Below are 57,671 nucleotides of genomic sequence, written 5' to 3' on the forward strand. Positions count from 1 at the left end.
ATTGAAACGATTGGCAAAATAACCAATTTGGTCTGGAATATAGGTCAAAATGCATATTGTAACACGTGCTGGCTGGTAGTTAGACTTTTGGGTTCTAGTAGGGCTTAAGCCAATCCGCATAGTCAGTTTTCTCCTTGCCTGTCACCCTCACGATCCATCCAGACAATTATATAGGGGGATTCCACAACCCTACGATTGGGATTAATTAAGCGGAAATGCCTGGCCATCGAAGTCATTACTTCACTTCCTTCCAATGAGGTGATCTACTAGTTGAAGGGACTGTTTATTCAACTTGGATGGTGTCCTATTTGCACTTGGACTGAACTTGCTTTAAATCCGTGCAATCATAGAAAATGGCAGTAAAGAGAGTTGTAATGGCCAACTACAGGATTAATTGAAGAATGGGACAATCTTTTCTATCGTGGAAAATACTTACGCGCTGGTCGAAAGCTAGCAGCAACAGCACAATAAAATTCGCTCATCCAGCTTCCTGGCTTACAAACCACCGGCCTCAAAAAAGGACGTCGGTGGCACCTTGCAACCTGTGGGTATAAGCTACATTCACGATAGATTAGCCGCTAAGGGAATGGCAACAGATAACATTTTATATTCAATAGCACTAAAGGTTACACCAGTTTTCATAATGAGATATGGCACATCCAAGAATGAGGCATCACAAAAGTGCCATGTTTTCGCTTAAGTAACGTAAAGCTGGTCCCTAAAATGTTTCGAGATGCGACATTTACAGTTAAGGCGTTCTCAACATAATCAGCCTCTTCCCCATTCACCGAGGCCCACACATGAATATGATATTCTTCTTCGACTAAAAGAAATTTCGGTATTTCACAAACAAAACTTCCACAGGAGGGAGCTTTTTCAAAATCGCCACCGGAGATAAAAGACCCGACAGTAAAAATTTTATTTCCACCCCGATCCAGAAATAGAGCTGCAACTGAAACATTCTGCAGTTCATCGTCATTCTCAATGCAAGAATTATATTTCAGAATTAACTTTATTCCCTCTCCTGACAATATTGTCCTAGTAGCATTTCCATTAAAATCCTCGATCCGCAATTCTGAAAAACGCAATCTTCCGCTACCCACTCGGTCCGTACGTACGTGAAGAGGTAAATCACTTTGCTCACCGACATTTACCAGATACCTTTTCACTACAGATTCCGTATCACCCATCATTTTTATTTGGCCATCTTGGAGCAAAATCGCTCGATTGCAAAGGTTTGATACTGCGGCCATCTGATGACTGACAAAAATTATTGTGCGTCCTTCTTTTGATACACTTTCCATCTTTCCAAGACACTTTCGCTGAAAACCTGAATCCCCCACTGCCAACACTTCATCAATCAATAGGATCTCTGGTTCTAAGTGTGCTGCAACAGCAAAGGCTAACCGAACCCCCATTCCGCTTGAATACCGCTTTACCGGTGTATCAAGAAACCTTTCAACTTCCGCAAAGGCTACGATTTCGTCAAATTTTCGTGAAATTTCTTCCTTCTTCATCCCTAAAATGGCGCCATTAAGATAGATGTTTTCTCGCCCCGTCAGTTCAGGATGAAACCCGGTCCCTACCTCCAACAGGCTTGAGACTCGTCCATGTAATTTGATTTTTCCTGTGGTCGGGGAAGTAATTCTCGTGAGGATTTTAAGTAACGTGCTTTTTCCGGCACCGTTGTGGCCAATGAGACCTACAACTTCCCCCTCTTTAACTTCAAAAGTAATATCCTTAAGGGCCCAATAGATGTCATTTTTATCGCAAGAAGAATGATGACCATTCATTCGGAATACTGACTTTAGAGATTTGGTCATTTGCTCCTTGAGAGAACTATGACGGTTTTTTGCTTCTCCAAGCTTGTATCGTTTGGATATGTGGTCTACTGTTATTGCGACAGAACTCATAATGGTTTTTACTTATCTTTAAATGGTTTCGAAAATTGAAGGCAGGCGAAAATTGGATTTCCCTCAGTTGGTCATTGACCCAATGGTGCTTCCTGCCCTCGTTTTGCTTTAAGAGCACATTCTACGGTTTCCTTTGGGGGTTAAATGACATCGGCGAAATATCGTTCCATCCGGTTAAAATAAAGAATTCCCAATGCCAGCAATGTCACCACCATTCCTCCACTAAGTCCCATTGCCACCAAATCTGGATTGACTTTTCCAAGAATTGCCCAACGGAATCCTTCAATCACTCCCACCATTGGATTTAGGCTGTATAAAAACCGCCATCCTTCGGGAACAAGACTCAAAGGGTAAATGACTGGGGAGGCGTACATCCAAAATTGAATAAGAAAGCCTATTGAGTGACCAACGTCTCGATACCTGACATGGAGAGCAGACAAAAAGAGGCCTACACCTAATGCCGTGAACAGGGCCAACAATAAAAACAATGGAAGCAGGACGATCCCCCAAGTTGGCACAACATTGAACCAGGCCATCAATCCTGTTAAGACCAAAAAGGACAAGCAAAATTCAATCAAAGGGGCAACTGCAGAAGCAATTGGAATGATTAAACGCGGGAAATACACTTTGGTTATTAGAACAGAATTACCCAGCACGCCCAAACTGGTACGAGTAACTGCCTGGGAAAAGTATGTCCATGGAAGAAGCGCCGTGTATGCAAATATAGGATAAGGAATCCCATCTGAAGGGATATTCGCAAAATTTCCAAAGATAACAGTAAAGATAATCATGGTCATCACGGGTTGAATTATCGCCCAAGAAGCACCAATCACGGTCTGTTTGTACTTGACCTTGATATCACGCCAAATCAAAAAGTATAGCAATTCTCGATGCTTCCAGATCTCCAAGAGGTCCACATGAAAAAGCCCTTTCGTCGGCTCAATAACCAAAGAAGGTTTTTCATTTGAACTTGCATTGGAAAGAAGTACGATTTCCCTACTGGATATTGCTTCTGTTCCCATAAGCTAGATAGACTTTCTTATATAAAGACCAAATATTCTTTGCATCAAAACGGGCATACCACGAACAATATCTTAGGCCACAGATTTCATTTCTTTTTTCTCAGATGAAGCTGCTTGTAATTTCGCTTTCACCTGGGCCTCTATCCAGGGGTACGTTCGCGCAATCCCCTCTTCCAGGGAGATTACAGGCTCCCATCCCAGCACATCCCGCAACCGAGTATTGTCGGAATTTCGCCCTCGAACTCCTTGTGGACCAGGCACATGTTTTTTCTCAATTTTATGATCAGCCACTTTCGCAACCATATCCGCTAATTGATTGATTGTAACCATTCGATCTTGTCCCAAATTGAGTGGTTCATGAAATTCCGATCGCATGAGTTTATAAATACCCGTCACGCAATCATCGATATAGCAAAAGGATCGAGTTTGTTCTCCATCTCCCCAAATCTCGACTTCAGGGTTCCCTGTTAATTTGGCCATGGCCACTTTCCGACACAATGCCGCGGGAACCTTTTCTCGTCCCCCTTCCCATGTGCCTAAAGGACCAAAAATATTATGGAATCGAACGGTTCGTGTTTCGATCCCATAATCTTGTCTATAATATTCACACAATTTTTCTGCGATTAGCTTTTCCCATCCATAGGCATCTTGAGGTTGCGCAGGATAGGCATCCTCTTCTTTCAGGGGTACCACATTGGCTTCCATTTGTTTGAATTCGGGATATACACAGGCAGAGGAGGTATACAAATACCTCTTCACACCATTGATACATGCAGCTTCGAGTGTATGAATATTAATAAGTGAGTTATTACGTAAAATTTGGGCGTGATTGGCAGAAATAAATCCCATTCCTCCCATATCTGCTGCCAAAGCGTAGACCTCTTCAACATCACGAGTGGCTTGAAGACAATTGTCCCAACGACGCAAGTCAAGCAGCTCGAACTCATCCGCATCCGTGGTGCTGAATTCTGGATATTTAATATCAACGCCTCGAACCCAATACCCGCGTTTCTTTAAATATGTTACCAAACCGTTTCCAATGAACCCACCTGCGCCTGTCACCAACACTCGTGTTTGCCGAGACATCTCTCTATCCTCCTTATTTTAGCGGACAACAAAATGCTCCTCGCGCCATTGCTGCCAATTACATGTAAATTAATTAGAAATTCTTGGAATTACCTACCAACAATCTAACTAATCAAATTCCTACTTCGTGTTCTTACAAGTTGCTTTATATTCTGCTTTCTATTTTGGTATTTGCATCAGTTAAATCTTGCAAACTCAGTTCCATCCCCATAGGGGGAAAGGCCAAATCCTATTCGCGTAATTTTTTCGGGCTGCCGCCATTCTGGTGCATAACCAGTTCATTTTTTTGATTTGGATTAGTCTTAGAATTTCAAGACATATGATGCTTTTAAACAGAAATTTAGGTTACGGGAGAAGTATGGAAGCCTCAATACGTCAACTACAGTAGTGATTACGGAATTACTTTGGTTTTCCAAGAAGGAAATTAACCTAGTTGCCATCAACGAGGAGATTTCGTGGATACTACTAGGAGTGCAAAATGACCCATCAATGAATATAAGGTCATTTTTTTAATGTGCGAGAAATTAGGCACCACGTGTTTTACGCTGGCCCCAACAGAAATTTGCTATTTTTTAGGAATTTACGAAGAACAGGAAAGAAGAAGAATTTTTAGGGTTAAAAGGCCGATTCATTAAAAGAAATATTTTTTCACCTATTAATTAAATAAGATCCTCAAAAGGTGATCTATTCTGACAGAGGCCCGGCACCAGTAGATCCAATAGGTTCCAATTAACGTACAGGCATCATAAGAAGGAGCAAGGGCCAGATAATGTTTTTCGAAAGTATATGCTGATCAAAACAGAAGCCAGTATCACCAGCCCCCCAAACAACAAAGTCGAGTAGCCTTGTTCTCTCATATAAACGGTTTCAAGAGGAACCATCCAACTAAACCCTAATACGGTCATCCCCACACCAACAGAAAAAAAAGCAGGTTTAAAATTTTTACTGCAATTCGAAAATCCCAGGCACGAGAAAAAACATAGAGGAAACAGAAGAAAAAAACTGTAGGCATATGGACCACAGAATTCCTCCATATATTGGAACACATACTTTCTCTTGGCCATCCGAATCATTTTATGTTCTTGTCCATTGAGGTACAGGGTTTCATAGCCTGGGCGATAGGTTGCCACTACATGCATCATGTTTAAATTAAGAGGCGCATCGGTCGTATACAATTCAGGCTTCGTGCCCGTTTCCCCTGTCAAGGGTGTCCGCAGTCGAAACACCACGTTTTGCCTTTCCTGCCCAAGAATAAAATTCACCGAATCCGACTCTTTTGAATATGAAATTATTCTCGCCGGACCTTTCTGATCGATATCCGATGGCTGGAACCAAGCTTCAATAGTGACCTCACTGTTCGCATATCCTTTGTCAGCAAAAAATTTGCGAAATGGCTCCTGACTTTTCACCATGGTATTTTCCAACAGTTCGATGCCGTTAGGTTTCAACCACTTAATTTTTGTGGGGTTTTGTATCCGTAAGTTCAGGGGAAGACCAATCTCTCCACGATCATGAACCATTGCACCGGAACCTTCGGTAAAATTATAAAAGGCCAAGAGCCCATCCTGGACTCTTAAATTGGCCTTGTCTATATACGGCCCAGCCTGAAAGTTCAACTGAACCTCTGACGCACCAAGACTCTTCCCATACACAGCAATTTGATAAATCTTCCCCAACCAAGGCCGATCTTGGGTTGCTTCATTGCCTAATTGAACTAAAAAGGATTGGTCCCAATTTTTGAAATTGGATTTTAAAGGAACGGTGTACATGAGGCCTATAAGCATGACATACACTACCACTCCTATTATCATGATTCGATTGGTACACCCCATGACCCATGAACTTTTAATAAATTGACTCACGGGCACAAAATAATAATGCCCAATAATGCCACCAATCGCGCCGCTGAGTATATTCATACTCAAATCCACCAGGGAGGGGTACCTGGGTAAGAATAATTGCATGATTTCTACCGAAAGACTTAAAAGTCCACTGGCCAATCCGACTAGTAGAATTTTCTTGGACAGAGAGTAAGAGGAAAACTTCTGAAGAGAGACTAAAAATATTCCAAACGGTATAAATAAAACGAGATTACTTATGACATTTTCTAAAGACCAAGCCGCTGTGCAACAAATCGGGAAAAATTTGCCAAACTTTTTAGCAATAAGATCGAGAAATGGCCCTTCATCCTGAAAAGAAAACGTAAATGGCATCATCGTTAAAATACATATATAGACCGAAGATAAATTCAATAGGATAAGCACCCCCTGATTTTGTAAAGTCTTTGGGGTTTTCACCTTTTTTTCACTCATGGGCATGGTACTTAATTAACAGGTTTTGTAATGAGAGCCAAATAATGCGTGTTCAGAATTTTCAGCTTTTCTAAAAGGTGACATCCCAAGAGTGAATAGGAAGCGAGGCGTCGTGTAATGGGAGGTGCCAACGTCACTCGATGAAGGGAAAATTGGCAATCTGGAAACAATTTGTACATTTCATGCTTTTTCACCCCACGGACATCAGAATTCCAGGGATTATTGACATGAAAGTCATACCAGATAATACAGCCATGTTTTTTCATCACTCGGACCATCTCCCGAGCAATCCGGATTTTCATTTCCGGGTCCAATACAGAAGAAAATACTGTGGATTGAAGGACTACATCGAATTGCTCATCACGAAATGGCAGATCGATCGCACTTCCATTTTCAATATGAACACCTTCGGGACATAACTGCTTGGCCTCCTCTACCCGACCAGGAAGAAGTTCAATACCCGTCACATTCTTAGGTTGAGCGCCCCACTTAATGAACTCGCGTAGCCAAAACCCCTTACCACATCCTATTTCAAGTATGGACTGCTCATCCAAGGATTGAACTCCATGTTGGTGAAGAAGGCGCAACATTATCTTCTCCTGCTCTTGAATCATGACCCTGTATGCAGGATTAAACCAGGAATATCGATCTGTATCTTGCCGCCTGGCATACACATCGCGAATTCTGGCTTCTTCGAAGCGAAGAGAAGTTATCGTCTTATTTTCCATATATTTTATCCCAAGAAAGGGATGACAAGTGGGATGAGCCTATTTTGAAGATCTACTAACTGTGGCTGGCTGTTTGGCGAGACAGTTTCGTAAAGAATTCCTGAGGCCCCTTCCGTATCACCACAAAATCCCAAATACCTCTGAGGAACCCAACTCCATAAGCAAAATGATAACAAGCAAATACGATGGGAAGAACCCATATAAGGCCCCAGCCCTTTTGGCGAGCCGTGCTTATGGAAGCCAGAAGGTTTAAGAGTCCATACAGTCCGACAACACCACCCCACGCCCATATTGCTGGGAACCACCCTAATGCTATTAGGGGGAGGCAGATTACAGACAACACAAAACATCCAGGAATGAGGTGCCGTAACGAAGCCGGCAGTTTATGTTTTTGAATGACTCTGACTTTCCAATACCCATATTGCATATACTGCCGGAATAAGGCCCGCAATGACCCACGGGGACGATACCAACTCCGTATCCGTGGCGATTGATATATCCGACCACCATTCCGCGTGATGCGTAGGTTGTACTCGTCATCTTGGTTGCGAACTAACTCCTCATCAAAGGGCCCATGCTTGGCAAAAACGTCCTTCGGCCAACAGCCCAGATACACGGTATCCACTATTCCCTCAAAATTTGGATCGTGCCCCCTAGCCCCCCCCACTCCAAAAGGGGACTGAAAAGCCGCAGCAATCGCACAACTTATTTTTCCTGCCCCTTTTGCCACCCACGGTCCTCCAACGTTGTCGGCACCAGATTCTGTGAGTACCTTGATGCACTCCTGAATATAGTTCGGCGCATAGGAAGTATGAGCATCCATGCGTATAATTATACGCCCTCTTGCACTGCTAATGGCCTCATTGAGTCCTGTGGACACGATTCGTCCGGGATTATCGATTACCCGAATCCGCGGATCCTCCTCAGACAATCGTTGGAGAATCTCTCGGGTTCCATCATCTGACATTCCATCAGCAATAATAACCTCGTAACTTTCCTCCGGGGCCTGTTGTTTCAATATCGATCGGATACATCCTTCAATATGATCTTTTTCATTTCGGCATGGTATAAGAATTGAAACCGCAGGTGTTGTAGGTGACAAAGAGGTTAACATCATCTTTTCCTGGATTTTTCTAGTTCAAAATTCGCAACTCTTCCCTTGAGGAAGAACAAACCTATCCCGCTCTAATTTCTTAAAATTTCCATAGAAAATAAATGAATTTCTTAGTGAAACCTGCCCCCCCATTATCTGACTCAGGATTCGAATTTTCTATTGATGATATTCCATCAACGGGAATGTGAACCTTGGCTAGAAAGCGAGGGAAGATATGGAAAATTGAAAAAGAATTTTGGTACTGAAAGGTGTCAGAAAACCTTAACACCTTTCAGTACCTTTGGCTGAATTTTTGCAATGAAATTTGAAAGGCCAGAGAATTTTTAATTAATTTGACATAAATTGAAGGTTGGTAGGCGGAGCAGGTGGTTGATTATCGGCAACTGTGACGCCATATTCGTAAGCTCCAATATCACTTTTATTACCCTGTGGCCGGCTTCCACCTAAAAAGTCATCGGACACTTCAGAGAGATTTGTTCCTGCATCAATAGCTAAGCTAGAGCTCGTAAGCTTAAAATCATTGTTCGATTCACTTACAAAACCAGGATTGGAGCTGAGATTATGGGAACTAATGGCAGATCCAACAATTCCATTTGTTCCATTTTTCCAAAAAATGTTGTTTCTGATTTCACTTGAACTACCACCGGAAGCCAGCTCAACAGCCATACTGGGGTTATCATAAACCGTATTGTGAAAAACTTTCGCTGCTCTATTTAAACGAATTCCCTTATAGTTGTTTCGTATAATGTTGTTATAAACCATATTACCACTACCACTTCCAATAATCACGCCACCGGTGTTTCTTTTCATGGCATTATCGTAAATGATGTTCTTCCGAATTATGTTGTTATTCGCATTATTATCATGCCCATTATATACATGGACTCCCCAGGAACCTGAATTCCAAATTATAGATTCTTCTAACACACTATTACTGCCTTCAATATATATAGCATATCCATACAGGCCATCACCCTTAACATCAACAGTGCCATTATCATGTAAATTCAAGTTTAAAAATTCATGTGAATCTGATCCAACACCAACCATAATTCCTATATTCTTTGCATTCCTAATTTCACAGTTTTGTATCCGGATATGGTTCGCCTCATCACCGGCACCATTTCTCGTTAATTTTATGGCATCGTAATTGGAATTTTGAGCATCAACAATCAACCCATTCAGAATGATATATTTTTTATTTGCCCCTTGAATGTGAATGGTTCGATCCACACCGGAAGGGCCTTTAATGATAACTGTATGGCCTGGATAGGCAGAAACCGTGACTGGACTGCTCCAAGAAGTTCCACCGGGAATCGAGTTATTCAACCATTCGTTATATGTTCCACTTTTCACGTAGAGGGTATCACCGGGGGCAAGACACCCCACACCAGAATTTATTGTTTTCTTTGGAGTTGATTCAGATTTTGCACTTGAACAAGAATTGCCGTCATTCCCATTCGTTGCCACATAATAATTACTCGCGGCATAACTGAAAGCTGGAAAAAGCACAATCGCTATAAAATTTAAAACCATTACAGAAATAAGACCCGCATGGTATGTTCGGTTTCTCATGACCACTCCTCACAAAAACAAAAGGCTTAAAATGAATTTTGGGTTTATTTGGATACGCGAAAACTGTCAAGAGTATGGCACCCTACAAGCTTATCCAAAAGACTGTAAATTTCACCTGATAAATGGTTCGGTCTTCTGACTAAATTTCTTTAGCTGACCCCTTCATGAATTCTTAAGCCTCATTCAACAGCAACCCTCTTTATTCCAAATCATCCAAAGCCAAAACAGCAAAGTTCATACCAACTTCATTTTCAAATAAGGTTTTTTTGTAACCTATGGAAAAGTATATAAGAATTTTCGTTTTACCCTGATGGCGTCTTTTATCTGTTTATCTTTTCAGTCCAAAAACTTTACCAAAAGTGAAGGCTCACTCCTTCACTTTAATGACTGACATGTTCAACGAAACACTTTAAGGGAAAGAGTTCTCTGACGATAATACGCTAGTATCATAATTACTGAGCATTGAGAACCTAGGATGGATCACTCCCAATAGGCATCCCAAATTAACTCCAGCCAACGTCAAGAAAGCGTTATTAATAAAGGACAAACTACCTATTTCTTTACCAAACAAATTTTGAAGATTTCCTAGGTTAGTCGATTGAAAGGCAACTAAACAGAAGTGTCAACGAAGAAAGGTTTTGTAAACCTCTAAGCAAACTTTGGAGGGTGCGTCAATTTGCCTACAGTGATGATATTTTCCGACTCGTTCAATACTGGAAATGAGGAAATTTAAAATATTTGCTCACCTCTGCAAAAGCTGCCGTTGTTCTTTTGGAATTTTGCAGACCACGGCACGGAATTTTCCGTTGGCACCGCGTGGGACTTCAGCAACTTCAGTCAATGTCACATTAATAGGTCCCATACGTGCTCGTAGGCCATCAATGATGGCTTGCCCAGCTTTGGGAGTAAAGTCTGATGCCGGAACATACGTTACCTGTATTTGATCTAATGATTCTTGAGTGATTTGGGCTTCACGCACTGGAAGATCTTCTTTAAATACTGGATCTAATCGTCCTATACATCTCCCATCCAAGGTATACAACACATCATCCACCCGGCCTTCTACAGAACCTAATATGGGAAGAGTTCGACCACAGTCACAGAGTTCGTTGTGTTTTTGGAGAGAACCACAATCTCCAACTCGATAACGAATTAAAGGCATATCGTCGTTCAGAAGACTAGTGCAGACAAGATCTCCGGACATTCCATCTTCCAACTTATTTTCTCCTTGGAATACTTCTACCACACCGATCTCAGGCCACAAATGCAATTGCCCCTCCTCACACTCACTCGCCGCTGCCACAATTTCGGCCATACCATAGGTTTCTCGAACTGGGCATTGAAATGCTTTTTCAATAACCTTTCGTTGATAATCAAAAAGTGGCTCTGCGTTGGCTATCACCACAGACATTTTTAAATCCGTCCTTCCCAGACGTTCCACTTCTTGCGCTAAGGCATACAAAGAAGAGGTATACCCCAACAGGAATTTGCAACCATACCGATTGATGGCATCAAGATAATATGGAATAAGTTGAGGAGCCAGATGATACGAAGACATGTACAATTGATGAAGAGCCTGATTCCACACCCAAAAAGGTGGACGGCGTTGTTCTACAGGTGTTACCAACTGCCCGCCCAAAATAGCCCACCGGTCATGACGAGAAACCCCATACCATTGTCGCCATCGTGCTTCCGAAAGAGCATACCACGCCCTTACGGTATTACGGCTCCACCATAAGTTCAGAGATTTCCCCGAAGTACCGCTCGTATGTTCGTGATACATTTGAGTGATATGACAGTCCTCGGCCACAAAAGCTTGTGGATTGGCTCTTAACTGATCCTTATCTAATATTGGCCAGTTTTCTAGGATTTCCCATGATGACTGATCCCCACGATGGCGACGGGCCGCCCAGTATTCTCGATAGTACGGTACTTTAGTGGCAGCCCGCTGTAAGACATAGCCTAATCGCTCCGCTTGCCAGGCCTTAAGTTTGTCGGGGGCCCATCGGTCACGGGCAAGAGCCGCCTTCACAATTTCCTCCGTTTCTTTACCAAACCGCCAAGAACGGAGGTAATACCCATGTGCGGTAGCCGCCATTGAACGCATCCAAGCAGGCAACCCATGATAAAGTGTTAATTTCCAATTTCGCATATGTCTGTATTTAGTGTGCAGAAATGAGAGATTCAGGAATTGAGGCATGTTCGAAAAATGCTTTGTACCATCCCGTCACCATGACCAATTGTTTTACTAATGGCTCAACGGATTTCTCACCTTCCAAAAATTGTTCCACAATCCGTTTCACCTGAGATCGCTCAAAAGGTCCACCGTTAATGGGAGACATATTGGGTAAGTCCTGCACAAAGCGACGCCATTCGGGAATCTGTCGAAAATAGGAAGCCCAGGGGACACCAAATCCCCATTTGCGGTGTTTTTGGATGTCTAATGGAAGACGTCGCCCAAGGGTCTCCCGTAACAGATATTTACTCTCCTTGCCCTGCAATAGTGTGGAAGAAGGAAGAGCCGCTAGACCCTCCACCAACCGATAGTCAAGAAACGGAACTCGACATTCAATGGAAGCTCCCATCGTCATCCGATCGTTTCGATCAAGTATCGAACATAAAAACGTGTGCTGGTCTGAGAACATAGCCTGGCGCATAGGATCATCCCTATAGAGGGATTTCGATTCGGCAAGCACTCGCTCCCGGAAGGGATACCTTCCAGTTGTTTTCATCCCCAGCAATTTCAGGTCATCTGGAAACACATCACAGGAATTAAATAATATAAAGTTATCAATGGATCCCAATTGTAAAAACCGACTCAATTTAAGAAGCCGACCATTTAACCCTAGTTTGGAAACAAAATAAGGAAGCACAGGTCGTGCTGCATTTAACAGCCATGGCGACCGGAGAGGTTGGTACCTCACATATCCTCCGAGCAATTCATCACTCCCCTCACCAGACAGCAGTACCGTGACTCGGTCTTTCGCCATCTGAGAAATCCTCCATAGGTGTAAATCGTTCCCATGCACCAAGGGTTCGTCATTCAACCTGGATCCATTGAATAAGAGAGGCAAAAGCTCTTGGGGTGAGAGAAACAGCTCATGATGGTCAAGATTGAGTTTGTCGGCCACCTGTCGCGCTAATGGCCCTTCATCATATTCCGGCTCTTCAAATCTGACGGTAAAACTGGCGACTCCCGAACCGGCTTGCGCCGATAACGAAGCCGCGACACTATTGGAATCAAGACCGCCACTCAATAGCACACCAATTGGAACATCCCCGATTCGTCTCACATTCACGGAATCTTCGAAGGTTTCCTGGAACCATTCCAAAGGGTTCCTAGGAAGGTTTTCCCGCAAAGCCTGTGCACGGTCAGTTAAATTCCACCAGCGATGTATTTGGCTCTTCCCGTCTTGCCAAGTCATAAAATGGCCTGGCAAGAGTCGAAATACTCCTTCGAATGGAGTACGCTCGCCCGCCACATACCGGAAACATAGCAGCTCTTCCCAGGAAGATTCATCAAACCGAGAAGGAACTCCCGAGGCAAAAAGCCCCTTGGCCTCAGAAGCAAAATACAGAGCCCCTTGATAATACGAATAAAATAATGGTTTGATGCCGACCCTATCGCGAGCAAGAAAAAGTTTCCGCTCTTTTTGATCCCAAATTGCCACAGCAAACATTCCATTTAACTGTTCCAGCATATCCGGACCATATTCCGCAAAAAGGTTTAGCACCACTTCGGTATCGGTGTTGGAGAAAAATTCGTATCCCCTAGATTTCAAGCGATGGCGTAGATCGTTGGCGTTATACACTTCGCCGTTATAGGCAATCCAATATCGGCCATCTCTCGTCCCCATTGGCATATGTCCCCGCTCAGAGAGATCTTGGATAGAGAGACGTCGGGAACCCAATGCAATTCCCGGTTGAATATAAACCCCATGGTCATCAGGGCCTCGGTGCTCAAAACTATCCCGCATCGCTTCTAAGACGTTTTGGGAAACTATCGAAGTATTATCATCCGAGGCTATTCCGCAAAAACCGCACATGGATCATTTCCTCACTTTCCAGCACGTCATGACATCATACGTGAAAACACATCTTCCCACTTAGGTTTAATCTGTTCCCAGGAAGACCGTTCTGCCAATTTTCGGCCATTACGCGACAGCGTTTCAGCCAAACTCGGGTCTTTCAATAATCGAAACACCGCGGAGGTCATCGCGACATCATCATCATCCGGCACCAATAACCCAGTTTCACCATCTGTCAACAAATCAGGAATTCCGCCAACCTTTGTTGCTACAACAGGAAGCCCCATCGCACAGGCCTCAACGACACTTACCGGCATGTTATCCACGTGATTGGTATTCAAAAAAATTTCAGCCACATTTCCTTCTTGAAATTTGCTCGACATACTTAAATATCCGGGAAAGGTTACAGCATCTTGCAACCCTAACTGCTGAGAAAGTTGATGAACCTTGGATTGCTGGCCTTTATCTTGACCAGCAATCACTAACGTTGCCCCTGGAATTTCCTTATGCACATTGGCCATCACACGAACGGCCATTTCGGGATTATAAATAGGATGAAAGGTTCTCATCCAAAGCAATCGAGGCGAGAGTTTTTGGCGAAGACGAAACGGATACGATGAAAGTTTGATGATATTGGGGATAACCTCACAGGGAAACCCTTGCGTTTCAACGAATTTGGATAAGAACGTTGAAGGTGACACGATCGCATCAGCACGGCTTAAGACTCGTCGACACCAGGAGGGATATCGTTTCATAAATTCGGGAAAGGCTCCACCTCGAAGGACCATAATAATTTTTTGTCCGAGCAATCGACCAACGCTACTTGCAAGATCCTCCACCACAAAACTCGGACCTCCAAAGACTTGCAAGCATTGAATATCAATTTCTTTTCGACGTTGAACCAAAGTCAACAGGATATCTGCAAGCCGCACATAACGATTTTTGGCAAAGGAGACACCGATAACGGGATACCCCTCAGATTGAAAATGCTCAACCAGACTTTCGCCCTGAGTCGTCACGCATCCAGGATGCCTCCCAATCATTGGGCCAACAAATCCAAGTCCCGGCAATAACTTCACTTTGAAGATCCCCCTAAACTCCACACCCAACCACCGATCATCTTAAAATGTTCAAAGCGAGCTTTGCGCAAGGACCCAACAACATACCCCCAATTTCCACGAAGTAAATGAAACAGCAAGACTTTTAATATCCCCCCCGTATTTCGTGAAGCACGCTGACGTTCAAATTCCACACCAAAATTTCCTTTTAAATCCTCACTAATACGATGGAGACGGTTCAAAATTTGGTAGCCCCGATCGCCGGTTGCCCAACGGACACGGCAATTTTCATCAATCCACGTAGGAAGAGCGGCTACCTGTGCCACCCCTTGCTGGTCTAACCCTATATAGAATACGGCGCCTTCATTTTGTTCACGCAACATCACGGGCGTCATGACATTGCCTTCCTGCCAGTCGTACAGGAAATTGCCAAGATTGTAACAAGCCACGCGATTCGTTGAGGTCACCTCGACCCCCTGAAGAATATGCGCATGATGCATGAGAATTAAATCCGCTCCCCGGCCCATTAACTGTTCAGCCATTGCCTTGTGATCCGGACTGGGATAATCGATGTACATCATACCTATATGAATCGACACAATTAACAGGTCTACCTGAGAACGGCTTTCCTCAATAGCGGCAAGCAATTCGTTTTCCTCAAACTCCCAATATTGCGGCCCACTTTCATTTTGAGGCAGGAGGGTTCGACCACAACCTAACCAGCCAATACGAAGTCCACCCACATCGGTTCGTTTGAGCTGTTTTGCCATTTTTGCATCATCGCCGGCACCCAAAGGCACCAATCCCTTCGAACAAACTGCATGTAGGGTTTTCGACAGGCCTTCCTGACCATACTCACTGACATGATTATTGGCCAAATGCATCAAGGAAAACCCTGCTCTTTGTAATAGTTCTGCTCCCATCAGGGGGGCCGCAAACATCTTTGTTGAAAGACTATCCTTAACAAGAGGAGACTCAAGATTTCCAAACACAATATCTGAATCCTGAAAAAGCGGCGTGACCTCCGAGAATAAAACATCCCCTCCATCACGAGTTGCTGTCATAGCCGCTCGTCCAGAAAGTCCAATATCTCCGACCGCACACAACGAAACCATGGACCCGGCAGGACGGCGATGCATGATTTGCCATGCCGGAACATCAGGAGGGACATTCGTTGAAATGGTATTCCCTTTCACGATGTGAAATTGACACGGCACTTCGGTTTTCATTGTGCTCCTTTTTCAGCCAAGGCATCCAGATATACAGTCGTCATATTCATCACCATTTGCTTTAGGCCAAAATCCCTTTCCATTTTTTCCCGCCCAGCCTTGCCCATGAACTCCCGACTATCTGGATATTTCAAAAGGCCATTGACATATTTCGCCATATCTTCAGTATTATTTGGGGAAACCAAATATCCAGTCACTCCATGATCAATCAGTTCTTTACTCCCTCCACAATCAGTTGACACAACTGGAACTTTTGCTGCTGCGGCTTCCATCACCAAATTAGGCATCCCCTCAGTCCATGATGTTAGGCAACAAACATCAAAAGCAGGTAAATATTGAGCGGCATTGGGAATAGCACCGGGGAAAAACACTTTGTCACTAACCCCTTTGCTTTTCGCCATGTTTATCAACAAGGATCTTAGGGGACCTTCGCCAATGATCATTAATCGTAAGTCAGGCCATTGAGGTTCCAACATACAAAATACGTTGACCAACATCGCATGGTTTTTATTATGATCAAGCCGACCTATACTTCCCATCAACAACTGATTGGGCAAAATACCCAACTTTGCTCTCAGACCCAGAAGATCCGCGGGGCTGAACTCTTGAGACACTCCGATCCCATTAGGCACCACTTTCACCTGCAGTTTTGGATGATTGCTTTCAGATAAATGCTGTGCAGTAAACGCAGAGTTTGTCACAAGAACATTGCTTCGAAGGCCTAGCCACCTCAATAATTGGCTCTTGGGTAATCCTTCGTAATTTTCTCGCATCGAACCAACTTGTAATGGCACACCGGCTAATTTTCCACATAGCTTTGCATAGGGATTGGTATGAAATACCCAGCTATGGACCACTTTTACCTTTTTGGTCCGTAAGATGTTGACGATTTTCAAAATTCGCTGGAGTCGGCCTAATGACCGTGGCACATGCCAAACATTGATTCCTAATTGATCAATCGGGCCAGCCCAATGTTCATTGGACTCAGAACCTAGATTTATCACCTCAGGACAAAACCGAGTTCGATCTATTCCCGAAAGGAAATAAAAAAGCTGCTGTTCCGCGCCTCCAATTCCTAACTGGCCAATAATGATGGCAATACCAACTGGCATGATGGTGAGAAATAACCCTTTTCCTAATCGAGGTATTGCCTTGCCCAAAGTTCGAACATGACAAGAGTCCACACCCGGTGCCAAAGTTGATGGGTACTAATCCTCAGTGCTCGTTCCCCATCATCAGTGACAATGGCTTGCCGTATTTTTCCAACACTGAGTGGATCAAACAGACCACGTCGTTTGACTGAATCTGAAGAGAGACAATCTTCTAATAAGGCTTTCCATTCACCCGATTTAAACCATCCCCCAAATGGCACGGCAAACCCGGATTTCCCGCGATTCACGATTTCCTGGGGAAGGACATCAGCCAACGCTTCTTTGAGAATTGATTTGCTATTTTGACCCTCTAGCTTCATCTCAGGGGGAATCGTCCCTGCAAATTCAACAAGCTTGTGATCCAGCAAAGGGCATCGCACCTCCAGGGAACAAGCCATTGACATCCGATCCACTTTGACTAAGGAATCATCGACTAGATTGGTCTCAAGATCGCGGGCCATAAAACCAACGATGGGATCTTCAAAAACGGAAAGATTGTTCAGATGGTTTCCGTTGTTGGTCAGGCTGGAATAATCCTGCAAATGCGCAGAGAAATCACCAGAGTAGAGGGCTCGCTTGTCAATTTCATCGTAATAACTGAGCAGCGCAACCATACGCTCCGGCTCAGCCAGTGCACTTAAATCAATCGCCTTCCCCAATTTTCTTAAATTCTCACTCCCAGAACGCCATGTATCTTCCAAGAGATGATAACCCGCCCGAGATAACCACCCTAGGGAATGACGAAGTCCTTTGGGTAGAAGGGCCATTTTTCGAAGCCACCGGACATACTGATAACGAGGATATCCGGCAAACAATTCATCTCCGCCATCTCCAGAAAGCGCCACGGTCACATGTTTGCGAGCAATTTGTGATACCTGATAGGTAGGGATCGCAGAAGAATCGGAAAATGGCTCATCTAAATACCACACCAATCGTTTCAAAAGATCGACGTTATACGGGCCGACAATTTCCTCCGTATGGTCGGTACCATAGGCCCTTGCCGCTATGCGAGCATAGTGGGTTTCATCAAATCGTTTGTCTTGAAACCCCATACTAAAGGTCTTGACCTGCGTGGATGGCAGTGCGTTACTCATTAAACCCACGACCGCCGTGGAATCGAGACCACCACTCAAAAAAGCCCCCAACGGCACATCGCTACGTAACCGCAGTCGCACTGACTCTTCTAATAGGCTACGTAGCCCATCCACAAAATATTTTCGTGATTTTCCCCGATCAGGCTCTGGCTGAAATTGCCAATATCGGGTCAACTCTATATGACCAGTATCAACACATGCCACTAATCGGTGACCAGGGGGAAGTTTGTGCACATGTTCAAAGATTGATTTTGGAGATGGCACATAAAGAAAACTTAGATAATCATGGATCGCTCTGGCGTTGAGTGCTCGGTTTAATCCTGGCCAAGGGAGCAAGGCTTTAATTTCAGACGCAAACGCTAGTTGGTGGTTGTGAATACTCCAAAATAATGGTTTCTTTCCAATACGATCTCTAGTCAAAATCACCTGTCTTTTTTGACTATCCCACAAGGCCACCGCAAACATTCCACGCAGATGATAGGTGAAATCCAATCCATACGTTTCATAGGCATGAACAATGACCTCGGTGTCGGAATTTGTCCGAAATCGATGCCCTCGGTTCTGTAAATCAACGCGCAATTCCTTAAAGTTATAAATTTCCCCATTAAACATGACCCAAATGGTTCCGTCTTCATTAGAGACCGGTTGGGTTCCGGCTTCCAAATCGATGACTCGTAAGCGCCTAAACCCAAATCCCACTGGGCCATCAACCAGCGCCCCCTCTTCGTCAGGTCCTCGGTGGACTAACTTTGAGGCCATCCGTTTGACAATGGCCGGCTCATCCAATGGTCTACCATTTAGATTGAACAGGCCCGCGATTCCACACAAAATATTACTCCTTTACTTTACACGACCTATGGATGTTGAATACTAATCAGTGAAGGAATGCTGCCATATGACTGGCAGCATCAATACTTCAATGAACGACTTCGCGGTTGTGTTGAAAAAACGAAACAACTGGCTTCAGCTTCCCCAAGGCTGTACGTTCTAATTTCGAAACTAACTCTACTGAAACGGATACCCCAGGAAGCTCATTTTTTAAAACACTTTCCAGTCTTTCCAAATCATTTGATCGCAAACGAGCGCTGGGTACTATCTTCATTTTCACATCTCCACTCTTTTCTTGAATAACCTGATATTCTCCAATATCAAAACCCCCAGGGTAATAGCGAAGAAACTGAAGCCGAACTAAATCCCCACTGGGAAGTGCAATTTGATCAAGAACTCGACCAGTAATTTTCTCCAACACTTGGGTGTTCCACTCACAAGCATCCGATGGAAATTGGGCACAGTCACCAATTCGATACCGAAGAAAGGGCATACCACGACTGTGCAGATTCGTCACAACGATCTCTTGACTTCCTGCCGAATCTCTGGGACCAAAAGGCTCCAGGAAAACATTTGCGCCAGCGACAAACAGGCGGTCATCCAAGGCAGATCGTTGCGTGGCAATCAAACCACAATCTCGGCTCCCGTAGGATTCATACACTGGAACCTTGAACACACTTTCAATAATTTTACGTTGCGAAGCGTCGAGTCCTTCTGCTCCGGTCATGATTCCCTTTCGAGGGTAGGTTGGTTGACAATTTCGTTCTCGCAATCGCAAAGAAAGCAAGGTCATGGCTGAAGGATAACACCTGAGGTACTCTGGCCGATATGCTGACAACCGCTTATCAATCAAATCCAGCTGATTGGAGCTTAATCGACAACAGTCATGAGTTTGCTGATGGGCCAGCCAATCTACCACTCGACCCTTCATCGTTGTGTGTATGTTGGCATTCATATGTGGGGGAACGCCCCAAATTAATCCTAGACGATCGCCGGACTCATATCCCAATTTTGAAAAGGCCCACTCTGAGGCAGCTTCTCTCCAACCAAGATTCTCAACATCCAACCAAAAACGCATCGGTTCGCCAGTGCTTCCACCCGTCGTATTAGCCATCATAGTATCACGGGAAAATCCATCTGCGATAAGGTCGGCCGTTCGGGTCCGGATAATGTCTTTATCAAGAGTCGGAAGCAATTGATAATCGGCAAAGCTGAAATCAGCATATGGATCAAAACCGATTTTTTTAAACAGCTCTCGGTAATAGGGAACCTTTTCACCTGCCCACCGCACCAATCCTTTCAACTCATTCAATGTCCACTTTCGTTGGCATTCTAAATCTCCATTATCCCAACACTGGAATCCGGCCTTGGCCTGTTTCCAACTTGCAAGGAACTTCCTTCGATCTAAAGTCCAAGGACCGTGGATAATCCAAGGGAGGGCGATCTTTTGACTAAACCATCGATGCAATTGATGAGACGGGGACATCACCTTTCAAATCCTATTTAACACTACCTTGAGGTTATTCTTAGGTTTCCACAGTAAGGAAAATACTAGGAGAACTAAGCAGGCTAACAGGGGCCGGTTAGTGAATTTTTATGCTTATGGCCCTAGTGAAACTGGCCAGGCCTAATTTTTTTGGAGAGCCTTTGAAACTAAAGCTGAAACTAATTGAGGTAAATTACTTTTCGCCAAAAACCTAGGTGGAGGGATGTGTTTGTGTATACACAATTAGCGACCTAATACAGGTTCAATATTAGACTGAGCCTTTTTCAACACCCATCCCAACACACCACGCCACCCCAATGCTGGGATCTGAAAATGCCAGCGGTACCCCCATCGATCAAAACTTTTTCTTGTTCGACAGTACCAATTTCCGTAATCTGAGAAGGAAAGAGGGCGACTAACCTTTTTCATTTGGCGAACGGCTCTCTGACGAGAATCAAGAGAAGGAAACCGTCCATTTTTCCAAAATGAATGAACATTCCATGTCATCGTTTTCCCACGAGAAAATTTTAATTCGACGGCAATCGATTCACGCAATCGGTGCGACTGACCACGCACTCTTTCATGATCAGGAGAAAAAAAACAATTCCCTAAACTATAAAAAACTGGCTTTCCTTGAATCGTTTCCATCCCACGAACAACATGAGAGTGATTTCCCACAACCGCGTCCGCACCATATGTCACTAATCGCTCTGCCATTTGCCGATCTATCGGTCTGGGATAAGGAAATAATTCATCACTCCAATGAAGATAGATTACCACCCAATCGACTTCTTGACGAAGGCGAGCAATTTGAGCCTTTGCTTCCTCATCCCCTGGCCAAAGATTTGGCCCCATACCGGATTGATCCGGTGGATCAGGATGGGTTTCGGCCGTTACCCAATTGATCACACCCAACCGCCCCTCCTCAGTCTCCCAAATCCACGGCCGTGCAGCGGCATCAAATGTCATTCCTCCCCCAAAATAAGTCAGCCCAAATGACTCCAACTCCTTCATAGTATTGCGCACCCCCTCAGTGCCACCATCCATCAAATGATTATTCGCCAGAGCAGCTACCGTTGGTCCCCAATGAGAAACAAGGACAGCCGCCCCTGGGGGTGAAACAAAGCGATACCCACTTCCATTTGCCCGAGGAATTTTTAAACTTTGTTCACTAGAAGGCAATTCCCAGTTAAATAATATATACGTGTCTTTTTCCGCATTCGAATTTGGAAAAGGAAAGGGCCAGGGAGATTTTTGTGGCATATCACCGCGTATGCCTATATCACCAAAACAAAACAGTCTCATAAAATTCGTCCTTTTTCAGTAGGAAAGGCATGATTCTCAAATACGGCTAATGAACCAAATGATAAATAAAAATAGTCGAGCCGGATTTGGAAGACTGGAAAAGGCCTTTTTCGAACTTGAAAATTTTCAAAACAGCCTACATGATCAATCTGGATTTGACACCTTGTTTGCTGTAGGACACTTTCAATTTCCGCCGCGCATGGGGGATACTTGAAACGACCCGTTGTTGCCAAATCCAAGATTGGGAAGCAATCAACAGCCCAATTCCCAAGGAAAGTTCTTTGGCATAGAGACGGTGTGATCCCATCATCATAATAAGTAACGTCACTGATACACCCAGAACACAAAGACTGAGAGGATCTTTCCCACACTTTCGAGGAATGCAACGATATCCCTGATACACGATCATCAAAAGACATAGTAGCCCGGGTATTCCCCAATAAATAATTGTGGCAATAAATGAATTATGTGGACCGACAACGCTGAAATATGTCGGATGTTTAAAATTTGTTTTCATTCCCCAGGGACCCCAAAAGTTTCCCGAACCAACTCCAACCAAAGCATACTGATCAAATGTGTCCAATGCTGCAGAATAAATGCGAGCGCGAGCTTCCACTTTTCCTGATCGACTTTTTTCAGTGGAAAAAGCCATTCGGGACAGAACCGCATCTGGTACCACTATCACAACACAAAGGGAAAAAATTGCTCCCATCACAATAACCTTTGCCCGCAACCCAAAAGCTAGCAAAATGGCAGAGACTGCCATTATGACCGCAAGCAAACCACTTCTCGACATTGGGAGAAATGTCGCAATGAAACAGAATGCCGCAATTCCAAAAAGAATATTCCGTTTTCGAATAGACCCGCCCACTAAGGCTAAAGCAAATGCCACGACCGTGCCCTGGCCGGAAATCCGGGCCATGGTATTTAAATTAATTTCAATATCTTTCCCCTCAAACGCGGCATTTCGAGCCTTGTCGGCTTCTTGAAAATTACTTGCGGAAACCCCACTCAATGCCCCATACGATGTCAAGAACAGCACCACGGCCATCCACACACCTGCGGCAATATAGCCATAGAATCCCCACTGCAAAGCCTCCCGATCTCGACAAACCGATGCCACTAAAATCCCACCAAACACCATTTGCCCGAACTGACTTAAAATTGAGAACGTGGGATAAGGATGCGAAGATTCTATGATGAACCCCACCAAGATCAGCGCATAGGCTGACAAACAAATGGGATGCATAACGACTTTCATTAACGCACTGAAGCGAAATGCCAAAACGTACATCCCCAACACCGCAAACAAAAGAAACAAAGCACTAAAACCACCTACAGTAGGAAGGTGATTTTCAAGGGGCAATATCATAATAATGGCCGTTAATAAAATCTTTTCCGTAAGATTGGTTTTTTTTACGTGGACGGTTTTCCTAACAGGCATACTCTTGCCCCGACCGACCGAAGAGATTCTATTTTCGTGGACAGGTTCCATGGGATTTTTTTCCAACGACTCCAACTTCATACCCTGCACATCACCGTTCGCAATAGGTCATCAAACTTTTTTCCGATATTCTCCCAAGCATATTCTTGGGACGGACTATTCGGCGTCAAAGCACCTTTCATTAATCCCATGAGAAATTCTTCAATGCCTTCAATGTCCAGCCCATCAAAGCGCTTCCCCATACTCGCCTGTTCAATCACACCTTCAATGTCACTACCTTGTGGAGCAATGACGAGAATTGGCGTCTCCAGCCCCATTGCCTCATAGACTTTTGCCGGGACCATCCCCTTGTCAGCTAAAGTGGCTTTCTCGGCTAATGACGTAATCACCACCGCCACCCCTGCACCTTTCACAGCCGAAAGTGCCTCTTGACGAGAAACCTTGCCATGAAGCACGACTTTATCTTTCACCCCCCACTGTTGAGCTTCTTCACGGACATACTGACAATCGTTACCGTAATAATGAAAAAACCATTCTGGAATACATCCCCCGAGCATATTGTTTTTCAACCGCTGCAATGCAGCCATCAGAGGAGAAATACTTCGCTTGGGAGGATAAAACGTGCCTGCATACACAATGGCAAAATGATCAAAACTATACGGATTTACATCAGCAAGACTTTCATGGTCATACCCGTTGGTGACAACATGCAATTTTCCACCCAACCTATATCGCTCCTTTAAGTCTAACCCCCAAGACGAAGAGACGATTGTGACTGCCCCGGCCCCTTGAAGTAATTGCGCCTCTTCTTGGATGGTAGATTCCCGTGTCCAGCCAACACCATGAAGATTATCAGTCCATAGATCTCGATAATCCATGACATAGGGACACCCTAATCTTTTGGAAATTCTTTGCGCCACACGAAATGCCGAAAATGGGGAGCCGGTTGCAAGGATCAGATCGACATCTTTTTTAGTGAGCGTTTGACAAGCTTGTTCAGCTGCATGCATCCACCCAATCCCATTATCAATACCAAATGTGCGAGCCAGAGTTCGGCACATACCGCCAAACACCCTTCCAACCCCTTGGCGTTGATATTGCTTTGACGAAGTCACCAAGCACTGCCATTGATGGGCCGTTAATATTTTTTTAATTCCTTCCTGTTCCAGTGCAAGTTGGGTTTTCTCGACATCCTCAAGATTGGCCCACATTTCGGGTTGAGGGGTAACCACGGTCACATCCCAACCCAACCGACTTAAGCATTTCGCGATATTCCATGTTCTTACGCATCCGATGACCTGCAAAGGCGGGAAAGGACGAGAAAGAAACAATAGCTTTGGCCTCCGAATACCAGAACACCCAAAAGGCTCACATCCATATGGATCAAAGGATTGTGGAATAATTATTGAAGGTTTCCCTTTAATATCATTGTGCATTCCAACATCCCTCAAAACCCAAATTTCTCTCTTCGGTCATTAACAAGGTTTTCCTGTTCTATTTTTGGGAAATACTCGGGGTTATCAATTTTCTACAATGGAAGTTTATTGATAGCACGCCAGGTTTCAAAACGGGGTTTTGGCATGGTCCACCCATATCATTCTGCGGGCCGTCCATTCTGTCTAAAACGGGAATACCCATGGTTGGTTGCTTTCTGTAAGTTTTGTTTCAAAACAAACCAAAATTTCTAATTAGGCTTGTTCAGGCCACATCCCTTATCAATTCTTTAAAGTAGGTTTCATATTTCATTCCTGTATTCTTCGAAAGAAATCGTTCCATCACCGAGGCATATCCATTTTGAGATATCGTATTTCTTAATTCTGGATTCTCCAATACACTCAATAAGGCCCTACCTAATTCAAAAGAATTATCAGGTTCCACTAAAACGCCATTATGCCCGTTTTCTATAATTTCGGGAACTCCTCCAACATTCGTGGCCACTACTGCTTTTTTACAGGCCATTGCCTCAATGATGACAATGCCAAATGGTTCGGACCGAGATGGTAAAACAAAAGCCTGGCATCCATGCAACAATTGGGCAACGTCTTTTCTTCCTTTGCTTCCTAAAAAAATTACCTGATCCTGCAATCCTAGCGAGACAACCAAATCTTTTAACTGTTCACTCAATGGACCTTCCCCAACGAGAAAGAGCTTTATAGGATCCACCGCGTCTGTGATATCCTTCCAGGCTCGGATTAAGACATCAAGGCCTTTCTTTTGATTGTGCGCTGCGATACACAATACATACGCTACTGCATGTTTTGCCCCTTGGGAAACCTCAAAATTCAATAATTCAAGCGAACACAACCCATTATGAATAAACCTCGTTTTTTCTTGAAGAAACGGAAAAAGTTTGACAACATCATTTTTAAATGCCTGGGATGGTGTGACGACTAAGTCTGCAGCCTTCAAAATAATTTTCAATCCAAGCGGATATGTCCTCCTTCGTTCACCTTTAGGAAAAAGATCAGCCCCATGAGCCGACACGACTAATCGCAAAGGTAACAACCATCGACAAATAGCAAAATAAAAAAATCCGCTAACCGGATAATGGATATTGATTATATTGACATCATGATCCTTTATTATCTTTATTAATTGAAACAGTCTTATGGGAAACAAAAAAATTAATATTAATTTTCTTAAAATGAAATTTTCATTTCCGACATTTCCACCGAGAGAGCCTCGGTATCCAAAAAATCCCAATTTTGTGGTCTGTGGTTTGAACCAAATTTCCTTCCCAGGGTGAAAGCAAAGAAGGTTGTGCCCTGATTTTTGAATTTCTGTTGCTAGATTGCGAACAACGGAAACCACGCCTCCAAACTCTTGGTCCCACGGAGCAACTATTAATACATTCATTTTCTTAGATTTCAATTATCCTATCCTTGCACATCTCTGCGAAATTACGACCAAATTTTTAATACACATTCAGCATGAGGTAAATTTTATTCTCACTGCCTTCGTATGTTGTTAATTTTTGACCCGGGGCCTCAAGGCAAAAATTAAATCTTCAATCATTCTTTTCTTTTTCTCTCTAATCCACATGAGCATAGGCACAATACACTTTATTTTCTGAGAACGGGTTAATGGCGATTTCCGAATTGACTTCAAATGCTCCACCAACAATTTCCACGAAGGAAAACAAATCTTATTTTTCTTTGAAGTATCGAACCACTTCAAGCGGGATTGAAGAGAGGGGTTCGCCTTGGTTGAACGATTGGAATGCTCTCTATGATAAAAAAGCGGTTCAGGCATTTTATGGAAGCGTCCACGAAGGGAAAGTTCTCCCAGCATCACTCGATCCGAACCTACATAGGATCCAAATGGGAGGGTGGACCATAGAACATCAGCACGCATGAGGCCAAAAATCTCAACAACAATTTGGTCCGCTACAATCAAATCCACAAACCGTCGACTCCATTGATACGATTCAACATCCAACTGATAATTATAGTCCTTGAGATATTTTCCCTCTTCATTGATGAATTTGGTCTTTGAAAAGGCGAGCACTACTGTAGGGTCACTATCTAAAACCGCCACAGCTTTTTCGATAAACGTTGGCGCCAAGACATCATCGTGTGCCATCCATTGAAAATATTCTCCAGAGGCCAACTCCACCACCCGATTAAAATTCCATGATGCGCCCATATTTTTTTCTGCGCGATAATACTTTACCCGATCATCCCGCGCTTCATATTTCCGACATATCTCTTCTGTTCTATCCGTTGAATGATTATCCGAAATTATGAGCTCAAAATCTTTATAGGTTTGCCCCAATATGGAATCAATCGCTTCCACCAAAAAGTTTTCCCCATTGTAAACGGGCAAACCAACACTGACTCTTGGAAATTTTTGGGTCATCACATTCCTCTTAGTTGTTTGTTTCTACGAAGCACTTACCATATTCATTCCATTAAAATGGGGCGATTTGGTAGCAATGCCTATTTTCCAATTTTTCCCATTTCTTCCATCAAAAACATACACCCATTCATCATGGAACCACACCGCATGACCTCGGTGAATGTTCTGCCCCTCCCATTCAGCACCAGACAGGGGAAAAGTAAAGCCTTCCGTAATCCAGCGGCCATCCATTCCTTCTGGGGATAGATGATTAATGGCAAACGTGCCAATCGCCTGTTGCCTATTCGGTTTTGTCACGCCCATAAAGAGAACCCATTGTTCATTTAATTTCAGTGAGGTTATTTCCACTATTTCTGTAACCCACTCCTCACCAGAAATATCAATTAGTGGCCTATCACCAATTTCCTGGCTATCGTTATCCCAATTCGTAGTAAAACCATTGGCCCATCTTCCACGAACCCATTGATCTTCACCCAGGCGGCTTCTACCCAACCCCACTTTTCTTAAAACCCTGGAATAGAGGGAATTATTTGGCTCTCCGTTGAAAAATTTTCGATTTCCCGTAATTCCCAATAAATACCAATTCCCCTGTTCCTCAAAAATTGAGAACTCCACCATATGGTCCCACCCATGATTCAAAGCGGTAAAGATCACCGATTCGTCGCTCCATTGACCAACCTTTCCTAGTGGACTCCATCGCGAGTAGATTGACCCATTTTGGTTATGGTTATAAAAAACATAAACTTTACCCTCGTGTATGAGCGCCTGGGGATGAGAAAAATGTATAGCGTTCACCGAAAGTTTATTGAAATTTTTCCAAGATTTTCCATCATAGCTTTCTGCCATCCAGATCTCACCCAACCCCTTATCACTTGGATAAGAGACAGATTCCAGCAAAAACGCCTCGAAAAACATGAAAAGGCGGTCACCAACCACTAATAAATAGGGATCAGCAAAAAAAGAATGATTGGGAGAAACATCACGTCCTACAATAACTGGATTTCCTTCATATCGCCTTAAATTTTCATGCCAGGTGGAAACTGGACCCGAAAACCCTGAGATCGAAGCAATCCCTTGGGAACTTCCAAAATTTTTCGTCGATGGATTTGGGAGTAGCGGAGAACTTAGATCCTTGGGTTGATAACGTGTTTCTTTTAAGAAATGGCTTGAGGATTTTCCATTATTTCTCTCTTCACTGATCTGTGAAGAAGAATTGTAATCCCCTTCGCACCCTAGCACAGAAAAAATCAGAACAATCAAAGCAATATTCGTATAAAGGCTTTTCCATTTCATACATAATCCCTTTAAATTTCACGCACATTTATTGTGAAATAATTCTTTCCCGTTCCCGCTGGTTAGCAACGATTGAAAGGCCGCCCCATCCTCCTTTTTGCCAATAGGCAATAAAAAATCCTCATCATCACTTCCACCTACCCATTGAGCGATAGCCTTCATGTCGGCAGCACTCACCCAGTCTTCTTTGGTCCTAATATTGACATGACCTTCCGCTAAATGCTTTTTGCTACTTTTGTGATACTCTAAGCTGACACTGCTTAACGGAAGGGACCTTAACATGAAAAATCCAAAAGCAAATCGTTGGGCTAACTCTTCCTGGAAAGGAGACAGAGGGTTAATTTCGTGGATTCGTGAGACTTTTTCTAAGTATTCTTCCCTGGTTTCTGAATCAATGGTAAATCCCCGGTGATCATAGGGCCCTGTTCCCGCCGTCAAAGTCGGAATCCCTCGACTTGCGGCCTCCATCCCCACACGACCTCGTACCGTCAAACAATAATCCATCACATCGAATAACGAAAATGTGCAAATGTCGCTATTCGCGGGAATCATCTTCACATGTGGAGGCAATGTTCCGATATGCTTACGAATGGCAATTTGCTCTCCCGGCTCCTCACTGAATCCCTCTCGAGCCGCCTTTCCAAGGTTGGCCGGATGGATTTTAATGACCCAATTCACCTGATCATTGGCACAGGCAGCTCGCACGGTTTCAATTAACCATTCCTCATAATTTTGGAACAACGCACCTTTCCAAAATAACCAAGCATCCCAGAAAATATGAGAAAAGATAAATGCGGTTTTCTTTTGGGGATCGAGACCCAGCCGACTTTTGATTTCATGGGGTTCAAGAAGGCGCTTATTAAATTGAGTCCCAGCGACGCTATACCAATCACCCCTGGCATAAGTCTGATGAAATTCCTGTTGAAGTTTTTCCTTCCAGTCCTCAGTCCATTCCATTTGCTGAAGAATGTTCCAGGATTTTTTGGATAAAGAATTGGTATGCATATCCCTATTTTCACGATTGAACCGTTTGAGCAACAACGTATTACTTTTATACCCAAGGGCCCAATCAATGACATCAATACCTTTCGCAAGACATTTATCCAACAATTCCCCTTTAGGAGAATATCCTTTATCCGTCATCACGACTAAATCCGGGGAGATCCGTTTGAGGATACTTTCTGCGGCCCTGGTACACGCCATGCTTCGTGCAATAGCTTCGGCCAAAAATTCACGATCTTGCGTATCATCCAAATGCAGCGCTCCCAATCGATTCCATCGAACGGCAGTACAGGATGCGAATCTTCCAACTCGTACGCCCTTATACTCATAGGTCAATAGCTGTTCTAATGAAGAATATTTATCAAGAACATCACGCCCTTCATCGATATTCAGTGACTGGACAAATTCCCCCCAGTCATAAATTTTTTTCACGCCAGCGAGCTTGTAATACTTGGGGAGCAACTGACTATTCGCTTTCACCAATACCAAGGGGATATACCCAGCGAGTTCGAGTGCCTTAATTAATTCCATTTCGATAAACACTTCCGGAACATGGACACTGCAAATCAAGGCCACTTTTTTCTTTCCAGTCCCCTTTGACAAATTATGCCCAAGAATAGATCCATAACGTTTTTTGAATTGCCGATACTGTGGTCGGTATGGACTTCTGATCCATTGAGCCTTATCCATCAATCCAGTCCCTCTCAAAATTAAGGAAAGGGCTTGTTTGCATTGATTGGTAATCGTATTCCTCATTACAAATATCTCCAGGTCTTTTTTAACAGTTACAGGGACACTTCCTAGGCGACCTTTTCACTGTTTCGGTGGTTTTTTTGGCTCCCAAATTCTTCTTTTCCTTGTTCCTTTAAGAGCATTTCCACGAGTTTTAAATCCAACTCTGAGTCAATATTCACAGACCGTTCCTCCGGCATAATATACGGGACAATTTTTTCGCCCCAAATGGAGTGTTGGTTCATAATGACATCTCGCTTCGTTAAATATAATGCCCCATTTCGCTTATACGCCGGAGGATTCAAATCCTGCCGTCGAGTCCCCTCTCGCTCTGGCAAACAATACGGAAGTAACTGATTATTCTCGATGCGCTTTATTAGAATCGGATGATCTGAAACTACAGGAACCACACTGATGACAGAATCACAGCGTTGTTGGCCTGCCAACGAGATAGCCGCTTGAATATCACTGGTGGTTCGAAGCGGAGATGTCGGCTGAAGCAACAGAACCCAATCGAGAGACACATTATCCCTGGACTCGATAAAACGAACTGCATGTTGTAAGAGCGGCAAAGTTGGGGCCCCGTCACTCGCCAATTCGGTCGGTCGAATAAACGGAACTTCCGCCCCAAAATCAGTGGCCACCCTCGCGATCTCGGGGTCTTCCGTACTGACAATTACCCGATGCACTAAATGCCCAAGAGGAAGCACCGCATTAATCGTATACCCGATCAGTGGCGTCCCCAACACAGGGCGAATATTCTTCCGCAGTACCCCTTTGGATCCGCCTCGGGCAGGGATGACCGCTAAAATTTTTTGCATGATGGTTTTTTCCTAGGTCAATAGCTAATACATTTTTCGATCCGCAAGGGCACTTCACTTAATAAATTGGCAATACGTGGGCCAGCCTTCCCATCTCCATAAAGGGTTTCACATTGATAACGACCATTATGAAGATGGCGCTGAATAGCATCCTGAATTAATTTCTTATCATAAATAACATCAATCACATTGGCCCCTCGGTCTCGCCGTTCTTGCCGAGTACCAATATTGACGACAGGAACTCCCAAAAACGACGCTTCTCGTATTCCAACGCTCGAGTTGCCCACCAGACATTTTGAACCCACAAGAAGCCGCAAAAAATCCTCCGGGGTTAAATTTTTGAAAAAATGAATAAATGGAATATGGTGTAATTCTCGAAACCGTCGAATGGATTTCGAAATTCTATCTGATCCAGCATCAACATTTGGCCAAAACCAAAAAGTGGGATAGCCAAGTGTGCGAATGGCTTCCAACGTTTCCTCAATTTGATGTTCCGAATTTTTATATTCAGTGGTCACCGGATGCTGCATGACTACCAAGTATCCTTTCTCCATATTAAAGGCTGACCCCACCCCACCATATTTGGCAAAAGGATTAAAACCATTTTGGCCTTGAGCCACGACCCGACTCGCTAAATCTATAGAGGGGCACCCAGTAATAAAAACGGTATCCGGATCCTCACCCATCCGAATGACTCGTTCGGCCGCCATTGTATTCGCGACACAGTGAACATTAGAAATTTTGGTGACGGCATGACGGACTTTTTCATCGATCGAACCCGTCACCTCTCCTCCCTGTACATGACAAACTGGAATATTGAGGTAAGAAGCTGCCAAAGCCGTGGCGATGGTCTCGTACCGGTCCGCAATGCTCACGACAATATCTGGTTTCAAGTTATCGAAAATAGTGGCCAACTCCACCATGCCGAGCCCCGTCGATTTTGCGGTAGTGACAAGATTTTCGCCCTCTACGACCATATACACCACCGCATTGGGTTCAAATCCATCCTTACGGATCACATCGATCACTGGGCCAAATCGCTCTAACAATGCTGAGGCACCAACGATTAATTGCAGCTCGAGTCTTGGATGATCACGGATACTTTCTAAAACAGTTTTTATTCTCGCGTAACTTGGGCGCGCAGTGATAACCACGCATACTTTTCTGACAGTAGCGTCTTTCATGAGACCTTCCGTTCCAGCACAAAAGAAAAACCTTTTGAGGATTGCCGCTGAGTGTGAATAAAGTGTGTGAGTTTTTTCGCCATAAATATTTCTGTCTTGGCCATCGACTCAAACGTGGCCCCTCCAATATGAGGTGTGATCAGTAGATTGTTATTGTTCCGAGCATAGGCCATTAGGGGTCTTCCTCGCCCTACCTGTTCCCGTCGTTCTTCTGCGATGACATCAAGAGCGGCTCCAGCTAAATGCCTGCTTTTAAGGGCCTCAATGAGAGCATCCTCTTGAATGATTTCCCCTCGTGATGTATTCACAATAAACGACCCAGCAGGCATGCAGGCCAATTCTTGTGATCCGATCATCCCACAGGTCTCCTGGTTTAACGGGACGTGGACCATGAGCACATCACTTTCCTGCAAGAAACTATTTAAGTCGTGAACTCTGCGGACACCCTCGACCCATTCAGCCGGATGAGGATCATAGGCCACGACATTCATGCCAAACACTTGAGCATACGAGGCCACCATGCTCCCAATTCTTCCCAAACCAAGGATTCCTATTCGACGATCACGTAAGTCGTGGCCTTTGAATACATCACGATTCCACACCCCGCTCTTCACAGAATTCGTGGCCGGAACCATGTTTCGGAGCAGCCCAATTAATAGGCCCCAACTCAGCTCAGCCGTGGCCGTCACGCTCCGTAAAAATTCTCGTTCCCCTTGTAAACTTAAAATGGTAATTCCCTTTTCCTCCGCATATTTCACATCGATATGATCAAGTCCAGTTGTAGCGGAAACAATTACCTGGAGCTGCTTCCCCGCATTAATGACCTCCCGGTCAATCTGATGTTTCAATCGAATAATTAACCCATGGAAATTGGGCAGGACCCTCAACAAGTCGGAGCGATTTAACTGGATCAGTTCTAACTCAGCTTCACTCTGAATTATTTTCTGAGCCCTCGCTGCATATCCTTCAGGCTCAATATTAAGGATCCGAAACGATTGATGGGTTCCAACATTAGTCATTGAAAGACAACTTGACAGAAATTTTTTCCTACATGGCCACCACTTGGGTAAAGGCAACTCCCAATGGGAGCACTCCACCAACTCAGTGGGACAGGTATTAATTTGAAAAGGACTGCAGAACTAGAGAAGATCTTCGTTGGAAAGAAAGGTGTTCGCGAGAACAGGTCGCTTCAGTTTTCGACCTGTGACTTCTCTCAAATGCGATGCCGGAATTCCTGTACCCGGTTTTTTTACCGCGAGGAATTCTGGCGTGAGAACGGCGCCAACAGGAAGACTTTTTCGGACGACAATGCTTTTTGTGAAAAGATTTCGTACCGTTTGCATCTCATGAAATATTTCATCTTTGTTCAAAGGATGATGAAGAGCTTGCTCAATAAACCTAACTCCATCTACTAATTGCTTTAACTCACTCGTTGTGATTGAAACAGGCACATCTGGCCCGAACATTTCTCGGCTAAAGGTCACATGCACTTCAACGACTTGGCTGCCAAGGGCAGCCGCCGCGAGACCAGCATAAACGGTTCCAGAATGATCAGATAACCCAACGGCACAGCCATAGCGCTCACGAAGCCAGGCAATCAGATTGAGCCCAAGTTTCTCGGGAGGACAGGGATAGGAAGAAGTACATTGAAGAATCGCCAATGGCACATGATGAGGTTGGACATACTTTACTGCCTTATCAATTTCCTCGATGGAACTCATTCCCGTGGAAAGAATGATTGGTAATTTCGTTTCTACTATTCGCTCCAACAACACCAAATTATTTGTTTCCCCAGAGGGTACTTTCCAGCCTGAGACCCCCACTCGGGTGAGCAACTCCACAGCCTCCAGAGAAAATGGGGAACTGAGAAACTTCAACCCCAACTCCTGCGCGTGATCTTTTAAGCCTTTCCACTGGACTTCGGTAAACTCCATCCTTTTCCAGTACTCAAACCTGGAAGCGTCCTGCCGACTAAATTTCACCCGCCAGGGCTCATCCGGCGTACTTTCGAATTCTGCCAGATGGGTCTGAAATTTTACGGCATCCACTCCGGCCTTTGCGACCGCATCAATATAGGCATGCGCAGTTCCCAAACTCCCATCATGAGCTTGGGCTATTTCCGCGATAACAAAGCAGGGAGCATTTCCCTTTGTTAATGTCGCACCCAGTGTATGTTCTTGTGGCTTCACGATTGACGAATCCTTTACCTAACGCATGGAATGGTCATGTTCCCTATGACCCAATTTGTTGATGTTCGGTCTTCAGGTTTTGGAGTGGCGTATGACTAGTGTGCTTCAATTCCCACGAGACTGGAGGGCAAAGTTGTCCAACCAAAGCCGCTGCCAGATCTTCGTACATTTCGTCACAGGGCTCTATGTCAAGCACTCTTGGATCTGACACATACCTGCCCCGTGAGCCGACTTCATTGGTTATCGCTTTAAAATGAAGATTATACGGTCCTGGCCTCAACCATAATGCAGGAATATAAATTTTCACCTGGTACTTTCCTGGAACCATTTCTTCCATTAGTTCTGTATGGTCAATGCGATGGTGTAATACAAAATTTCCCTCAGCATCTTTGATAATGCACCACAGTTTAGCCGAATCGATTTTTGTCCAAATATTTAGCGTGACACCAATTTCAAGTGGTTCCGAGGTTTTAATAGAAAGGCTGGAATTGTCCTTTAAGACAATATTGGAAAATACGATTTTTCCCATTTGGGGAGTCGTTTCCGTCTGTTTGAGGGCCCCATGATATTCCTTGATCGCGCCAAAGACTTCTCCATCATATTTCACACGCCCATGCTCAAGGAGAATGGCCCGATTACACAATGTCCGAATGGCACTCATGTTATGGCTCACAAACAGAACCGTTCGACCCTTTTTACTGACTTCATTCATTTTTCCCAAACATTTCTTTTGGAAATTGGCATCACCCACAGCCAACACTTCATCCACAAGCAAAATCTCAGGTTCCAAATGCGCCGCGACGGAAAATGCCAATCTCAGATACATTCCACTGGAATAATGTTTCACAGGGGTATCAATAAACTTCCCAACTTCCGCAAAGGCCACGATTTCGTCAAACTTTTGGTAAATTTCGCTTTTCCTCATTCCCAAAATTGCCCCATTCAGAAAAACATTTTCCCGTCCGGTTAATTCAGGATGAAACCCTGTTCCAACTTCCAAGAGTGAACCAATACGACCATTAATATCAGCATACCCCTCGGTTGGTTCCACAATTCGCGATAAAACTTTTAATAAGGTGCTCTTTCCGGCACCATTCGGCCCGATGATTCCGACAACCTCTCCTTTTTGTATACTAATATTGATATTTTCGAGGGCCCAAAACTCTTCATTTAATTCCGCAGCACCTGTAGATTTCCCACTAACAAGATCCCTCGCCCGCCGAAATGGCGCCACAACAGCTTCAGTGAGGGCTTCTCGAAAGGTCTGGTACCCTTTTTTCTTTGCCCCAATATGATATTTTTTTCCTAGGTCCTTGACTTGGATAGCAATGTTATTCATGTGGCCGCCTATCGGTAGATGTACTGTTCAAATCAACATTTCTCATTCGGTTGGCATGTTCCAATTGTTCCAAGCTCTGTTTATGTCTACTTACTCATTTTAAAATTGTAAAAGATACGCCCCAAAGCCAGATCTCATGCAATATCATACAGAAGAAGAACACGTCCCTATCAAAAAACCCAATTATTGAAGTAATGTCGCGGAGAAGTTGCGCTATGAACGATTCAAGAACCAGTATTTAAATGGGAATCAGTTCGGCTCGAACATTCATCTCATCAAGTTGGGTTTGAATCTCTTCAACATAAATAGGATTCATCACGACTACGATATCTGGACGATACCCTTCCAGAAAGGCGGGGGATACGATTTTCTGACCAGTGCCAGCCAAAAATTTTCCATGTTTATAGGGATTAATATCCACCACATATTCTATTTCGCGGTGAATTCCCAAAGTCGTAAGAAAGGCCACCCCCTTTGATCCCGACCCCCATAGGGCAACCCGCTTTTCTTCCTTTTTCCATTGCTCTAGCTTTTCACTCCAATTTGCAAGTTTTTGCGAAATACCACCTTTAAAGGCTTCAACTAACTGGGTAAGGTTTCCCAAATTCGGTTGTACGATCGAAGGTTCGGTTTTTCCAACTGGCACGGGACGTGCTTCAATCATTAAATACTGGCCATCATATTCTTTGGCCGTATCCAATACCTCAAATCCATTCTTTAGAAAGACCGACTCTAAAGAGGCAAGAGAAAAGTACGAGCAATGTTCATAGTAGACATCCCAAAAGGCTTGCTCCTCTAGGATTCGCTCAACATCGGGGACTTGGAATAATACGATCGTCTCAAATCTTTCTCCTATGGCTCTTCGAACCATACCGATAAAATCAGAAGTGGGTTGAATATGCTCCAATGTCATTTTGCAGCAGACAAAATCAGCGGAATAGGACGTATACGCTTCAGAGTAAAAATCTCGAATAAAGTTAACTTGATTGGCAGAAGGTGCGGTATTCCGTTCTGGAATATAGCTTGGGTCAAACCCCACGCCTCGATTGCCCCCGAGGTCACACAACATGGTGATGAATTCGCCTTTTCCGCACCCGATCTCAATGACATCCTTGTTTTTGAGGTTATATTTTTTAATTAGTCTTTCTGCCATCTGTTTGTGAAACTTATTGAAGGTGGGAGAAAAACTTTGAGTCTCTTCATAGTTGGAAGAATATTCATGGTGCCGAGGATCAAATGATCCATTTTGTATAAAACCGCAGGCAGGACAAAACTCTAGGCTGATTTCCCCCGTGGGGTAACACAGCGCCGCTTCCCGCGTCGGCATTAACAGACAGCTATGCACAGGAACATTTTTTATCGAATACAATTCCGCAAGCCCCGTGGAATGACAATTATGACAACGATTCGATTCATGCATGAAAAAACCAACGCCTCCTTATATTTTTCCCATGTGCATATAGTAAAACCCGCGACCAAGTTTTTGACGTCCCATCCGCCTGTGAGGCTACAACACCCCAACCTGAGGAATCGGAACGATAAATTTTCCACCCTTACTGCGATACACTTCTTGTTGCTTCACGATTTCATCTTTAAAGTTCCAAGGAAGAATTAATACATAATCCGGCATTTCCTCCACCAATGTGACTGGGGGAAGGATGGGCAAATGATTTCCGCCCATAAACCGTCCTTGTTTGTAGGGATTTAAATCTACGACATACTCCACATGAGTTTTATCAATACCGCAATAACTCATTAATGTCGTTCCCTTGGCTGCAGCTCCGTATGCGGCCACTTTCTTGCCATTTTTCTTGAGTTCACCCAACAATTCCATCAAGGAGGTTTTAATCTTTTGAACATTTTCGGCAAAGTTCTGATAATAGGCCATCCGATGCATCCCGCGGGATTTTTCTTCGAGAAGCATTCCCTTCACGTTTTCGGTTTGAGCTTCTTGCTTTTCCACAAACAACCGGAGGGACCCTCCATGAATGGCCAGTCGCTTAACATCATTGAGGTATAACGAATGCCTTCGAAATAATCTGTCTAACGCGGTCATCGTGAAGTAACACAGGTGTTGATGATAGATAGTGTCAAATTCACAGTGATCAATCAGATCTCCTAAATACGGCACTTCGATGACCGCCACGCCATCTTCCTTCAACAACATCCCGATCCCACTGACAAACCCATTCAAATCTGGCACATGGGCCAGCACATTATTCGCGAGAATCACATCAGCCTGCTGTTTTTCTCCGTGTAATTGAGTCGCAAGTTCTTTACTGAAAAATGCATGACGAGTTTGCACACCAGACTTTCTGGCGACTTCCACTGGTCCCTTGGCCGGATCAATTCCAAGAACGGGAATCTTCTCATCAAGGAAATTTTTCAACATGTACCCATCGTTACTCGCCAGTTCAATCACCAAACTATTTTCATTTAATTTTCTCGACGAAATAATGGCCTTAGCACTCTCGGCAAAATGTTGGAGCAACGACTGTGAAACCGAGGAGAAATACGGGTAGTCTCCTCCAAATAGAATTTCAGGGGGAACAGATACTGTAATTTGCACCAAGGTACAAAAGGAACAGAAGACGAGGTCCAAGGGCGCGGTATATTCCAATTCCAAAAGTTGATCCTTGGTAAGAAGACCATCAGCTAATGGGGTCGTCCCCAATGACAAAATAAGTTCTAGCTTAGTATGTCCGCATGATCTGCATTTTAATCGTTCCATGCTCATGCACAGGCCCTTTCCTGATGATCCGATATGGCCTGAACCTTGTTCCATCGAAGTGTTCGGTCAAGCCGTCCCGATTCAATTAAATCTTTGATGTGGTCAATACGCTTGTAGCGAATCCCCTCAAACTCCTCGAGTCGTAATCCGGTTTCTTTGTAGGCATCATATAATTCCTTTGCCCCTTTGGCAGCGGTCCATTGAGGAGCAAATTCGGCCACCATCCCTAGAATTTTTTGGCAATCCACCCGATAGCATCGTTTATCCGGACCCGCATCTTTGGCATATTCAATATGGCACCCAGGCACGGTGGCTTTCACCATATCCGCTAGCTCTCGCACACGATAATTTTCCTTTGTATCTCCAACATTAAAGGCTTGGTTGTGAACAGATTCCCGAGGGGCATGCAACACCGCGATAAAGGCCTGGGCGACATCCTCGACATGAACAATTGGTCGCCAAGGGCTTCCATCACTTTTGATAAATACCCGGCCGCTGGTAAAGGCCCAGGCCACCAAATTGTTTAAGACGAGATCAAAGCGAAGACGCGGGGATACTCCATATACAGTAGCATTCCGAAGGAAGACCGGACTAAACGTTGGACCGGCCATCGGCGAAACATCTTGCTCCACCATCACCTTGGAGCGTCCATACGGAGTCACGGGATTAAAGGCTGAATTTTCGGTTAACAGGTCCTCCCCTCCAGCCCCGTAATTACTACACGACGAGGAGAAGATGAACCGCGACACACCCGCTTCCTTGGCCAATTTGGCCAACTTCACGGAAGCTTGGTAATTGATGGCATACGTGAGGTTGGGGTCAAGATCTCCCAGAGGATCATTGGAAAGGCCAGCGAGGTGAATGATAGCATCTACACCTTTGACGTCTTCTGATGTCACATCACGGATATCTTTCTTAATCCATGGAATTTCCTGAACTTCGGTCCCAAACGTACAATCCGCAAACAAATCACTGTCTAGCCCCTTCACGTCATAGCCAAGAGCCACAAGTTTAGGAACCAACACCGTCCCGATATAGCCCTTATGCCCAGTCACTAACACTTTCATGTTCTACCTCCACACCTTCCATGGGGCCTGTTGTTTTTTCCAAAGACCGTCTAAATACCTTTTGTCCCGCAACGTATCCATACATTGCCAAAAATCGTGGTGCCGATAGGCCATGAGTTGATGTTCTTTCGCCAAACGTTCCAGAGGTTCTTTTTCCCACTGGGTATCATCGCCTTCAATATAATCAAACACCTCGGGTTCAAGCACAAAATACGCCCCGTTAATCCACCCCTCCCCAAGCTGGGGCTTCTCTGAAAACTCCAATACCTGGTCTCCATCAAGTTCAAGTTTTCCAAACCGCGCTGGAGGACGCACCGCAGTAACTGTGGCCAATCGCCCATGGGACTTGTGGAATTTCAGCAACTGATGAAGATCAACCGTTCCTACCCCATCACCCCAAGTCAGCATGAACGTTTCATTTTCCATAAAAGGTTTCAGTTGTTTAATACGACCTCCGGTGTTCGTCTGTTGACCGGTATCGACTAAATCAATTGTCCAATCTTCCTTCTCCCCTTCATGCATCTTGACGGACCCATTGTGTAAATTGACGGTTAGATTACAGGCCAAAGGTGAGTAATCAATCATATAGCGCTTAATACAGTCCCCTTTGTAACCAAGAGCCACGACAAAGTCGTTGAACCCAAAATGTGAATAATATTTCATGATGTGCCAAAGAATGGGCCGTCCTCCGATTTCGACCATCGGCTTGGGTCTGGCCTCGGTTTCTTCCATTAAACGAGTACCAGTCCCTCCAGCAAGAATGCCAACTTTCATAATTTACTCTCCATGGTATCGAACTAAATAAACGTCTGGTTTTCAATCACTTTGCTTAATCAGCTTTGACTAAAATACATGGCCCTTTTGCCATAACCTGAATGATATGGCCTAAACCACATCGGCAAATGTTCTTTCCATTCGCCGAAAATAAAAGGCACCACCAACCAAGATTATAAGAGCCGCCATAAACGATGCGGCAATCATCGGCCCTGGAGCCGTATTGGTTCCCAATAGAGCCCATCGAAATCCTTCAACCACACCAACCATTGGATTGAGGGCATATAGAGTTCGCCATGGCTCCGAGAGAAGACTACTGGGATACGCAATCGGCGTGGCGAACAACCAAAATTGGGTAATAAATGGAACGGTATAACGAATATCCCTGAATTGAACATTCATAGCCGAAAACCAGAGTCCGACTCCCAATGAAGTCATGAACGCCAAAATTAAAAGAAACGGGAGCCAGATGATATTGGCGGTGGGAATAATCCCATAAAATAGCACCATTCCCACGAGAACTAGAAAGGCGAGAGTAAAATCTATGACGCCGGACACTACACTAGAAATTGGGATCACTAATCTAGGGAAATATATTTTTTTGATTAAATTCGAACTCCCAATCAAACTGTTTGAAGATTGCACTAAGCCATTGGCAAAAAATGTCCATGGCACTAATGCCGCATAGGCAAAAATAGGATAAGGGATTCCGTCTGAAGGCATTTTGGCCAATTTGCCAAAAAATAAGCTGAAGACCACCATGGTAAAAAATGGTTGGATAATAGCCCAGGAGGCACCCAACACAGTTTGCTTGTAACGTACTTTGATATCTCGCCAGGTTAAAAAATAGAGCAACTCTCTATATTCCCACAGCTCCCCAAGTCGGAGATTCACCCAGCCTTTTGATGGCTGGATTCGAAATGCTTCAGGAGAACTCAACTCCCCTGAAGGTACCACTGGCATTAATGTTTCTGTGCCTTGTTGATTCATATAATTTCCATGTTCAGATTTTTCCGTTTAGGAAGCTAGTAAAATGAGGGCCAAATGATTCACAACTTCTTGGACGAAATTTACAGATCACCGATCCCTACCCACAATACGACAACATCCGTACTCGTTCTTATCAAAATTACTTCCAAGCGATCTTGCCAAAAAGCACCCTTGAAGAAAGTCAGAAATTTTTGGATCATCAAAAAAGTTCAAACGGCAAAATCGTTCGAAACAGCTAACCCTTCAAATCAAAAATTAATAGGACGGTTTCCTACTTTCCTGATGCACTCCCCCCCCTGTCGTCACAGTCAAATTCTTTTGTCGGATTCCTCCTCACAGCATTCGAAGAAGCCGGCATACTGTTGGTAGGGACAGGGCTTGAAACGCACCTACCCAAAAGTGAATTTTCAATTGTTTTAGATTCTGGGGTAGATTAACGTGAATGAATCAGAGAGAAAGGAAAAACACGGAATTTAAGAAATGAGAAAAACACGGGCTGCCGCCATTTACAGACATTGTCTGATCAAAATTAACGGAACAACCAATAGCTTCTTGCAACAATTTCCTGCATCCTGCAGCTTTCTTTTTGTGAAAGTATTTTTGTAAGAAAATTAAAAAAAACAGCTATTCTTGATAATATTTTCAGGTCTAACTATCTATAAAATAAAGGATATACCAGGTACTGAGGAGCCACAATTAGGACTTCCCCTTAGCCCTAAAGAGGGGGTGAACCCGAGTTGTGTCAAGAAGATTTTTCCATCAGGTTTTTTACAAGGCTTCTTGTTTTTAAGTTATTCATAAAGAACCCTTATTTTCTCAAAAAAACCAAAACCAGGACTATTTTGTTTTTAATACTCACACCTCCTTCAAGCATTCGACGTGACATCCAACCCAAATAACTTCAATAAGGAAGTGGGGTCAGCCCTAGATCCTAAATAATGATCCACGTTGCGACGTAAGTTGGGTTAAGCAAGAATTCCTCTTCCTGCTGACTGAAGACACTAAATATTAGCCACATGTGTTATTAAATCACGCTCCACAATAAGTCGGGCATTATAGGACACGCTTTTCAATAAGAGGGCCACGCGTTGAGTTCCGGTCAATTCCCTTTCAAACACTGCTAATAATCCTTTAAATGGGCCCTCTTGAATCTGAACGGTTTCCCCAGGACTAAAGGAGTAAGAGTCCAAGCTCACGAATCCATCCTCCATTCTGGATCGAATTCCTTGAATGATGGAATCATCAACTTTGGCGGGGGTTGATCCAAACATGACCACATCCGCTACCCCATGAGCATATGTAACCTTGCGATAATCCCGACCCAAATCAAATTTTGAAAATAAGTAGCCTGGAAATAGCGGGGCTATGACCGTTTGTTTTTTTCCACGGCGGGCCTTGGTCTGTTTAATCTGTGGACAAAAAGATTCGATATCCCAACGGTGAAGATTCGCTTCCGCTAGGAATTCCTGACGAATTTTGCTCCGTATGAGATACCAATCCACCAATTACTCCTCAGTCGAAATTTTTTCATTGTGTTTGTCTCTAAGGCCACCTTAAGATACGTCACGATTCCATACAATACGGCCTTCAACGTATTGCCACCTGCCTCGCGCACGTAGACCTCACAACAATGAAAAAATACGTACGAAGTCATTTAACGAGAAAAATATTTTTATGAAAATGCAGGATCCACGCCCTGATCAAGGAAACAATCAAAGCAAACAGATTTTGGGAACTCTTTTTGAAAGTATGCTGCGGGCAATGGCTTGAAGAAACCGTGAATAAAAAATTCCTTCAGAACCTATCGAGGTGATGAAAAGCGCCTGAACAACCACTAGGGAATTTGATCGAAATTTTCATCTATAACATAATCAAGCGCTTTTCACCTTGACACTGGGGGCTAAAGATTTTTTTTGGTTTTTATAGGCGAAATATGGGGAATCACGATAATAGGATGGCAGATTGGCCATTGCAACCTTTTGCATGACCACGCCGAGAACATTAATTCCATGATTTCTAAATCGATCCAAAACTTCTATGGCTTCGGCCTTCACTGTTCGTCCGGCACTTACTACCAAAATCACGCCTTCAACCATATTACTGACGATCATGGCATCAACAACAGGAAGTGCCGCGGGCGTATCGAGAATGACACTAAACCCTTGCTCTTTACACCATTGCAGTAATGTTCTCATTTTCTTCGAATGCAACATTTCCGTCGGATGTGGAGGAATATAACCAGCGGGGATGACAGCTAAATTCGGCACCATGGTCTCATGCAAAATTTCACTGATCTCCGCTTCACCTTCCAAGTAGTGCACCAAACCTTTTGCTTTATCATGATCTTCATCAAGGCCAAAGATATTAGCCACCCGAGACCGTCGTAAATCCGTATCGATCAACACGACCCGAACACCTTCAACCTGGGCCAAGGCAATGGCTAAATTAGCGCCTAAAGTTGTTTTTCCTTCCTGGTCGCTTGGGCTGGTCACCGCAAATGAAAAAGGCGGTTCACTTTCCATCGCAATCCACAGACTAGTCCGAATATGACGATAGCAATTTGCCGAAGCCCCCATGGGATAATCGAGCATCACAAGGGATTGACCAGTCTTTCGAATCCCGGGAGATATGGGGACCATGCCAAGGGTTAGGAGATTTTCAAAATAGCGTGACAAGTCCCGTGGACTTTTTATAATTTTGCCTCCAAATTCCAGGAACAATGAAAGCCCGGCACCTGACACCAACCCAATGAGCAAACCCATCATAATATTCAACGGGGTCTTAGGCCGAATTTTTTTTGAATTTGGGATAGCGGGCTCAGCTAAATAAATATTACTCGTTTGGATTTTGGTTGAAAGATCGGTCCGGCTCATTTGTTGCAGAAACAGATCATAAAGCTGTCGATTGCTATTGACCTCTCTTTCTAACAGAGAAGCTTGAACCGAGTATTTATCGAGAGCCACCTTCTCCGCCTTTTGTCGTAGTACATTTCTCCGTACGGCATTCTCACGCGCGAGGGCAAGCTGATAGTTACTTTTTACGGAGCCATACACCTTATCCAGTTCTTCTGCCATTCGAACGCGCAATTCATTTAGCTTGGATTTCGCCTGTATCATTTTCGGATGAAGCGGTCCATATTTCTCTGACATGTTCGCTAATTCCACCAACGATTCGATTTCACGACTGCGAAGACTTCGAATCACATCAGAATTTAGGACCTCGGTTAGAGAATCTAGCTCCGATCGATCGATTTTTTGCCCACTTGCTTGAGATTGAACTTTGGCTCGAATACTCTCAATTCGCTTATAACGGGTTTGGGCCTCCGTTCTCTCCTTTTCCGCCCTGATTAATTCCAAATTCTGCTCATCAAGCCGTTGTGCCGCAATGGTTTGTTGATTGCTCAAATTCACAAGCCCGTGTTCCGCTCGGTAGGCATATAATGCTTGTTCGGCTTTTTCGAGCTTTTGTCGAAGGTCATCCAAATGAGAAGAAAACCAGTCCGAGGCAAATTCAGAAAATTCCGACTTCTTTTTCAAAGTTCGTTCAATATAGACCGCAGACAACGTATTGGCTGCGCGCGCAGCAAACTCCGGTTTTTCCGAGTCGACCACGACTTCAACGATTTTACTGCCATGCACAGGATTGACACTCACATGGCTTCTAAAGTCCAATACGAGCGAGGCATCTTTTTTATCGGGAAAGTTTTCTTCCAATTCGGGAAGGCCCTTCTTTTTCGATCCCCAGCTAAAAATTGATTTGATGGCCTTCACTACCTTCTGCTTGACGTCTTTGACTGTAGAGACTCCCCAAGATAACGTCTCTTGTAACCAGGGTATCTCAATTTTCTTAATTAACATTTTGAGGCGTGATGGCCTTGGTTGATATTCGGCTTCTTGAGAAAGATCCAATTGGCGTACGGCTTCTTCTACCACCGGATAACTCGTCATTAATTTGACATGGGTTTCAATCTGCTCCGCCCCCTGAGAAATTTTCGAATCATCCGGCAAGTGAGTTTCCATCACCTTAGGATCTTGTGCCTCGATAACCAATTTGGCCTTGGCTTGATAGATGGGAATCTGAGTATAAGACCAAAAAGCAGCCACCCCGCCACAGACAAAAACCAGGCTTCCGATTAACCACTTTCGTTGAAGGCAAGCCGTTACATACTCCATTAGTTTTGCCGACTCGTCGGCTTCAACAGCTTGCGATTCAAAATCAGAGAATTGCGTCATATTACTACCATGTTCCTTTGTATCCTTAACGTTCATTTTTTAATCTACACATCAGGGCTCTAAATGGCCACCATGCCCTCATCTGAAAAACGATATTAAAAGAAACTTTCAGGGACAATAATGATGTCATCGGGCTGCACAAAATCGTTCATGTCAACAGTGAGCATTTGCTGATTTCCATTCACGTCACGCAACATTTTTGCCTCATCTTTCACAGCCCGTTCAGTCCAACCACCTGCTAAGGTAATTGCTTTGAGCACGGTAAGGCCCTCCCGATATGGATAGGCTCCTGGGTTTCTGGCTTCCCCACTTATGAAAAAGTTTCTATAGGTCAGTATGGAAACCGTCACCTTCGGATTTTTCAAATATCCGTCTTCAAGCCGTTTGGCTAACGTTTCCTCTACTTCCTTCACGGTCATTCCGGCCACTCGAAGTTCCCCTAATAAAGGAAACTTAATCACTCCAAGTCCACTGACAGCTGTTTCTGTCAACAAATCTGGCTCATCAAAGACTTCAACCCTTAGTACATCATTCGGTCCTACTTGATAGGATGGGATCACGACTTTCGAGGTTTCATCCGCCACTGGAGGTTCAGAAGAAAACGGGGAATAGGCACACCCCACCGCCATCAAAAGAAGCACCAAACTTACAGTCAAGATCCCAATGTCCTTTAACATTTTTAGTCGCCAAAAACTCTTAAAATGTTCCTTATTACATTTCTCCGACACAAAAATTCTTTCCCAAAATTTTATAAATCAATTAATACCCTCAGCGACAAAAAGGCCACTTTTTTATTCTAAAATATGCCCTGAATTGAGACCATGAGCGTATTTGCGTAGGACTCAAAGGCCGCGATCGTGGAACTCCTTTGGTCATACCGATATTGGGCCGTGACCCCCAACCATCTGACAGCTTGGTAGGTAACTCCAAATCCGCCGCCAAAATTATTGTCTTTCCTAGTCGTGGCGCCTAGGTTGCCTTGATCATTTTCGAAAACGGAATCGGCATAATTAAAATTTGCATTAATTGATGTAAGAGCCCCAAATGTATAATTCGCAGTAAAATCGATGGCCGTCTGGGTAAAGGTCGAAGTCCCCAAGATTCCCGATTGCTGGATTGATCGAGAGGGACGCAAGCTCATATTTAATCGAGAAGCCGGTTGCCAATTCAAACTACCTGACACCTGAATAGCATCACTTCGACTTCCCCCTGAACTGAGTGGCGACCCAGATGGTTGAGAACGTGGAGCACGATCAGGAATTAAGAACGTGTATCCAACTTGAATTTCCCCTGTCGTCTTCCCCGTGGCACGCCAACGTAACCCTGTATTCATTTGGTAATTCATACTATCGAGTTGGGTATTTTGGTCATAGACTTGTCGCGTTACTCCAAAATTCAACAAGGCATAGGTTTTGGGGGCGATGAGACCAAACACCGTAATATTTCCTTGACTACTCAAGCGATCTCTCGTCACGGCCTGATTATTATTTTTGAATTCCCGATCAACCGCTCGAACTCGAAGGCGAACTCCAAATTGACTTCCTATGGTTTCTGCTTCCCCGATAAAAGTCTTCTGGGCCCATTTCGTAGGTTCAAGAAACTGTAAATCTAACTCTGATCCCCGTAGGTCAAATCCTTGGGCATATCCTCCCTGAAGTTTCATTTCGAGACCGCCTGGAAAATTTAACAACACTTGCCCCCTCAGGTCCTGGTTGAGCACATTGTTTGAAGGGAATCGCTGGGAAAATGACTTTGTGGCCCGGTAATCGATCGCGGCTCGATGCAATCCAGCGAAGGGCAATTGAATCTGAATACCCGGAGAGACGGTATGAACAAAATCGCTTTGGCGATTGGATGAAGTCCGAAACGCATTATCGGTAAAGATTTCTCCTGCCCCAAAGAACGGATGAATCCGAAACGAACCAGCTTTGATCCCATTGGTGGACATGAGTGGAAGAAATCCATTTCTAGGTATGGCGCCACCTGTAAAGGCATAAGAAACCTCGTTGCCCGACAATTGAGCGAAACTCGTTTCCACACCCAAACCCCATAAACTAACGGTCACCAACACCAGAAAAAGACAAATCTGGACTTTACATTTCCTCCCTCCAGATTTTTCCCGGCCACTCATGTCAACGTTTTCCTAATAATAACAGATTGAAACATCCAATCTCCGAACCAATCGCGAAATCTCCATTTAGAGGACTTATAGTGAGATAAATAAGGGAGGGCCATAAAGCTTAGACGACCCTTACCATTCCTGGATTCATGAAACATGTGACGCCCAGCACAGCGAGAAGAAATGTGCAGCTCACTCGTCAAAAGTGAAAAAAGATATCCCTTGGGAAGACAAAAAACTCCCTCTTCATGTAATAGGGTATTTCCCTAGAACCGTCCATGCGCCAAGTTACGTAGGAAAATTCGAACTTCAAGCTCAGGGGCTAATAAAATAGGACTTTCCAGCTGTTCTCGGACACTCTGGTAATACCTTGCACCATTAGGTGGAAAGTCATGGAGAAAAGTCCAGAAGAGAAAAAAACACAAAAATTTTATGAGGGAAAATTAGGACTACCCCTCAATAGAGGGGGGGAAGGGAAGGAAATGAAAACTGATAAACAAGACCCGCATCTGGCATGTTTGCAAGATCCCCATAAGGAGCTCCCACAAACAGGTGTTCTTTGGATCCATTCATCGACAGGCCAAAGAGATCGGCCACTCCCGTGGCATCACCGGGATTGGAAAGAGTGAATTGCAGCGACCCCTGTTGTTTGTCAAACACAAAGACCGTTCCAGAATCAACCCCGGCAGAGTCATCACCTGGAGCAGCCACCACGTAGTGGTTTTTTAGAAGAGCCACAGCCTCTCCAAAGTGGTCACCTGATTGGGGGTGTGGGGATTCCAATCTTTTCTGAAACTCCCCTGAATGATTGTAATAATAGACTGCACCGGCTTCAGCTCCCCTCCCCAAGGCCCCAACCAATAACGCTTCACCATCGCTGACAAGGGACCACCCGAAATATTCGTTAGATTGCGGTTCTAAGGATTTAAGGGTTCCCACTAATTCATGGGATTGGAGATCAAAGAGATAAATTTTTCCATGATCGATAGGATCGACTCCTCCCATGGGAGCACTAATCGCAAGGCTTGCCCCCACGAAAGCCAGAGCATGCCCAAAACCATCGGCTTTCCCTTGTTGCACCTCTGGAGCTAAAAACGTGTGAAGTAATTTTCCTGTTGCAAGCTCAAACACCAACACTTCCCCAACTTCAAAATTTTCAGGAGAACTCGCCCCAGGATCTCCAATGGCTATCCATGGTCCCTGAATAGCCATCGCATGACCGAATACGGCCGCCGTAGAATTGGGGCTGACAAACTCCTGAACAAATTTCCCACTCTGCCGATCAAAAATCTCGACTCGTCCTGCAGGACGCTGTGTTAGGCCTCTTCCCCGAGGAGCCCCAATCACCACGAATTGCTCAATCAGCCCAACCGACAGCCCAAACAAATCATCCCCAACTGGCGAAGAAGGCAAAAAGACATGAAGAATTTTGCCGGTTTCTCGATCAAATAAAAATGCTTTTCCCGTTTGGCCTCGAGTCCCCGAGGCATGGGGAGCCCCAACCAGCACCACATCCCCATCGCTCGCCACCGCAAATCCAAATCCTTCCAATAATGTCGGCTGCGAAGAGGTGAGGGTAACTCCTTGGGCATACGGAGATTGCGCAAAACCCCCTTGCACAAAAAATAGCGACCACACGACCCAGACCATGCCAAACACTAAAAAACCATAGGAGGGTTCTTGTTTTCCACGAATACTCATGTTGACCAAACCTCGTTATCTTACCCTAGATCATTGCGATGTCATCAAGAGAAGTTCAGAATAGGTTCGTCCATTATCCTAGCATGCTCGGCGCCAAGAAACCCAACGAGGTCATTACCCCATTTCCCTGACCCAAAAATTCTCCTTCTCGAGATCATATTTATGTCTTCATGGCCCCTTCCCAAACGTGACCCTTGGTCCACACCATTTGCGGAAACATTACTATCGCAACTCGATCTCCGTCCGGGATTGTCAATTCTCGATGTGGCCTGCGGTCATGGCATTCCTGCATTTTATCTTGCCGATCAGGTTGGAAATGCAGGACGAGTTCTAGGCATTGATATTCATCCCACCCAATTGGCCAGAGCCAGATCTATCCAAGGCCAGGGGTTGCCATGGTTAGAGTTTGCTGAACATGATGTTCGTCATCTTCCTGCCACTCTTCCAACGTTCGACCGAATTACAGGAAACTTATCTTTTATGTTTTTTCGCCCAGACCGGTATACGGCATTAGAAGGTTTGATCCAACACCTCAGACCCGCCGGACAAATTGTTCTCACCTTCCCCGCCATGGGCACATTTGACTCCCTTTGGCAACACGTAGACCAAGAGATGACCATTCGCGGTTTGGAACTAGAACGCACAAAGTTGTGGGAATACATCCATGAACGCCCCTCTGGCCAAGAGGCCTATCAATGGCTTAAACAATTAAGGATGGAAAAAATAGTCGTAGAAAATCACCCCCTGGAAGTAGAAACTGGCTCTGGACAAGAATTTCTTTGGCATCCCTTGCTCCGGGGAGGATTTTTAGACGATGTGTTCGAATGTTTTGAAGACCAGGATCGTGCCAACAAATTCATGATGTCCATATCACAAGACATTGCGAGCTTTGTACCCCTCATTGCTCAAAGATGCGTGATGTCCGGATGGAAACCATCAACATAGAATTATTACTACCTCACCCATAAAAAATTAAGAGGAAAGAGGGAGATCAATTACATGGCGTATCGGTCCCTCTGATGTTGGTTCACGTTGATGAAGTTCAAATGGTGGGATATCGACCTGCAGACGCCTCAACAAGCGGCGAATAAATTTTTGACTGGGGGCTTCACATATCCAGACATACATCCCGGTTTCTAATTCATGCCGATGCCGTTTCATACGAAAGCGCGGATCTTCCATGAAGTACGCCGATAAAAATCCCGTGACCGCATGCACAACCCAGTCATGTTCTTGGGTATAACGAAAACTCATTCCAATTTCATGCACTTCAACTGCATCATTACCAGGCATCACTGCCCTTTCTTCAGCACACGTGAACACCCACCCGAATCGAAACCGCTCACCGCCACAAGTTTCCCATTATACATAGATTTCATTCAAGAGAGTCGTGATTGTGCTCATCGCCATCCTTTGCTAAATTACTTCGCCTTTGACAATTTTGCCACCCTAACAAGGAAACACCATGTCACAACATGCAAATCCACGAACGAATGATACCGACCCTGCTGACCCGTCCGAACCCACATATGCCGAACGGGCTCGGACTCTGATGCATCTGGCACCTGTCGCTACACTGTGTACAACGTCCCAAAAGCATCCCGATTGGCCTTTTGGATCAATTGTAACCTATGGTCTGGATAATAAAGGAAATCCAACATTTCTTATCAGCACGATGGCCATGCATACCAAAAATATTTTAGCGGATCCCCGGGCTAGTGTATTTGTCATGCAACCGGGTGGAGAACACGACCCATTAGGCGCAGCCCGCCTCACCGTGATGGGAAAAGTCACCAAAGTGCCGAAAGACCGAGACGCGGATATTCGCATGCAATATTTAGCCCGACACCCTAAGGCCAGCTATTGGGCAGACTTTGCGGATTTTTCGTTCTATCTGATGGATACGATCGATCTGTATTATGTCGGTGGTTTTGGCTCAATGGGTTGGGTCTCCGCGGAAGAATATGCCGAGGCAAAGATCGACCCACTCGCCGATGCTGGTCCAGAAATAATTGACCACGTGAATGCCGATCACAAAGATTCCCTGATAATTCTGGCTTGCGCCAATGGTCAAACAGAAGCCGATGAGGTTACCCTCACGGCCATTGACCGACTTGGATTCCACCTTCGACTGAGGATCAAAGACCGTTACACCGGGATGCGCTTGGCCTTCCCGCAGGAACTCACAAGTCCCGAGGATGCGCGGCCAGCCTTCGTCCACATGGTAAAACAGGCGCGCGGCACCACCTAATAAAAACCACAAAGACCACAGGCAGCTTGAAGATAAAGGAGCCACATGGCAACTAGTGACAGACAAATCATATTTTCCTTAATCGGGGTCGGACGAGTCCATCCTCCCAAGAAACAGGTGCTCAAGGACATTTACCTTTCCTTTTACTATGGCGCCAAGATTGGCGTCTTAGGTCTGAACGGATCAGGAAAAAGTTCGCTCCTCCGAATTATCGCAGGAGTGGACAAAGACTATCTTGGCGAGATCACTATGTCCAAAGGATACAGCGTTGGGCTGTTGGAACAAGAACCAAACCTGGATCCTGACAAGACGGTCAAGGAAGTCGTGGAGGAAGCACGAAAAGAACTCATCGATATGTTGGCCGAATACGAATCAGTCAGTAACCGCTTGGGCGAGCCCATGGAGGCCGAGGAGATGGAGAAACTCCTCGAAAAGCAAAGCACGCTGCAAGAAAAGATTGAGGCTGTCGATGGATGGGAGCTAGAAAACCAACTCGAGATTGCCATGGATGCGCTTCGTTGTCCATCACCAGACGCTAAAGTGGGACCTCTCTCAGGGGGAGAGAAACGGCGCGTGGCACTTTGTCGCCTTATGATTCAAGAGCCGGACATTTTATTACTGGACGAACCCACTAACCATTTGGATGCCGAATCCGTCCAATGGCTCGAGGACCATCTGCAACAATACAAGGGCACAGTGATTGCCGTGACCCATGATCGCTATTTCCTCGACAACGTGGCCGGATGGATTCTCGAACTCGATCGCGGGCAAGGAATTCCATACGAAGGCAATTACTCTTCTTGGTTGGAACAAAAACAGGCGCGACTCGAAAAAGAAGAAAAAGCTGAATCCAAACGTCGCAAAACCTTAGAACATGAACTCGAATGGATTCGCATGTCGCCCAAAGGCCGCCAGGCCAAAGGCAAAGCCCGTGTCACTCGCTACGAAGAACTCATGACCGAGGAGCATGAAAAGGTGGCAGATGATTTGGAGATTTATATCCCCGCTGGCCCACGCCTTGGCGATGTTGTGATTGAAGCTAAGGATCTCAGCAAGGCGTTTGGGGATAAGCTCCTATTCGAAAACCTCTCGTTTAATTTGCCTCGAGGTGGAATCGTGGGAGTCATTGGTCCAAATGGAGCGGGGAAAACCACGTTGTTTCGCATGATCACCGGGGAAGAAAAACCCGACGCCGGATCTTTTACGGTTGGCACCACCGTCAAACTCGGATACGTGGATCAAAATCGAACCTTGGATGGGAATAAAAATGTTTGGGAAGTAATTTCCGGCGGGCAAGACACCATTACCCTAGGCAAAAAAGAAATTAATTCACGGGCTTATGTCAGCCGTTTTAATTTTGGCGGCAACGATCAACAAAAGAAAGTGAATGACCTTTCTGGCGGTGAACGAAATCGCGTACATCTCGCGACAATGCTTAAAGAAGGTGCGAATGTCTTGATACTGGATGAGCCAACCAACGATTTAGACGTCAATACCTTACGCGCATTGGAAGAGGGTCTTGAACAATTTGGCGGCTGCGCCGTCATCAGTAGCCATGACCGCTGGTTCTTAGACCGAATCGCAACCCACATCTTGGCATTCGAAGGGAATAGCCAAGTCGTCTGGTTTGAAGGCAACTACAGCGAATACGAAGCCAATCGCAAAAAACGCCTTGGTAAAGATGCCGATCAGCCCCACCGCATTCGATATAGAAAATTGGCAAGAGAGTAAGCTCACTATGTTTGGGAGGCAATGAATGAATTAAAATTTTTTGGGATGAATGGTAGCCATGGAACCCGCAAGGCCTAGGAGTTTTCGAAGCAAATATACGGGATAACTTACAATGAGATACCAGGGCATAGATACTCCAGCGTCCTTTGCATGTTGTCGGGAAAATGCCACATAACGCCGAATAACACGACGAAAAATATTTCGAACCTTTTTGCTTCGTGCGTGATGACTTAAAGTATCAGAACAAGCCATGCTAAGCATCCATAAGCATACGGGACTCATATCCTGCTCCTGAAGCACAATTGCCTTTCGGATACTCCTTTTTATCAAGCGTTCTTCAAATGGAAACCCACAAAATCGAGAATGTAATTTCTTAAGAGCAACATCAGGCACATCTGCACACACAACCTCTTTCGCCAGCCATAATGCATAATAGAGATATTTTGAAATCCTATAGTCCATGGCAATTGCGTCAAGCCTTTTCCAATCGATGTCGCTTCCGAAATGCTTAACCGATTCCTCAAGGTCATACAACACCTTAATTTTTCCGATATAAGAATCCACAGCTACATGCAGAGAAAGGTGAATCAATAAGTCCTCCGGAGACAGCATCTGACAGGGGACACCGGCAATCTCCACGTATCGTGCTCTCTCCCACAGGTCCTGAATTGGAATTTGTGTGGGAAACCGCTCCGAGACAAGATGACGGTGTAATTCAACTACAATGGACTTATCCCTTGAAACATAGGGTACAATATGGTGATGATGTTGTTGATACCACTCTTTTGAGTGTTCCCTTTCGTTGGCCTCAAACCCGAGAGAAATCAATATCTGTTCAGCTTTGGTCAAATCCTCCTCACGGACAAGGAGATCCACATCTGCCATGGGGCGAAGCCCAACGTGAGGGTACACCACATTTGCTAATGCCGTGCCCTTCAGTGCCACAGAAAAAATTCCCTCTGCAGCAAAGAGGGTTAATACCTCTTTGAGACTTCCAAACCGTTTCATATTTCTGGCTTGGTTCCAGTACAGCAGAGATTTGCCTGTAGCCAGCACCTCCTCAGGTATTGCCAATGCACCTGATCCGTGTTTTAAACGATAGTACACGATGGGCCCAATTCCTAAAGTATTCGCATGATCGACCAGGGCCATCCAATTGATAGAGGAATCCCTCAACCCGAAACATGGATTTCCCGTCTCAACAAAATTAAGAAAGTTTAGAAAGGATTCATTATGATGAGCATATGCGGTAATCATGAAAGGCCCGTGCAAAGAATAGGGAAAATATAAATAGTGGAACGCCTTTACTTCTAGCTAGCGATAATATTGAGCTTGCAGGGAAAACATTTTGGCATATTCACCATCGCGCTCCAATAAGTCATTATGATGACCACTCTCAAGAATCCGACCATCCTCTAAAACATAGATACGATCCACCATTTTCACCGTGGAAAGCCGATGACTGATCAGGATCGCCGTTCGTCCTTTGGTCAGTTCATGGAAATGTTGGAACAGTTCATATTCGGCTTTCGCGTCCATAGCACTGGTGGGCTCATCAAGAATAACAATTTGGGCATCCCGCAAAAAAGCGCGGGCAATCGCTATCTTTTGCCACTCGCCAATACTCAGCTCTTCTCCACCCTCAAACCAGCGGCCGAGAATGGTGTCATACCCCTTAGGCAACCGACGCAAGGCGCTATCAATTCCTGCCATTCGTGCGGCATCGATCACCTGGTCCGTGTCACGAGGTAACAGGGTATTGCCCAGCCAAATATTTTCTCTTGCGGTGAAATGGTATTTAGCAAAATCCTGGAAGACGACACTGATTTCTTTTCGAAGTTCAGCAGGTTTCAAGTCTCGCAGATCAACCCCATCAATAGTAATGCGTCCCGCGGAAGGATCGTATAATCGAGCTAACAACTTCACTAGGGTGGTTTTGCCAGCACCATTCTCTCCAACCAAGGCAATGTGTTCACCAGGCCTGATCGTTAGACTAATATCTTCCAGCACCTTTCGTGTCCCGCTGGGATAATCGAACTTTACATGATCAAAGACAATCCCCTGCTGCAAAGGTCGATGAATGGCCTGCGGGCGTTGGGGTTCCACGGCTTTGGGTTGTATATCCAGGAAATCATACAAATGAGTGAGAAAGAGGTTACTCTCGTATAAATACGCCAGGTTCATCATTAAGCTCTGAAGAAAGCCCGCGCCACGTTGCACCGCCTGAAAGTACATGACCAAATCCCCCAACGTGAGAAATCCAAGAAGGGTCTGATAAGCAAAAAATATATTCACGCCAATCGCTGCAGCCACACTGCTGGAATGAGCAACAAGTTCGGCAATCGACCGCCGCCCCTCAAGTGATAACCGTTCCCGCCGGATACCTTCACGAAGATTCCGAAATCTGTCAATAAACAGTTTGCCAAGATCAAATAACCGTATTTCCTTCGCATGGGTGTCACGCGTAAGCATCAAATTGAGATACCAAGACTCCCGTTCAGCCGGGGTCGTTCCCTTTTGCCAGGCATAGAGTTTCTTTCCATATCGCAATCGCACAAAAACAATGGGAAGCGCCGTCCCAATAAGGACAAAAAGAATTCCCCAATGGAACCAGAACAATAGGGCCCCAATCGCGATTAATGAAATCCCATTTTGTCCAGTATCAAACAGGGCCGAGAGAATCCGGGTGGGGCGGGAGGATGCCTCCCGTTGAGCGCGGTGCAAAGTATTGTAGTACTGAGGTTCCTCGTAATACTCCAAATCAACATCAACTGATTTCGCATGCAGTATAGAAGACATGTAATCCGTCACGGCTTGCGCCTGACCGGTATGCACAAAACTCTTGAGGATGGAACAGGCGGTACTCGCAACGGCCACGACACCCAGAAGGCTGAGCAAGAAGATCACTTCATACAATCCGGCTGAGGGATTTGAACTTGACAGGTTGGCCGTGACTGAATCAATGACCAACTTGATTAAATACAGCATCGCCAGGGGAAGCAGTCCCTGAACGACAAGGAGAGCCGCACTGGCGAGGGTCCATCCTCGACCACTATCCCACACAAATCTCAACGCACGAAACAAATTCTGTGCCAAGGTATGAGCCGATGTTTTTGGAGTCATGATCTATCCTTCGCAGTACACACCATGGAAGTTCCCTCACTACCATTTGACACTGGCGTTTGAGAAAGATTTGATGGTCGTGCAAGTCCAGAATTTCGCCAAGTCGAACTCGCGACACCCCTTTTCACATCTCTATGGGGATAGGAATAGGTCACCACGTTAGTAGTAAATGGGTTTCCGGATTCTAAAAAAGGTTGGTTGTGCAAGCTGAGCCAAGCATGACCTTGCAATTCTCCATTCACTCGGCTCACCCCGCAATGAAAGTGGACAGGGAACCCACTTCGCCTTCCAAAGGCATACAAGGCAAGAGAACGAACCAAACAACACCCACGAGGATTTGATGGAAATCTATCGAGCACACTAGTGATATACCGGTCGACAATTGATAATTTATGATGGCGAGGGACTGCGGAAGCCGAATAGGGAGTTAACCAACGTAACAATGTTGGGAGCTTAACCCACCGCACGAACAGGCGAAGGACACTCGTGACCCCGAGCACTTGCCACGCAAGCAAGAATTCACTGAGATTTTTCGGTGGAGTGTTCGGCCACCCCCATTTCTGCTTCCTCACAGACTTACCACCTCTCCATCAGTGGATCAATTAGTCGGGGGAGATCCAATACGTCCTGGCCAAACAACAGTCGATAACAAGATGACTGTTTCACGAGTTTTGATAAAAGATGAAATTCTTGTTTTGCGATGTCATTACCCCTAGGCAAAAAGCTCTCGCGGATGAGGCTATCCAGCGCCTGTGTGCCTGATACCCGTTCAAGAACACTGGTCGGGCGATCCATGACCTGTGGAAAAATGATCAATCCTGGCTTACACGAGGTCGCCAACCCTTCGGAGTACACATTCTCGATCAGGAAATAGGGTTTCCGCATTCCTGGGTGAATATATTCACGTGCGGATCTGAGTTCCGGAAAAAATTCGATTGAGTCCTCTGTGACATCAACCTTTTCCGGAAAAGAATAAATGTTCAAACCATTTCCATTTTCATGAACAAGAGGATGATCATCTGAGAGGCACCGATACCCCGATCGAAGGAGCGAAAGAAATGCCGTGGTTTTTCCACGCCCACTATTGCCAGGAATCAGCACGGCACGGCCATTTTTTTCAAGAGAAGTAGCATGAAGCGTGAAATAGCCTTTACGTTTGAG

General features: G+C 44.8%; 45 protein-coding genes (2 of these 45 running past the window's edge). 3 read left to right on the forward strand and 42 right to left on the reverse strand.

The genetic code is table 11. The features are described from left to right. The 37 genes from PPG34_RS04260 to PPG34_RS04440 form a co-directional block, all read right to left on the reverse strand. Nucleotides 1-120 carry the beginning of a glycosyltransferase family 2 protein gene (locus PPG34_RS04260; protein ID WP_313831899.1) on the reverse strand. 912 nt of this gene lie to the left of the window's left edge, so only the first 120 of its 1,032 coding nucleotides appear in the window; the start codon lies at nucleotides 118-120; the stop codon falls past the left edge of the window. Nucleotides 121-638: 518 nt separating this feature from the next. Next, nucleotides 639-1,913 (reverse strand): ABC transporter ATP-binding protein, encoded by a 1,275-nt coding sequence (locus PPG34_RS04265; RefSeq protein WP_313831900.1) that lies wholly within the window; start codon nucleotides 1,911-1,913, stop codon nucleotides 639-641. Nucleotides 1,914-2,053: 140 nt separating this feature from the next. Further along, complete coding sequence (locus PPG34_RS04270) at nucleotides 2,054-2,935, reverse strand: ABC transporter permease (RefSeq protein WP_313831901.1); 882 nt, start codon at nucleotides 2,933-2,935, stop codon at nucleotides 2,054-2,056. Between the two features lie 72 nt (nucleotides 2,936-3,007). Continuing rightward, a complete protein-coding gene (locus PPG34_RS04275; protein WP_313831902.1) occupies nucleotides 3,008-4,021 on the reverse strand; it encodes an NAD-dependent epimerase/dehydratase family protein in 1,014 nt (337 codons plus the stop codon). A gap of 743 nt (nucleotides 4,022-4,764) precedes the next feature. Beyond that, nucleotides 4,765-6,339 (reverse strand): LamG-like jellyroll fold domain-containing protein, encoded by a 1,575-nt coding sequence (locus PPG34_RS04280; RefSeq protein ID WP_313831903.1) that lies wholly within the window; start codon nucleotides 6,337-6,339, stop codon nucleotides 4,765-4,767. Between the two features lie 5 nt (nucleotides 6,340-6,344). Next, nucleotides 6,345-7,061 carry a class I SAM-dependent methyltransferase gene (locus PPG34_RS04285; protein ID WP_313831904.1) on the reverse strand — a complete coding sequence of 239 codons (717 nt, stop codon included), beginning with the start codon at nucleotides 7,059-7,061 and terminating at the stop codon, nucleotides 6,345-6,347. 55 nt (nucleotides 7,062-7,116) lie between these two features. Beyond that, a complete protein-coding gene (locus tag PPG34_RS04290; RefSeq protein ID WP_313831905.1) occupies nucleotides 7,117-8,178 on the reverse strand; it encodes a glycosyltransferase family 2 protein in 1,062 nt (353 codons plus the stop codon). A gap of 324 nt (nucleotides 8,179-8,502) precedes the next feature. Beyond that, complete coding sequence (locus PPG34_RS04295; protein ID WP_313831906.1) at nucleotides 8,503-9,750, reverse strand: right-handed parallel beta-helix repeat-containing protein; 1,248 nt, start codon at nucleotides 9,748-9,750, stop codon at nucleotides 8,503-8,505. Nucleotides 9,751-10,492: 742 nt separating this feature from the next. Continuing rightward, nucleotides 10,493-11,848 (reverse strand): phenylacetate--CoA ligase family protein, encoded by a 1,356-nt coding sequence (locus PPG34_RS04300; RefSeq protein ID WP_313831907.1) that lies wholly within the window; start codon nucleotides 11,846-11,848, stop codon nucleotides 10,493-10,495. A gap of 64 nt (nucleotides 11,849-11,912) precedes the next feature. Next, entirely contained in the window at nucleotides 11,913-13,796 is a 1,884-nt protein-coding gene (gene asnB / locus PPG34_RS04305) for an asparagine synthase (glutamine-hydrolyzing) (protein ID WP_313831908.1), read from the reverse strand. Between the two features lie 26 nt (nucleotides 13,797-13,822). Next, entirely contained in the window at nucleotides 13,823-14,857 is a 1,035-nt protein-coding gene (locus PPG34_RS04310) for a glycosyltransferase family 4 protein (RefSeq protein ID WP_313831909.1), read from the reverse strand. Then, nucleotides 14,854-16,065, reverse strand: a complete 1,212-nt coding sequence (locus PPG34_RS04315) for a CapA family protein (RefSeq protein ID WP_313831910.1) — start codon at nucleotides 16,063-16,065, stop codon at nucleotides 14,854-14,856. The genes PPG34_RS04310 and PPG34_RS04315 overlap by 4 nt, the downstream gene beginning before the upstream one ends. Next, on the reverse strand, nucleotides 16,062-17,177 hold the full coding sequence (locus PPG34_RS04320) for a glycosyltransferase (RefSeq protein ID WP_313831911.1): 1,116 nt from the start codon (nucleotides 17,175-17,177) through the stop codon (nucleotides 16,062-16,064). Before PPG34_RS04320 ends, PPG34_RS04315 begins: the two co-directional genes overlap by 4 nt. A 23-nt stretch (nucleotides 17,178-17,200) precedes the next feature. Next, nucleotides 17,201-19,138, reverse strand: a complete 1,938-nt coding sequence (asnB, locus tag PPG34_RS04325; RefSeq protein WP_313831912.1) for an asparagine synthase (glutamine-hydrolyzing) — start codon at nucleotides 19,136-19,138, stop codon at nucleotides 17,201-17,203. Between the two features lie 88 nt (nucleotides 19,139-19,226). Beyond that, nucleotides 19,227-20,627, reverse strand: a complete 1,401-nt coding sequence (locus PPG34_RS04330) for a phenylacetate--CoA ligase family protein (RefSeq protein ID WP_313831913.1) — start codon at nucleotides 20,625-20,627, stop codon at nucleotides 19,227-19,229. A 240-nt stretch (nucleotides 20,628-20,867) separates the two neighbouring features. After that, complete coding sequence (locus PPG34_RS04335) at nucleotides 20,868-21,929, reverse strand: CapA family protein (protein WP_313831914.1); 1,062 nt, start codon at nucleotides 21,927-21,929, stop codon at nucleotides 20,868-20,870. Between the two features lie 136 nt (nucleotides 21,930-22,065). Then, a complete protein-coding gene (locus PPG34_RS04340) occupies nucleotides 22,066-23,373 on the reverse strand; it encodes an O-antigen ligase family protein (protein ID WP_313831915.1) in 1,308 nt (435 codons plus the stop codon). Nucleotides 23,374-23,450: 77 nt separating this feature from the next. Beyond that, entirely contained in the window at nucleotides 23,451-24,809 is a 1,359-nt protein-coding gene (locus tag PPG34_RS04345) for a glycosyltransferase (RefSeq protein WP_313831916.1), read from the reverse strand. Nucleotides 24,810-25,071: 262 nt separating this feature from the next. Further along, entirely contained in the window at nucleotides 25,072-26,229 is a 1,158-nt protein-coding gene (locus PPG34_RS04350; protein ID WP_313834268.1) for a glycosyltransferase family 4 protein, read from the reverse strand. A gap of 111 nt (nucleotides 26,230-26,340) precedes the next feature. Continuing rightward, nucleotides 26,341-27,231 (reverse strand): glycosyltransferase family 2 protein, encoded by an 891-nt coding sequence (locus PPG34_RS04355; protein WP_313831917.1) that lies wholly within the window; start codon nucleotides 27,229-27,231, stop codon nucleotides 26,341-26,343. Nucleotides 27,232-27,255: 24 nt separating this feature from the next. Then, the gene (locus PPG34_RS04360; RefSeq protein WP_313831918.1) at nucleotides 27,256-28,524 is read right to left on the reverse strand and encodes a glucosamine inositolphosphorylceramide transferase family protein; all 1,269 of its coding nucleotides are present in this window, start codon (nucleotides 28,522-28,524) and stop codon (nucleotides 27,256-27,258) included. 18 nt (nucleotides 28,525-28,542) lie between these two features. Continuing rightward, nucleotides 28,543-30,282, reverse strand: a complete 1,740-nt coding sequence (locus PPG34_RS04365; RefSeq protein WP_313831919.1) for a hypothetical protein — start codon at nucleotides 30,280-30,282, stop codon at nucleotides 28,543-28,545. Between the two features lie 44 nt (nucleotides 30,283-30,326). Continuing rightward, nucleotides 30,327-31,079, reverse strand: a complete 753-nt coding sequence (locus tag PPG34_RS04370) for an acylneuraminate cytidylyltransferase family protein (RefSeq protein ID WP_313831920.1) — start codon at nucleotides 31,077-31,079, stop codon at nucleotides 30,327-30,329. A gap of 17 nt (nucleotides 31,080-31,096) precedes the next feature. Beyond that, nucleotides 31,097-32,263: a UDP-N-acetylglucosamine 2-epimerase gene (gene neuC, locus PPG34_RS04375; RefSeq protein WP_313831921.1), complete on the reverse strand. Its 1,167-nt coding sequence runs from the start codon at nucleotides 32,261-32,263 to the stop codon at nucleotides 31,097-31,099. After that, nucleotides 32,260-33,282, reverse strand: coding sequence for an NAD(P)-dependent oxidoreductase (locus tag PPG34_RS04380; RefSeq protein ID WP_313831922.1), 1,023 nt, complete (start codon nucleotides 33,280-33,282; stop codon nucleotides 32,260-32,262). The genes neuC and PPG34_RS04380 overlap by 4 nt, the downstream gene beginning before the upstream one ends. Before the next feature lie 120 nt (nucleotides 33,283-33,402). Next, nucleotides 33,403-34,452, reverse strand: coding sequence for an N-acetylneuraminate synthase family protein (locus tag PPG34_RS04385; RefSeq protein WP_313831923.1), 1,050 nt, complete (start codon nucleotides 34,450-34,452; stop codon nucleotides 33,403-33,405). Between the two features lie 43 nt (nucleotides 34,453-34,495). Further along, nucleotides 34,496-35,791, reverse strand: coding sequence for an ABC transporter ATP-binding protein (locus PPG34_RS04390; protein WP_313831924.1), 1,296 nt, complete (start codon nucleotides 35,789-35,791; stop codon nucleotides 34,496-34,498). A 238-nt stretch (nucleotides 35,792-36,029) separates the two neighbouring features. Further along, complete coding sequence (locus PPG34_RS04395; protein WP_313831925.1) at nucleotides 36,030-37,211, reverse strand: class I SAM-dependent methyltransferase; 1,182 nt, start codon at nucleotides 37,209-37,211, stop codon at nucleotides 36,030-36,032. Between the two features lie 87 nt (nucleotides 37,212-37,298). Beyond that, the gene (locus PPG34_RS04400; RefSeq protein ID WP_313831926.1) at nucleotides 37,299-38,528 is read right to left on the reverse strand and encodes a methyltransferase domain-containing protein; all 1,230 of its coding nucleotides are present in this window, start codon (nucleotides 38,526-38,528) and stop codon (nucleotides 37,299-37,301) included. Further along, entirely contained in the window at nucleotides 38,525-39,589 is a 1,065-nt protein-coding gene (locus tag PPG34_RS04405) for an NAD-dependent epimerase/dehydratase family protein (RefSeq protein ID WP_313831927.1), read from the reverse strand. The genes PPG34_RS04400 and PPG34_RS04405 overlap by 4 nt, the downstream gene beginning before the upstream one ends. A 3-nt stretch (nucleotides 39,590-39,592) precedes the next feature. Continuing rightward, complete coding sequence (rfbF, locus tag PPG34_RS04410; protein WP_313831928.1) at nucleotides 39,593-40,363, reverse strand: glucose-1-phosphate cytidylyltransferase; 771 nt, start codon at nucleotides 40,361-40,363, stop codon at nucleotides 39,593-39,595. 111 nt (nucleotides 40,364-40,474) lie between these two features. Next, complete coding sequence (locus tag PPG34_RS04415; protein ID WP_313831929.1) at nucleotides 40,475-41,353, reverse strand: ABC transporter permease; 879 nt, start codon at nucleotides 41,351-41,353, stop codon at nucleotides 40,475-40,477. Between the two features lie 1,001 nt (nucleotides 41,354-42,354). Beyond that, complete coding sequence (locus PPG34_RS04420; RefSeq protein WP_313831930.1) at nucleotides 42,355-42,855, reverse strand: transcription termination/antitermination NusG family protein; 501 nt, start codon at nucleotides 42,853-42,855, stop codon at nucleotides 42,355-42,357. A gap of 369 nt (nucleotides 42,856-43,224) precedes the next feature. Continuing rightward, entirely contained in the window at nucleotides 43,225-45,585 is a 2,361-nt protein-coding gene (locus tag PPG34_RS04425) for a GumC family protein (RefSeq protein WP_313831931.1), read from the reverse strand. A 95-nt stretch (nucleotides 45,586-45,680) separates the two neighbouring features. Further along, nucleotides 45,681-46,241, reverse strand: a complete 561-nt coding sequence (locus tag PPG34_RS04430; RefSeq protein ID WP_313831932.1) for a polysaccharide biosynthesis/export family protein — start codon at nucleotides 46,239-46,241, stop codon at nucleotides 45,681-45,683. Between the two features lie 140 nt (nucleotides 46,242-46,381). Then, a complete protein-coding gene (locus tag PPG34_RS04435; RefSeq protein ID WP_313831933.1) occupies nucleotides 46,382-47,716 on the reverse strand; it encodes an outer membrane beta-barrel protein in 1,335 nt (444 codons plus the stop codon). Between the two features lie 444 nt (nucleotides 47,717-48,160). Beyond that, nucleotides 48,161-49,405, reverse strand: a complete 1,245-nt coding sequence (locus PPG34_RS04440; protein ID WP_313831934.1) for an FG-GAP repeat protein — start codon at nucleotides 49,403-49,405, stop codon at nucleotides 48,161-48,163. 162 nt (nucleotides 49,406-49,567) lie between these two features. Here PPG34_RS04440 and PPG34_RS04445 point away from each other — a divergent pair, with 162 nt between their 5' ends. Further along, complete coding sequence (locus tag PPG34_RS04445; protein ID WP_313831935.1) at nucleotides 49,568-50,350, forward strand: class I SAM-dependent methyltransferase; 783 nt, start codon at nucleotides 49,568-49,570, stop codon at nucleotides 50,348-50,350. Between the two features lie 27 nt (nucleotides 50,351-50,377). Here PPG34_RS04445 and PPG34_RS04450 read toward each other — a convergent pair whose 3' ends face one another. After that, complete coding sequence (locus PPG34_RS04450) at nucleotides 50,378-50,698, reverse strand: hypothetical protein (protein ID WP_313831936.1); 321 nt, start codon at nucleotides 50,696-50,698, stop codon at nucleotides 50,378-50,380. Nucleotides 50,699-50,870: 172 nt separating this feature from the next. Here PPG34_RS04450 and PPG34_RS04455 point away from each other — a divergent pair, with 172 nt between their 5' ends. Then, a complete protein-coding gene (locus PPG34_RS04455; protein WP_313831937.1) occupies nucleotides 50,871-51,656 on the forward strand; it encodes a HugZ family pyridoxamine 5'-phosphate oxidase in 786 nt (261 codons plus the stop codon). A 45-nt stretch (nucleotides 51,657-51,701) separates the two neighbouring features. Beyond that, complete coding sequence (ettA, locus tag PPG34_RS04460) at nucleotides 51,702-53,387, forward strand: energy-dependent translational throttle protein EttA (RefSeq protein WP_313831938.1); 1,686 nt, start codon at nucleotides 51,702-51,704, stop codon at nucleotides 53,385-53,387. 30 nt (nucleotides 53,388-53,417) lie between these two features. Here the strand turns inward: ettA and PPG34_RS04465 are convergent, their stop codons facing one another. The 4 genes in view from PPG34_RS04465 to PPG34_RS04475 are tightly spaced (at most 57 nt apart) and all read right to left on the reverse strand, a layout consistent with a single transcriptional unit that may run on beyond the window. Continuing rightward, nucleotides 53,418-54,644 (reverse strand): nucleotidyltransferase domain-containing protein, encoded by a 1,227-nt coding sequence (locus PPG34_RS04465; protein ID WP_313831939.1) that lies wholly within the window; start codon nucleotides 54,642-54,644, stop codon nucleotides 53,418-53,420. 57 nt (nucleotides 54,645-54,701) lie between these two features. Further along, entirely contained in the window at nucleotides 54,702-56,510 is a 1,809-nt protein-coding gene (locus tag PPG34_RS04470; protein ID WP_313831940.1) for an ABC transporter ATP-binding protein, read from the reverse strand. Beyond that, a complete protein-coding gene (locus PPG34_RS18325; protein ID WP_420888061.1) occupies nucleotides 56,507-57,082 on the reverse strand; it encodes a lasso peptide biosynthesis B2 protein in 576 nt (191 codons plus the stop codon). Before PPG34_RS18325 ends, PPG34_RS04470 begins: the two co-directional genes overlap by 4 nt. A 4-nt stretch (nucleotides 57,083-57,086) precedes the next feature. Beyond that, a protein-coding gene (locus PPG34_RS04475) for a phosphoenolpyruvate carboxykinase (ATP) (RefSeq protein ID WP_313831941.1) crosses the window boundary here: on the reverse strand, nucleotides 57,087-57,671 show its 3' portion. The gene runs 408 nt beyond the window's last position; 585 of the gene's 993 nt are visible here — the last part of the coding sequence; its start codon lies off the right edge, out of view; the stop codon is at nucleotides 57,087-57,089.

Source organism: Candidatus Nitronereus thalassa, assembly GCF_032191465.1.
Taxonomy (GTDB): Bacteria; Nitrospirota; Nitrospiria; order Nitrospirales; family UBA8639; genus Nitronereus; species Nitronereus thalassa.

What these genes read in the sequence shown, in the direction of transcription:
- PPG34_RS04265 (WP_313831900.1), bottom strand. Translation starts at nt 1,913, where the DNA reads ATGAGTTCTGTCGCAATAACAGTAGACCACATATCCAAACGATACAAG.
- PPG34_RS04270 (WP_313831901.1), bottom strand. Translation starts at nt 2,935, where the DNA reads ATGGGAACAGAAGCAATATCCAGTAGGGAAATCGTACTTCTTTCCAAT.
- PPG34_RS04275 (WP_313831902.1), bottom strand. Translation starts at nt 4,021, where the DNA reads ATGTCTCGGCAAACACGAGTGTTGGTGACAGGCGCAGGTGGGTTCATT.
- PPG34_RS04280 (WP_313831903.1), bottom strand. Translation starts at nt 6,339, where the DNA reads ATGCCCATGAGTGAAAAAAAGGTGAAAACCCCAAAGACTTTACAAAAT.
- PPG34_RS04285 (WP_313831904.1), bottom strand. Translation starts at nt 7,061, where the DNA reads ATGGAAAATAAGACGATAACTTCTCTTCGCTTCGAAGAAGCCAGAATT.
- PPG34_RS04290 (WP_313831905.1), bottom strand. Translation starts at nt 8,178, where the DNA reads ATGATGTTAACCTCTTTGTCACCTACAACACCTGCGGTTTCAATTCTT.
- PPG34_RS04295 (WP_313831906.1), bottom strand. Translation starts at nt 9,750, where the DNA reads ATGAGAAACCGAACATACCATGCGGGTCTTATTTCTGTAATGGTTTTA.
- PPG34_RS04300 (WP_313831907.1), bottom strand. Translation starts at nt 11,848, where the DNA reads ATGGCGGCTACCGCACATGGGTATTACCTCCGTTCTTGGCGGTTTGGT.
- asnB (WP_313831908.1), bottom strand. Translation starts at nt 13,796, where the DNA reads ATGTGCGGTTTTTGCGGAATAGCCTCGGATGATAATACTTCGATAGTT.
- PPG34_RS04315 (WP_313831910.1), bottom strand. Translation starts at nt 16,065, where the DNA reads ATGAAAACCGAAGTGCCGTGTCAATTTCACATCGTGAAAGGGAATACC.
- PPG34_RS04320 (WP_313831911.1), bottom strand. Translation starts at nt 17,177, where the DNA reads ATGCCAGTTGGTATTGCCATCATTATTGGCCAGTTAGGAATTGGAGGC.
- PPG34_RS04335 (WP_313831914.1), bottom strand. Translation starts at nt 21,929, where the DNA reads ATGAGACTGTTTTGTTTTGGTGATATAGGCATACGCGGTGATATGCCA.
- PPG34_RS04340 (WP_313831915.1), bottom strand. Translation starts at nt 23,373, where the DNA reads ATGCCTGTTAGGAAAACCGTCCACGTAAAAAAAACCAATCTTACGGAA.
- PPG34_RS04345 (WP_313831916.1), bottom strand. Translation starts at nt 24,809, where the DNA reads ATGCACAATGATATTAAAGGGAAACCTTCAATAATTATTCCACAATCC.
- PPG34_RS04350 (WP_313834268.1), bottom strand. Translation starts at nt 26,229, where the DNA reads ATGAATGTATTAATAGTTGCTCCGTGGGACCAAGAGTTTGGAGGCGTG.
- PPG34_RS04355 (WP_313831917.1), bottom strand. Translation starts at nt 27,231, where the DNA reads ATGACCCAAAAATTTCCAAGAGTCAGTGTTGGTTTGCCCGTTTACAAT.
- PPG34_RS04360 (WP_313831918.1), bottom strand. Translation starts at nt 28,524, where the DNA reads ATGAAATGGAAAAGCCTTTATACGAATATTGCTTTGATTGTTCTGATT.
- PPG34_RS04365 (WP_313831919.1), bottom strand. Translation starts at nt 30,282, where the DNA reads ATGAGGAATACGATTACCAATCAATGCAAACAAGCCCTTTCCTTAATT.
- PPG34_RS04370 (WP_313831920.1), bottom strand. Translation starts at nt 31,079, where the DNA reads ATGCAAAAAATTTTAGCGGTCATCCCTGCCCGAGGCGGATCCAAAGGG.
- neuC (WP_313831921.1), bottom strand. Translation starts at nt 32,263, where the DNA reads ATGAAAGACGCTACTGTCAGAAAAGTATGCGTGGTTATCACTGCGCGC.
- PPG34_RS04380 (WP_313831922.1), bottom strand. Translation starts at nt 33,282, where the DNA reads ATGACTAATGTTGGAACCCATCAATCGTTTCGGATCCTTAATATTGAG.
- PPG34_RS04390 (WP_313831924.1), bottom strand. Translation starts at nt 35,791, where the DNA reads ATGAATAACATTGCTATCCAAGTCAAGGACCTAGGAAAAAAATATCAT.
- PPG34_RS04395 (WP_313831925.1), bottom strand. Translation starts at nt 37,211, where the DNA reads ATGCATGAATCGAATCGTTGTCATAATTGTCATTCCACGGGGCTTGCG.
- PPG34_RS04400 (WP_313831926.1), bottom strand. Translation starts at nt 38,528, where the DNA reads ATGAGCATGGAACGATTAAAATGCAGATCATGCGGACATACTAAGCTA.
- PPG34_RS04405 (WP_313831927.1), bottom strand. Translation starts at nt 39,589, where the DNA reads ATGAAAGTGTTAGTGACTGGGCATAAGGGCTATATCGGGACGGTGTTG.
- rfbF (WP_313831928.1), bottom strand. Translation starts at nt 40,363, where the DNA reads ATGAAAGTTGGCATTCTTGCTGGAGGGACTGGTACTCGTTTAATGGAA.
- PPG34_RS04415 (WP_313831929.1), bottom strand. Translation starts at nt 41,353, where the DNA reads ATGAATCAACAAGGCACAGAAACATTAATGCCAGTGGTACCTTCAGGG.
- PPG34_RS04425 (WP_313831931.1), bottom strand. Translation starts at nt 45,585, where the DNA reads ATGACGCAATTCTCTGATTTTGAATCGCAAGCTGTTGAAGCCGACGAG.
- PPG34_RS04435 (WP_313831933.1), bottom strand. Translation starts at nt 47,716, where the DNA reads ATGAGTGGCCGGGAAAAATCTGGAGGGAGGAAATGTAAAGTCCAGATT.
- PPG34_RS04440 (WP_313831934.1), bottom strand. Translation starts at nt 49,405, where the DNA reads ATGAGTATTCGTGGAAAACAAGAACCCTCCTATGGTTTTTTAGTGTTT.
- PPG34_RS04445 (WP_313831935.1), top strand. Translation starts at nt 49,568, where the DNA reads ATGTCTTCATGGCCCCTTCCCAAACGTGACCCTTGGTCCACACCATTT.
- PPG34_RS04450 (WP_313831936.1), bottom strand. Translation starts at nt 50,698, where the DNA reads ATGCCTGGTAATGATGCAGTTGAAGTGCATGAAATTGGAATGAGTTTT.
- PPG34_RS04455 (WP_313831937.1), top strand. Translation starts at nt 50,871, where the DNA reads ATGTCACAACATGCAAATCCACGAACGAATGATACCGACCCTGCTGAC.
- ettA (WP_313831938.1), top strand. Translation starts at nt 51,702, where the DNA reads ATGGCAACTAGTGACAGACAAATCATATTTTCCTTAATCGGGGTCGGA.
- PPG34_RS04465 (WP_313831939.1), bottom strand. Translation starts at nt 54,644, where the DNA reads ATGATTACCGCATATGCTCATCATAATGAATCCTTTCTAAACTTTCTT.
- PPG34_RS04470 (WP_313831940.1), bottom strand. Translation starts at nt 56,510, where the DNA reads ATGACTCCAAAAACATCGGCTCATACCTTGGCACAGAATTTGTTTCGT.